Origin of the sequence: Brenneria salicis ATCC 15712 = DSM 30166, from assembly GCF_003315515.1 — a bacterium.
In the GTDB taxonomy this organism is placed as follows: domain Bacteria; phylum Pseudomonadota; class Gammaproteobacteria; order Enterobacterales; family Enterobacteriaceae; genus Brenneria; species Brenneria salicis.
In genome coordinates this window covers 1-57,671 of sequence record NZ_QNRY01000010.1, presented here as the reverse complement: position 1 = coordinate 57,671, position 57,671 = coordinate 1, and the positions used below count along the sequence as shown (strand labels likewise).

At 54.5% G+C, this 57,671-nt stretch carries 53 protein-coding genes, 2 tRNA genes and 2 pseudogenes (1 of these 57 running past the window's edge); 33 read left to right on the top strand and 24 right to left on the bottom strand.

Annotated elements, in window-relative coordinates:
- On the bottom strand, positions 1-98 hold the 5' end (the start) of the coding sequence (locus tag DES54_RS06660) for a GntR family transcriptional regulator (RefSeq protein WP_240634959.1). The gene continues 922 nt to the left of window position 1, outside the view; the window shows 98 of its 1,020 coding nt (coding positions 1-98); it begins with the start codon at positions 96-98; its stop codon lies beyond the left edge, outside the window.
- A gap of 490 nt (positions 99-588) precedes the next feature.
- On the opposite strand from DES54_RS06660, the gene DES54_RS06655 reads away from it, so the two are divergent.
- The 7 genes and pseudogenes from DES54_RS06655 to DES54_RS06625 all read left to right on the top strand — a co-directional run bounded on the left by DES54_RS06655 (position 589) and on the right by DES54_RS06625 (position 6,949).
- The gene (locus DES54_RS06655) at positions 589-1,470 is read left to right on the top strand and encodes a polysaccharide deacetylase family protein (RefSeq protein ID WP_113865803.1); all 882 of its coding nucleotides are present in this window, start codon (positions 589-591) and stop codon (positions 1,468-1,470) included.
- 37 nt (positions 1,471-1,507) lie between these two features.
- Positions 1,508-2,848 (top strand): MFS transporter, encoded by a 1,341-nt coding sequence (locus tag DES54_RS06650; protein ID WP_113865802.1) that lies wholly within the window; start codon positions 1,508-1,510, stop codon positions 2,846-2,848.
- Positions 2,849-2,866: 18 nt separating this feature from the next.
- A pseudogene (locus DES54_RS19245) lies at positions 2,867-3,638 on the top strand (SDR family NAD(P)-dependent oxidoreductase).
- A gap of 9 nt (positions 3,639-3,647) precedes the next feature.
- The gene (locus tag DES54_RS06640) at positions 3,648-4,394 is read left to right on the top strand and encodes an SDR family NAD(P)-dependent oxidoreductase (RefSeq protein WP_113865801.1); all 747 of its coding nucleotides are present in this window, start codon (positions 3,648-3,650) and stop codon (positions 4,392-4,394) included.
- A 16-nt stretch (positions 4,395-4,410) separates the two neighbouring features.
- Entirely contained in the window at positions 4,411-4,710 is a 300-nt protein-coding gene (locus DES54_RS06635; RefSeq protein ID WP_113865800.1) for a hypothetical protein, read from the top strand.
- The gene (locus DES54_RS06630) at positions 4,710-5,762 is read left to right on the top strand and encodes a CobW family GTP-binding protein (protein ID WP_113865799.1); all 1,053 of its coding nucleotides are present in this window, start codon (positions 4,710-4,712) and stop codon (positions 5,760-5,762) included. The genes DES54_RS06635 and DES54_RS06630 overlap by 1 nt, the downstream gene beginning before the upstream one ends.
- Positions 5,759-6,949, top strand: a complete 1,191-nt coding sequence (locus tag DES54_RS06625; protein ID WP_113865798.1) for an ABC transporter substrate-binding protein — start codon at positions 5,759-5,761, stop codon at positions 6,947-6,949. The genes DES54_RS06630 and DES54_RS06625 overlap by 4 nt, the downstream gene beginning before the upstream one ends.
- A 17-nt stretch (positions 6,950-6,966) precedes the next feature.
- On the opposite strand, the gene rimI is transcribed toward DES54_RS06625, so the two are convergent.
- Complete coding sequence (gene rimI, locus DES54_RS06620; protein WP_113865797.1) at positions 6,967-7,410, bottom strand: ribosomal protein S18-alanine N-acetyltransferase; 444 nt, start codon at positions 7,408-7,410, stop codon at positions 6,967-6,969.
- Complete coding sequence (locus DES54_RS06615) at positions 7,355-7,792, bottom strand: DNA polymerase III subunit psi (RefSeq protein WP_113865796.1); 438 nt, start codon at positions 7,790-7,792, stop codon at positions 7,355-7,357. The genes rimI and DES54_RS06615 overlap by 56 nt, the downstream gene beginning before the upstream one ends.
- A gap of 177 nt (positions 7,793-7,969) precedes the next feature.
- On the opposite strand from DES54_RS06615, the gene rsmC reads away from it, so the two are divergent.
- Positions 7,970-9,016: a 16S rRNA (guanine(1207)-N(2))-methyltransferase RsmC gene (gene rsmC, locus DES54_RS06610; RefSeq protein WP_113865795.1), complete on the top strand. Its 1,047-nt coding sequence runs from the start codon at positions 7,970-7,972 to the stop codon at positions 9,014-9,016.
- Between the two features lie 3 nt (positions 9,017-9,019).
- On the opposite strand, the gene DES54_RS06605 is transcribed toward rsmC, so the two are convergent.
- On the bottom strand, positions 9,020-10,012 hold the full coding sequence (locus DES54_RS06605; RefSeq protein ID WP_113865794.1) for an aldo/keto reductase: 993 nt from the start codon (positions 10,010-10,012) through the stop codon (positions 9,020-9,022).
- A 115-nt stretch (positions 10,013-10,127) separates the two neighbouring features.
- Here DES54_RS06605 and DES54_RS06600 point away from each other — a divergent pair, with 115 nt between their 5' ends.
- Both DES54_RS06600 and DES54_RS06595 read left to right on the top strand, forming a co-directional pair.
- Positions 10,128-11,033: a LysR family transcriptional regulator gene (locus DES54_RS06600; RefSeq protein ID WP_113865793.1), complete on the top strand. Its 906-nt coding sequence runs from the start codon at positions 10,128-10,130 to the stop codon at positions 11,031-11,033.
- 112 nt (positions 11,034-11,145) lie between these two features.
- Positions 11,146-11,232, top strand: a tRNA-Leu gene (locus DES54_RS06595).
- A gap of 45 nt (positions 11,233-11,277) precedes the next feature.
- On the opposite strand, the gene DES54_RS06590 is transcribed toward DES54_RS06595, so the two are convergent.
- Both DES54_RS06590 and DES54_RS06585 read right to left on the bottom strand, forming a co-directional pair.
- Positions 11,278-11,565: a DUF1435 domain-containing protein gene (locus DES54_RS06590; protein ID WP_113865792.1), complete on the bottom strand. Its 288-nt coding sequence runs from the start codon at positions 11,563-11,565 to the stop codon at positions 11,278-11,280.
- Between the two features lie 123 nt (positions 11,566-11,688).
- Positions 11,689-12,582, bottom strand: a complete 894-nt coding sequence (locus tag DES54_RS06585; RefSeq protein ID WP_113865791.1) for a LysR family transcriptional regulator — start codon at positions 12,580-12,582, stop codon at positions 11,689-11,691.
- 132 nt (positions 12,583-12,714) lie between these two features.
- Between DES54_RS06585 and budA the strand changes: the two genes are divergently transcribed.
- The 4 genes from budA to DES54_RS06565 all read left to right on the top strand — a co-directional run bounded on the left by budA (position 12,715) and on the right by DES54_RS06565 (position 17,720).
- Entirely contained in the window at positions 12,715-13,497 is a 783-nt protein-coding gene (budA, locus tag DES54_RS06580; RefSeq protein WP_113865790.1) for an acetolactate decarboxylase, read from the top strand.
- Positions 13,498-13,532: 35 nt separating this feature from the next.
- The gene (gene alsS, locus DES54_RS06575) at positions 13,533-15,212 is read left to right on the top strand and encodes an acetolactate synthase AlsS (RefSeq protein WP_113865789.1); all 1,680 of its coding nucleotides are present in this window, start codon (positions 13,533-13,535) and stop codon (positions 15,210-15,212) included.
- Positions 15,213-15,326: 114 nt separating this feature from the next.
- Positions 15,327-16,115 (top strand): siderophore-iron reductase FhuF, encoded by a 789-nt coding sequence (gene fhuF, locus DES54_RS06570; protein ID WP_113865788.1) that lies wholly within the window; start codon positions 15,327-15,329, stop codon positions 16,113-16,115.
- Between the two features lie 138 nt (positions 16,116-16,253).
- On the top strand, positions 16,254-17,720 hold the full coding sequence (locus DES54_RS06565; RefSeq protein WP_169050478.1) for an alpha/beta hydrolase: 1,467 nt from the start codon (positions 16,254-16,256) through the stop codon (positions 17,718-17,720).
- Positions 17,721-17,789: 69 nt separating this feature from the next.
- Here the strand turns inward: DES54_RS06565 and DES54_RS06560 are convergent, their stop codons facing one another.
- The 13 genes from DES54_RS06560 to DES54_RS06500 form a co-directional block, all read right to left on the bottom strand.
- A complete protein-coding gene (locus DES54_RS06560) occupies positions 17,790-19,571 on the bottom strand; it encodes a TadE/TadG family type IV pilus assembly protein (protein ID WP_169050477.1) in 1,782 nt (593 codons plus the stop codon).
- 15 nt (positions 19,572-19,586) lie between these two features.
- Positions 19,587-20,207: a TadE/TadG family type IV pilus assembly protein gene (locus DES54_RS06555; protein WP_113865786.1), complete on the bottom strand. Its 621-nt coding sequence runs from the start codon at positions 20,205-20,207 to the stop codon at positions 19,587-19,589.
- Entirely contained in the window at positions 20,204-20,704 is a 501-nt protein-coding gene (locus tag DES54_RS06550) for a TadE family protein (RefSeq protein WP_113865785.1), read from the bottom strand. The genes DES54_RS06555 and DES54_RS06550 overlap by 4 nt, the downstream gene beginning before the upstream one ends.
- A complete protein-coding gene (locus tag DES54_RS06545) occupies positions 20,685-21,482 on the bottom strand; it encodes a tetratricopeptide repeat protein (RefSeq protein WP_170132582.1) in 798 nt (265 codons plus the stop codon). The genes DES54_RS06550 and DES54_RS06545 overlap by 20 nt, the downstream gene beginning before the upstream one ends.
- Positions 21,483-21,578: 96 nt before the next feature.
- A complete protein-coding gene (locus DES54_RS06540) occupies positions 21,579-22,511 on the bottom strand; it encodes a type II secretion system F family protein (RefSeq protein WP_113865783.1) in 933 nt (310 codons plus the stop codon).
- A gap of 4 nt (positions 22,512-22,515) precedes the next feature.
- Positions 22,516-23,499, bottom strand: a complete 984-nt coding sequence (locus DES54_RS06535) for a type II secretion system F family protein (RefSeq protein ID WP_113865782.1) — start codon at positions 23,497-23,499, stop codon at positions 22,516-22,518.
- Entirely contained in the window at positions 23,496-24,917 is a 1,422-nt protein-coding gene (locus DES54_RS06530) for a TadA family conjugal transfer-associated ATPase (protein WP_113865781.1), read from the bottom strand. Before DES54_RS06530 ends, DES54_RS06535 begins: the two co-directional genes overlap by 4 nt.
- 3 nt (positions 24,918-24,920) lie before the next feature.
- The gene (locus DES54_RS06525) at positions 24,921-26,120 is read right to left on the bottom strand and encodes a CpaE/TadZ family protein (protein WP_113865780.1); all 1,200 of its coding nucleotides are present in this window, start codon (positions 26,118-26,120) and stop codon (positions 24,921-24,923) included.
- A gap of 15 nt (positions 26,121-26,135) precedes the next feature.
- On the bottom strand, positions 26,136-26,558 hold the full coding sequence (locus DES54_RS06520) for a hypothetical protein (RefSeq protein WP_113865779.1): 423 nt from the start codon (positions 26,556-26,558) through the stop codon (positions 26,136-26,138).
- A 52-nt stretch (positions 26,559-26,610) separates the two neighbouring features.
- Complete coding sequence (locus DES54_RS06515; RefSeq protein WP_205680190.1) at positions 26,611-27,969, bottom strand: type II and III secretion system protein family protein; 1,359 nt, start codon at positions 27,967-27,969, stop codon at positions 26,611-26,613.
- On the bottom strand, positions 27,959-28,885 hold the full coding sequence (gene cpaB / locus DES54_RS06510; RefSeq protein WP_113865778.1) for a Flp pilus assembly protein CpaB: 927 nt from the start codon (positions 28,883-28,885) through the stop codon (positions 27,959-27,961). The genes DES54_RS06515 and cpaB overlap by 11 nt, the downstream gene beginning before the upstream one ends.
- Before the next feature lie 105 nt (positions 28,886-28,990).
- The gene (locus DES54_RS06505) at positions 28,991-29,497 is read right to left on the bottom strand and encodes an A24 family peptidase (protein WP_113865777.1); all 507 of its coding nucleotides are present in this window, start codon (positions 29,495-29,497) and stop codon (positions 28,991-28,993) included.
- Positions 29,498-29,510: 13 nt separating this feature from the next.
- The gene (locus tag DES54_RS06500; RefSeq protein ID WP_113865776.1) at positions 29,511-29,702 is read right to left on the bottom strand and encodes a Flp family type IVb pilin; all 192 of its coding nucleotides are present in this window, start codon (positions 29,700-29,702) and stop codon (positions 29,511-29,513) included.
- A 1,303-nt stretch (positions 29,703-31,005) separates the two neighbouring features.
- On the opposite strand from DES54_RS06500, the gene gcvT reads away from it, so the two are divergent.
- From gcvT to DES54_RS06460, 8 genes are all read left to right on the top strand, one after another.
- A complete protein-coding gene (gene gcvT / locus DES54_RS06495; protein ID WP_113865775.1) occupies positions 31,006-32,124 on the top strand; it encodes a glycine cleavage system aminomethyltransferase GcvT in 1,119 nt (372 codons plus the stop codon).
- A 34-nt stretch (positions 32,125-32,158) separates the two neighbouring features.
- On the top strand, positions 32,159-32,551 hold the full coding sequence (gene gcvH, locus DES54_RS06490; RefSeq protein WP_113865774.1) for a glycine cleavage system protein GcvH: 393 nt from the start codon (positions 32,159-32,161) through the stop codon (positions 32,549-32,551).
- 99 nt (positions 32,552-32,650) lie between these two features.
- On the top strand, positions 32,651-35,524 hold the full coding sequence (gene gcvP / locus DES54_RS06485; protein ID WP_113865773.1) for an aminomethyl-transferring glycine dehydrogenase: 2,874 nt from the start codon (positions 32,651-32,653) through the stop codon (positions 35,522-35,524).
- 218 nt (positions 35,525-35,742) lie between these two features.
- On the top strand, positions 35,743-36,615 hold the full coding sequence (locus tag DES54_RS06480) for a carbohydrate ABC transporter permease (RefSeq protein WP_113865772.1): 873 nt from the start codon (positions 35,743-35,745) through the stop codon (positions 36,613-36,615).
- Positions 36,605-37,450, top strand: a complete 846-nt coding sequence (locus DES54_RS06475; RefSeq protein WP_113865771.1) for a carbohydrate ABC transporter permease — start codon at positions 36,605-36,607, stop codon at positions 37,448-37,450. Before DES54_RS06480 ends, DES54_RS06475 begins: the two co-directional genes overlap by 11 nt.
- A gap of 12 nt (positions 37,451-37,462) precedes the next feature.
- Positions 37,463-38,287 (top strand): glycerophosphodiester phosphodiesterase GpdQ, encoded by an 825-nt coding sequence (gene gpdQ / locus DES54_RS06470; RefSeq protein ID WP_113865770.1) that lies wholly within the window; start codon positions 37,463-37,465, stop codon positions 38,285-38,287.
- A complete protein-coding gene (locus DES54_RS06465; protein ID WP_113865769.1) occupies positions 38,287-39,357 on the top strand; it encodes an ABC transporter ATP-binding protein in 1,071 nt (356 codons plus the stop codon). Before gpdQ ends, DES54_RS06465 begins: the two co-directional genes overlap by 1 nt.
- Positions 39,358-39,367: 10 nt before the next feature.
- Positions 39,368-40,675 (top strand): ABC transporter substrate-binding protein, encoded by a 1,308-nt coding sequence (locus tag DES54_RS06460; protein ID WP_113865768.1) that lies wholly within the window; start codon positions 39,368-39,370, stop codon positions 40,673-40,675.
- A gap of 367 nt (positions 40,676-41,042) precedes the next feature.
- On the opposite strand, the gene DES54_RS06455 is transcribed toward DES54_RS06460, so the two are convergent.
- A complete protein-coding gene (locus tag DES54_RS06455) occupies positions 41,043-41,651 on the bottom strand; it encodes an HD domain-containing protein (protein WP_113865767.1) in 609 nt (202 codons plus the stop codon).
- Positions 41,652-42,009: 358 nt separating this feature from the next.
- Between DES54_RS06455 and trhA the strand changes: the two genes are divergently transcribed.
- The gene (gene trhA, locus DES54_RS06450; RefSeq protein WP_113865831.1) at positions 42,010-42,657 is read left to right on the top strand and encodes a PAQR family membrane homeostasis protein TrhA; all 648 of its coding nucleotides are present in this window, start codon (positions 42,010-42,012) and stop codon (positions 42,655-42,657) included.
- A 51-nt stretch (positions 42,658-42,708) separates the two neighbouring features.
- Here the strand turns inward: trhA and ygfZ are convergent, their stop codons facing one another.
- Positions 42,709-43,695, bottom strand: coding sequence for a tRNA-modifying protein YgfZ (gene ygfZ / locus DES54_RS06445; protein WP_113865766.1), 987 nt, complete (start codon positions 43,693-43,695; stop codon positions 42,709-42,711).
- Positions 43,696-43,914: 219 nt separating this feature from the next.
- Here ygfZ and sdhE point away from each other — a divergent pair, with 219 nt between their 5' ends.
- From sdhE to rlmF, 3 genes are all read left to right on the top strand, one after another.
- Positions 43,915-44,181, top strand: a complete 267-nt coding sequence (gene sdhE, locus DES54_RS06440) for an FAD assembly factor SdhE (RefSeq protein ID WP_113865765.1) — start codon at positions 43,915-43,917, stop codon at positions 44,179-44,181.
- The gene (locus DES54_RS06435) at positions 44,162-44,575 is read left to right on the top strand and encodes a protein YgfX (protein ID WP_113865764.1); all 414 of its coding nucleotides are present in this window, start codon (positions 44,162-44,164) and stop codon (positions 44,573-44,575) included. Before sdhE ends, DES54_RS06435 begins: the two co-directional genes overlap by 20 nt.
- Positions 44,576-44,655: 80 nt before the next feature.
- Complete coding sequence (rlmF, locus tag DES54_RS06430) at positions 44,656-45,555, top strand: 23S rRNA (adenine(1618)-N(6))-methyltransferase RlmF (RefSeq protein ID WP_113865830.1); 900 nt, start codon at positions 44,656-44,658, stop codon at positions 45,553-45,555.
- 97 nt (positions 45,556-45,652) lie between these two features.
- Here the strand turns inward: rlmF and fldB are convergent, their stop codons facing one another.
- Positions 45,653-46,171 (bottom strand): flavodoxin FldB, encoded by a 519-nt coding sequence (gene fldB / locus DES54_RS06425; RefSeq protein WP_113865763.1) that lies wholly within the window; start codon positions 46,169-46,171, stop codon positions 45,653-45,655.
- A 108-nt stretch (positions 46,172-46,279) separates the two neighbouring features.
- The gene (locus tag DES54_RS06420) at positions 46,280-47,605 is read right to left on the bottom strand and encodes an MFS transporter (protein WP_113865762.1); all 1,326 of its coding nucleotides are present in this window, start codon (positions 47,603-47,605) and stop codon (positions 46,280-46,282) included.
- Between the two features lie 280 nt (positions 47,606-47,885).
- Here DES54_RS06420 and xerD point away from each other — a divergent pair, with 280 nt between their 5' ends.
- From xerD to lysS, 5 genes are all read left to right on the top strand, one after another.
- Complete coding sequence (xerD, locus tag DES54_RS06415; RefSeq protein WP_113865829.1) at positions 47,886-48,785, top strand: site-specific tyrosine recombinase XerD; 900 nt, start codon at positions 47,886-47,888, stop codon at positions 48,783-48,785.
- Positions 48,786-48,855: 70 nt separating this feature from the next.
- Positions 48,856-49,572 carry a bifunctional protein-disulfide isomerase/oxidoreductase DsbC gene (dsbC, locus tag DES54_RS06410; protein WP_113865761.1) on the top strand — a complete coding sequence of 239 codons (717 nt, stop codon included), beginning with the start codon at positions 48,856-48,858 and terminating at the stop codon, positions 49,570-49,572.
- Between the two features lie 6 nt (positions 49,573-49,578).
- Positions 49,579-51,312, top strand: coding sequence for a single-stranded-DNA-specific exonuclease RecJ (gene recJ, locus DES54_RS06405; RefSeq protein ID WP_113865760.1), 1,734 nt, complete (start codon positions 49,579-49,581; stop codon positions 51,310-51,312).
- Between the two features lie 90 nt (positions 51,313-51,402).
- A protein-coding gene (gene prfB / locus DES54_RS06400; protein WP_113865759.1) for a peptide chain release factor 2 occupies positions 51,403-52,501 on the top strand; the annotation gives its coding sequence in 2 pieces (ribosomal slippage) (positions 51,403-51,477 and positions 51,479-52,501; 1,098 coding nt in all).
- An 8-nt stretch (positions 52,502-52,509) separates the two neighbouring features.
- Positions 52,510-54,027 (top strand): lysine--tRNA ligase, encoded by a 1,518-nt coding sequence (gene lysS, locus DES54_RS06395; RefSeq protein WP_113865758.1) that lies wholly within the window; start codon positions 52,510-52,512, stop codon positions 54,025-54,027.
- 138 nt (positions 54,028-54,165) lie between these two features.
- Here lysS and DES54_RS06390 read toward each other — a convergent pair whose 3' ends face one another.
- Positions 54,166-56,049, bottom strand: coding sequence for a glycoside hydrolase family 13 protein (locus DES54_RS06390; RefSeq protein ID WP_205680189.1), 1,884 nt, complete (start codon positions 56,047-56,049; stop codon positions 54,166-54,168).
- 315 nt (positions 56,050-56,364) lie between these two features.
- On the opposite strand from DES54_RS06390, the gene DES54_RS06385 reads away from it, so the two are divergent.
- Both DES54_RS06385 and DES54_RS06380 read left to right on the top strand, forming a co-directional pair.
- Positions 56,365-56,438: transfer RNA gene (locus DES54_RS06385), tRNA-Gly, on the top strand.
- A 402-nt stretch (positions 56,439-56,840) separates the two neighbouring features.
- A pseudogene (locus tag DES54_RS06380) lies at positions 56,841-57,671 on the top strand (IS3-like element ISBrsa1 family transposase); the annotation flags it as partial.

Here is a 57,671-nt window from a genome sequence, read left to right as displayed (position 1 = left end):
ATCGCTTTCCTGAGCGCCTGATGGATTATCTCGTAGCGCGCCGCGCCGCGGGCTTCGGTTTTTACATCTTTGCTTTCGTTAAGCATCCTTTGGCTCATTGATCCTCACCTGAGTGAATGCGGCATTATTACATACCACCGGATATAAGTTGCTCGTTGCTGCCAGGTAAACAACATGCATTTCTATGGTGCGCTCGCACAATAATGAATCATTAAATCAAATATTCATTTTTACGCATATTTATTATTTGCCCTGCGCAATGATCTTTTACACATTATATCCACGGATTGAAAGCCTCTTTATAACAGTGTGTTTTGATTTTATCAGCACTTCCAGAACAAAAAACAATGATCGCCGCCTACGTTTTGGCATTTTACTTGCTAGTTTTAAAATGTATTTTTTTCTTAAAGATACATTTTAGGTGGTAAGGCGTGAGCGAAAACGTCAACTGCATTTTATGTCATGCCGTAAGCCGGAGGGAGTGAATATCCGCCAGTTTGTCGCTCAGTGTCGAAACGGCAGCCTTTCAGTCTGTATCCACTAACGGCTGCCATCTGTTTTTCTTGTTACGAGTAATGGAGAAATAACATGGCGAAAGAGATCCTATGTGCATTCGGTGTTGATGTTGATGCGGTCGCAGGGTGGTTGGGCTCCTATGGCGGTGAGGATTCCCCGGACGATATCTCACGCGGGTTGTTTGCCGGTGAAGTTGGGGCGCCGCGCCTGCTGAAGTTGTTCGCGGATCATCAGTTGCGCACCACCTGGTTTATTCCCGGTCACTCTATCGAAACCTTCCCTGAGCAGATGAAAGCCGTTGCGGACGCGGGACATGAAATTGGCGTGCACGGTTACAGCCATGAAAATCCTATCGCCATGACGCCCGCGCAGGAAGAAGCCATTCTGGATCGCTGCATCGATCTGGTTACCGATCTGTCAGGAAAGCGTCCGACCGGTTATGTGGCGCCGTGGTGGGAATTCAGCAATGTGACGAATGAACTGTTGCTGAAAAAAGGCATCAAGTATGACCACAGCCTGATGCATAACGACTTCCACCCTTATTATGTGCGTGTCGGCGATAGCTGGACACGCATTGACTACAGCCAGCATCCCGATAGCTGGATGAAACCGCTGATGCGCGGTGAAGAGACTGATCTTATCGAGATCCCGGCGAACTGGTATCTCGACGATCTGCCGCCGATGATGTTCATCAAAAAATCCCCTAACAGTCATGGGTTTGTGAATCCGCGTCATCTGGAAGAGATGTGGCGCGATCAGTTCGACTGGGTCTATCGCGAGAACGATTACGCGGTTTTCACCATGACTATCCACCCGGATGTATCCGGGCGTCCGCAGGTGCTGTTGATGCTGGAGCGCCTGATTAAACATATTCAGCGCCACGAAGGTATTCGTTTCGTGACCTTTGATGAGATTGCCGATGATTTCCGCCAGCGCCAGCTACGCGGCCTGTAATTTTCTTCCACCAAAATAAATAAAGAGTGATAGAAAAATGAGCCTGTATAAGAAATCTACGATTAATGGCTGGCAACCCCAGCAACTGACCATCAGGGATGTAAAATTCGCCACCTGGATCGCGTTCTTTGCCTGGGTATTCGCGGTCTATGATTTCATTCTGTTTGGCACTCTGTTGCCTGAAATCGGCAATCATTTTGGCTGGAGTGAAGTTGAACAGGCGGAGATAGCCACCTGGGTCGCCGTCGGCGGCGCAGTGATCGCGCTGGCGATCGGCCCGCTGGTAGACCGGCTTGGCCGCCGCCTGGGGATTGTCATTACCGTGGGCGGCGCGGCGATTTGTTCCTTGCTGACGGCGGTGGGCGGCGCATGGGGTAAAGGCGCGCTGACGGCCATTCGCTCGGTGGCGGGGCTGGGTTATGCCGAGCAAACGGTCAATGCCACCTACCTGACGGAGCTTTATGCCGCGCTCGACGATCCGCGGCTGAACAGGCGTAAAGGCTTTATCTACAGTCTGGTGCAGGGCGGTTGGCCGGTAGGCGCGCTGGTGGCGTCCGCGCTGACCGCAATCCTGATGCCGCTGATTGGCTGGCAGGGCAGCTTTATTTTCGCCGCCTTGCCGTCATTGGTGATCGCGGTGCTGGCATTGAAGCTGAAAGAGACGCCGCAGTTTCAGGTTCATCAGTATATCCGCCAGTTACGTCAGTCCGGTCAGGTCGAGGATGCCCGTCAGGTGGCGCAGGACTACCATATTCACTATGAAGAACATCAGCAAGCCGGTCTGGGCGCGGCTTTTCGCGGTGTGTCGCTGCGCGCCACGCTGGTGCTGGGTAGCGCTATCCTGATTAACTGGTTTGCCATTCAGATCTTCAGCGTGCTTGGAACGACGGTGATTACCCGCACGCACGATGTCTCTTTCAGTAACTCGCTGCTGATCCTGGTGCTGTCGAATCTGGTCGGCTACTGCGGTTATCTGGTGCACGGTTGGCTTGGCGATCGCTTTGGCCGCCGCAATACCATCGCCGTGGGCTGGATGCTGGGCGGCGTGGCGTTTACCGGCATGCTGTACAGCCCGGATAGCTTCGCCATCATCGTCGTGCTGTACAGCATCGGTCTGTTCTTCCTTATCGGGCCTTATGCCGCCGCGTTGTTTTTTATCAGCGAAAGCTTTCCCACCGCAATCCGCGCTACCGCCGGCGCGTTGATTGGCGCAATGGGGCCGGTGGGCGCGATCCTCGCGGGGATCGGCACCACCAGCACGCTGAGCAGTGGCGGCGACTGGCAGCAGGCCGCGCTCTGGTTCGGCGCGCTGCCGTGTTTTGTGTCCGGCATCATTATTTTGTTTGCCCGCCATGTGCGTGCGGAAGACGTGAAATAACCCCGCAGGAGAACGGCAATGTCTGAAACCTTAACTTCTTCGCCGGTGGCGTTGATTAGCGGCGCCACCAGCGGCATCGGGTTGGCGCTGGCGAAAACCTATGCGCGTAAAGGCGTGCGCGTCGCGGCGGGGTACTACCCGGCTGATCCGCACGATCCGATCAAGGCGCAAGCGGCGGTCGCCGCCGCCGGGGGCGAGGCGATCTGGCTGCCGCTGGATGTCGGTTTAACCGACTCGGTGGCGTCTTTTACCGCCCGCGCCTACCAGCACTTTGGTCGCATCGACTACATGGTGGCCAATGCGGGCGTGCTGCGTCGCTCCCCGATCGGGGAGCGACGCCAAATGGGACGATATGCTCAACGTGGATTTAACCGGCGTCATGCGCTGTTTTCGCGAAGCTTCCGCCTATCTGGGGACGGGCGGCAGTCTGGTCGCGGTGTCCTCTATCGCCGGGGCGTTTTATGGCTGGCAGGATCATGCGCACTATGCGGCGGCGAAGGCGGGCGTACCGGGGATTTGTCGCTCCGTGGCGGTGGAGCTTGCGCCGCGGGGAATTCGCTGTAACGCGGTGATCCCAGGCCTGATCGAAACGCCGCAGTCGCTTGATGCCGAGAATTCGCTAGGGCCGGCAGGATTAAGGCAGGCGGCGCTCGGTATTCCGTTGGGGCGGGTGGGCAAGCCTGAAGACGTGGCGAACCTGATCGCCTTTCTGACCAGCGATAAAAGCAGCTATATCACCGGCCAGAGCCTGATTGTTGACGGCGGCCTGACCGTGCGCTGGCCTGACTAGGAGGACATGATGCTATTACAAAACCGAAACGTGGTGATTAGCGGCGCCGCCAGCGGTATCGGCATGGCGATTGCGCAACAGTTCGCCACCGAAGGAGCGCGTCTGATGCTGGTCGATTATGACGCCGCCCGTCTGGATGGCGTGGTCGCCGCATGCCGCGCGCTCGGCGCGCCATGTCATGGCGCCGTTGCCGATGTCGGCGAGGTGGCTGGCGCGCGGCACGGCGTGGATCAATGTATCAACCATTATGGCGGTATCGATATTTTGGTGAACAACGCCGGGATATTGACTCAGGCGCGTTGCGGCGATATCACGCTGGCGATGTGGGATGAGATGATGGCGGTGGATTTACGCAGCGTGTTTATCGCCTCGCAGCGTGCGCTGCCGATTATGATGGCGCAAAAGTGGGGGCGGATTATCAATATCGCGTCGCAACTGGGGATCAAAGGCGGCGCCGAACTGTGTCATTACGCAGCGGCGAAAGCAGGCGTTATCGGGTTTACCAAGTCACTGGCGCTGGAAGCGGCGCCGTACAACGTACTGGTGAACGCCATTGCGCCGGGGCCGATTGAAACCCCGCTGGTTGAAGGCATCAGCAGCGCCTGGAAGCAGGCGAAAGCCGCGGAGTTGCCGCTTGGACGCTTTGGCCGCCCGGAAGAGGTGGCGCCGGTGGCGTTGTTGCTGGCCAGCGAACCGGGCGGCAATCTGTTCGTGGGACAGACGCTGGGACCCAATTCCGGCGATGTAATGCCCTGATATAAGGAGAATGACGATGTGCGGAGTTTGCGGCTTGCTCGACAGCGGACCGAAGTGGAGCGATCCGCTGCAACGTTCGCGGCCCCGTTATCAGCAACGGCAACAGCAGTTGGCGGTGTTGAACCAAGTGCTGGCGCCTTTCAGACTAAAGTTGAATGACTTCCATCAGCGCTGGATGCTGGCGGGGCCGACGGGACAACAGGTGATCGTCGATACGCTTGATCAACTTTGGCCGCAAGCGGAAAAAATCATCAGACGATCGCTCGATCCGCTGGATGATGGCTGGCTTGCGGCGCTGGAAAGCAAGGGGGCGTGATGCGTCGGGAAGAAAAGCTGGTGGTGCATGTTCTCAGCGGTTTTCTCGGCAGCGGAAAAACCACCTTGTTGCAGCATTGGCTGCGCAGTCAGGACATCAACGATGTGGCGCTGCTGGTCAACGAGTTCGGCGAGGTCGGCATTGACCATTTTCTGCTGCAACAGGTGGCGCCGGATACAATATTGCTGCCCAGCGGATGCGTCTGTTGTCAGATTCGGGGGGAATTGAAACAGGCGCTGCTGGACCTGTATGAGCGCAGAGCGCGGGGAGAATTGCCGCCGTTCAGCCACATCGTGCTGGAAACCACCGGCCTTGCCGATCCCGCACCGATCCTCTCCACATTGTTATATGACCGACAGTTGCAATATCACTTCAGCCAGGGAAGTCTGATCACGCTGGTGGATGCCGAGCACGCCTGGGAACAGGCGGAAAATCAACCTGAATGGCTGACGCAAGTGACGGCGGCGGATACTTTATTGTTGAGTAAATGCGATCGCGTCGGTGCGGACGCCCTGGCGCCGCTCAGGGAGTACCTCGCCCGGCTCAACCCGCTGGCATGGATTGCAGACACGGCGCTCGCCCTTGCGCATCCCGATCAGCTGTTTACGACGCGCACGCCGCCGGGCGCCAGCGCCAGCGCGATCAAACGTCAGGTGTTCCGCTGGATGGGGAATGCGGCGTCATCAACGGCGTCAGGCAATGTGTCGGCGCTTGCTGAGCCGCATCACCCGCAAACCCGCACCTGCGTAATTACGCTGGCGGAAGATATTAACTGGAGCGCTTTCGTCATCTGGCTGTCGCTGTTGCTGCATTGTCACGGTAAATCGGTGCTGCGCATGAAAGGAATTCTGAAGGTTAATGAAAGCGCCTCGCCCATTGTGATCCACGGCGTTCAGCACAGCCTGCATCCGCCGGAGCATCTGACGGCATGGCCGGGTACATTGCGCGAGTCGCAACTGGTATTTATTATGCGGGGGATTGAACCGGAAGCGCTCAGTCAGGCTTTTCTACGTTTTCAGCAGCCCTTTATCAGCGAAAAGGCCCGGCAATGACATCGGTTTTATCTTCTTCCAACATCACGTTGCGCGTACTGGGGACATCGGTCACGCTACTGGAACTATTGCGTCAACGGGCGCAGCAGGATCTCGGCGTCAATATTGAGTATCTGGTGCATGACGTCGAGGATGCGCAGCGTATCGCGGTAATGCACCCCGAAAGCTACGACCTGTACGACCAGTGGTTTCATAATATTGATTTCGTCTGGCCGGCGCGCGCGATCCAACCGCTGGAAATCAAGCGTCTGCGCTATTGGGATGAGATCAATAATTTGCCCAAGTTGGGTTCGCTGCTGCCCGGCGGACGCCCAGGCGATGGCAGCGTGCCGGCTGATCGGTTGTACGTCCAGCGCGATAATCACCTTAGCAGCCGTCCGGCCGATCTTATCAGCATGCTGCCGCTCACCCACAATGCCGACAGCTTTGCTTATCACGCCGACCGGTTGCCGGATTCGCTGCGTGGCGAAGAAGAGAGTTGGGCGTGGCTGTTGCATCCCGCTTACGCCGGACAAGCGGCGCTGCAACATGATGCGGCGATGGGCGCGCTTGATGCGGCGCTGGCGGTGCAGGGCGCGGGGCTGACGCGCTTTGCCAGCGTGGGGAATCTGGCGCTGGAAGAGATTGACGTCCTGACGGATATTCTGGTCAGCCATCGCCGACACGGTCATTTCGCCGCATTCTGGGCCACCCCGGATGAAGCCGGTAAACTGATTGATGATCGGCAGGTGGGTATCCAGAGCCTGTGGGCGCCGACTTACTTTCGCCACCATTTTCGCCAGAGCGGTTATAAGCTGGCGATGCCGCGTGAAGGCTACCGGGCCTGGTACGGCGGACTGTCGCTGTCGCGTTGCGCGGCGGGGAAAGTAAAAGACATCGCCTATGAGTATCTCAACTGGTGGCAGTCAGGGTGGCCGGGCGCGGTGATGGCCCGGCAGGGATATTATATTTCCAATCCGCAGCGCAGCCGGGATTATCTCTCGGCGGCGGAATGGGATTTCTGGTACGACGGTCAACCCGCGTTGGAAACCTTACCCGATGCGTTCGGCGAGCCCTTAATCGCCAAAGGAGAACGCCGCGACGGTGGCTGTTATGCGCAGCGCATGAGCCACATCGCCGTCTGGAACTCGGTGATGGATGAACACAACTATCTGGTTCGGCGCTGGCAGGATTTTCTTCATGCCTGACGGGGAAAATCGACGCATTATCCCAGCGGCAGCGCCATGATGATCGCGTCTTCACGCCCCTCGGCGGCAGGGTAATAGTCGCGGCGTAGCGAAACTTCGTTAAAGCCCAGACTTTCATATAGCGCGATGGCCCGTTGGTTGGAAGCGCGCACTTCCAGCCATAACGTCAGAATGCCGCGTTTCTCCATCTCCTGAATGAGATGGTCGAGCAATGTCCGGCCAAACCCCTGACGCTGAAAATCCGGGTGAACGGCAATGTTGAACAGGGTCGCTTCATCAAGTACCACCTGCGTAATGGCATAGGCGGCGATGCGTCCGTTGTGAGTCAGTTTCAGGTTGACGTAGCGCTCCCCCTGATTGCTGACAAAGGTCTTTTCCGTCCACGGAAAGGCATGGCTGGCTTGTTCAATCTGAAAGGCTTGCGCCAGATCGGTTGGCGTCAGAGAAGATATCGTGTTCATGTTCGCAAATTTGTTGCCATAGCGCGCGTTTGGCGTCGGCACGCTGAGAAAGCTCGGTCAAAACCGGGCTGGTTAGCTGGACGCCTTCCAACGCAAGCGGCGCATCCACCCCCAGACGCCAACTGTGGCAGCGAGCGTTTTCAGGGAGCATCATGGTTTGTTGCGGGGTCAGACGGTAGGTTTGCTCTGGCGTCAGCGCCAGACTGCGTAAAACATCGTTTAACAGCGGGGCGTCGTCGGGCAACGGTTCGGCGGACACGATCACCAGACGGATCTGCGCGGGCAGACTGACGGCGATTTCGCCCTGCAACGCCGACGGACGTCTCAGCGTCCACTGCGTAATACCTAGCTGCTGTAGCATCCAGTCACGTCTTGATTCCATGCTTTATCCTGTCTGGATCGCGATGACGCCGCGCTATACCTTTCACTTCTCAAGTCGCAGGGGCGTTGGCCGCCTGAGCGCATCTTGAAATCTATTGGGCTTATGCTAGCAAACCCATCGAACATGCGCCAACAAAGCTCTATAATCCCCGTTCAATTATTAAGGAGCTAGAGTCTGATGTCCGCATTAACCCCTGCCAGTGAAGTCATACTGCGCCATAGCGACGAATTCGTCTCACGCCGGGTTCTGTTCGCCGGTGATTTACAAGACATGTTTCCAGCGCAGTTCGACGCGTCTGATGTGCGTGTCCACGCCACGCAATTTCACCATTGGCAGCAGTTAAACCGGACGTTGGACGAGCGGGTTCAATATGGTTTACTGGCCGATGCCGCGCTGGTGGCTGACTGCGACACCCTGATTTATTACTGGCCGAAGAGCAAGCAGGAAGCGCAATTCCAGTTGTTCAATCTGCTGTCGTTACTGCCTGTTGGCGCTGAAATTTTTGTGGTGGGCGAGAACCGCAGCGGCGTGCGCAGCGCGGAAAATGTTTTGGGCGATTTCGCTGTGCTGGCGAAGATTGACAGCGCGCGTCGCTGCGGACTTTATCATGGCCGGCTTGAGAAGCAGACCACGTTCAATCTGGATGACTGGTGGGACGAATACCTCATTGATGGCGTGACGGTGAAAACCCTGCCCGGCGTGTTCAGTCGTGATGGGCTGGATCCGGGCAGCCAATTGCTGTTGTCGACATTTGAGCCACATATGAAAGGCAAAGTGCTGGATATCGCCTGTGGTGCGGGGGTGCTGGCCGCTTCGCTGGCGAAGCAGTCGCCGAAAATCCGCCTGACGCTGAGCGATGTCAGCGCCGGCGCGGTTGAATCCAGCAAGGCGACGTTGGCTGCCAACCAACTGGAAGGCGAAGTCATTGCCAGCAATGTTTATTCGGACATTACCGGTCGTTTTGACCTGATCATCTCCAATCCGCCGTTCCATGATGGTTTGCAAACTAGTCTGCAAGCGGTGGAACTGCTGATTCGCGGCGCGGTGTCGCATTTGCCGATTGGCGGACAGTTGCGCATTGTCGCCAATGCCTTCCTGCCGTATCCGGCATTATTGGACGCAGCCTTTGTCAGCCATGAAGTGCTGGCGCAAACCGGGCGCTTCAAGGTTTATCAGGCCACGGTCGGCCGCCCGCCCCGCACGACGAAGAAAGGCCGCCGTTAACCTCTAAACATCAATCTGCGCCATGCTTTCTTTGCCATAGCGCTCTCCCGCTGCGGCATCGAAAGGGAAATACGCTTCGATGGCGGCCAGTTCTTCAGCCGTTAACGTGACATCCAGCGCGGCGAGGTTTTCTTCCAGATAGCGACAGCGTTTGGTTCCTGGGATCGGCACAATGTGTTCGCCTTGCGCCAGAACCCAGGCCAGCGCCAACTGTGATGACGTGATGCCTTTTTGCGCCGCCAACTGGTTGATTTTATCGACTAATTGCAGGTTTTTGACAAAGTTTTCTCCCATAAAGCGCGGATTGTGGCGGCGGAAATCATCGGCGGCCAGATCATCCGTGCTGCGGATCGCTCCGGTCAGAAAACCGCGACCTAACGGGCTGTAAGGAACGAAACCTACGCCAAGACGTTTACAGGCGGGCAATACGCTGATTTCCACATCCCGCGTCCACAGCGAGTATTCACTCTGTAAGGCGGTGATCGGATGAACCCGGTGGGCGCGCTCCAGGGTATCGGCGGATGCTTCACTTAAGCCGATGTAACGAATTTTCCCTTCCCTAACCAGATCGGCCAGCGTACCGACGCTCTCTTCAATCGGCATCGCAGGATCGACGCGATGCTGATAGTAGAGGTCGATTTCTTCCACGCCCAGCCGTTGCAGGCTGCCTTCAACCGCACGACGAATATATTCCGGCTTACCGCAGACGCCACGATCGTTCTGATTGTTCAGATTTCGCACGATGCCGAATTTGGTGGCCAGAAAAACCTGTTGGCGCTTGCCCTTGATCGCCTTGCCAACCAATTGTTCATTGGTGTGCGGGCCGTACATATCGGCGGTATCCAGTAGCGTGACGCCTAACTCCAGCGCGCGATGCAGCGTGGCGATGGACTCCTTTTCATCCTGGGCGGTGAAGTAGAAATCACTCATGCCCATGCATCCCAGCCCCAATGCTGAAACGGATGGGCCATTAAGACCTAATTGACGTTGTAACATAGTGCCGTCCTCATGATGTGTTTGCAGTAACAGCAGTGTGGTTGTTTATCGAACAAAGATAAATCATCTATTTTGTGCAACACTGTTCAAATATTAACAACAATGGTACATGACCATGGATCAGATTCAGGCGATGCGAATTTTTGTGCGTATTGTGGAACTGGGAAATTTTAGCCGTGCGGCCGAAAAGCAGGGGCTGCCGCGCGCCACCGTAAGCCATACCATCAAACAGCTTGAAGCGCGGTTGGGCGTGCGCCTGCTGCAAAGAACCACCAGACAGGTGAATATCACCGACGAGGGCCGGATTTACTATCAGCGCTGTATCCACCTGCTGGCCGAAATTGAAGAAACCGATACGCTTTTTACCCACCATAAACACCAGCCGGTGGGGAAAGTGCGGGTCGATATGCCGCATTCGTTGGCCAGGGATGTGGTTATTCCGGCGTTGGGGGCGTTTTACCAACGCTATCCGCAGATAACTTTGATGCTTAGCGCCAATGATTCGGCGATTAATGTCGTGCGCGAAGGGGTTGATTGCGTCCTGCGCGCCTGGCAGGTGGACGATGATTCGCTGGCGACCCGGCACCTGCCGCCCATGCCGCAGATAACCTGTGCGTCCGCGCATTATCTGGCGCGGTTTGGCACGCCGTTGTCATTGGACGATCTGGCCGGGCATCAGGCCGTTGGCTATTTTTCATTACGCTCCGAGCAGCTTTATCCGCTGGAATTCATGCAAAACGGCGAGCTAATCACGCATAGGTTGCCGGGAAAGTTGCAGGTGAATGGCGCGGATGCCTATATTGCCGGTTGCCGCGCCGGATTAGGGCTGATTCAGGCGCCGCGGCGTGGTTTACAATCGTTGCTGGACAGTGGCGAACTGGTAGAAATATTGCAAGACACCCCTGCGCCGGATATGCCGCTGTATGTGATGTATCCGCCCGGACGTTTTCTTGCGCCACGGATTCGGGTGTTCATTGAATGGCTTAGCGAACGCTTTGCGCATGATGCCGCCGCGAGATGATGGTTTTTGCAGCAACTCCCGCATTTTCGGGGAAATAATCATTGACCTTAACGGTAAAACCTCTAGAATTCGCCTCCGTGGTGGCATTGCGTAACGTAATGCGGACAGGTTTGCGAAGGTGGCGGAATTGGTAGACGCGCTAGCTTCAGGTGTTAGTGCCTTAACGGGCGTGAGGGTTCAAGTCCCTCTCTTCGCACCAATCCTTTCTTGATGCTTCCTACTTTAATGCTGTTTTCTTCTTATATTATCCCAGCGTGTCAAACATAATCGATACCACCACCAGTCCGCCTGCCAGCGCCACGCACGAGGGCAGTAACAGAAAGTGTCGCAGACGCTGATGAAACAGCATGAACAGGGTTGCCAGCAAAGCGATGGCGATAATCAATTTAAAATGTAGCAGATTGAGACCCTGCATCGCCAGTAATAGTATGATCGCGCAGGGCAGCAATACGCCCCAGGCGCTGGACAGATGCTTTCCCATACACCCGCTTACTCCCCGCAATCCGCGCGCGGTAATCATGGCTGTCAGCATTTTTCACCACCGGTTAAACATGATAATGATAACCAATATCATATAAGAATTAATATCAATTACCAGTTTTTTGGCGCATAAGCCTATGCGTTGCAGGGGACGGCAATGGGCGGCGTTGTGACCTCAACGTTGCTGTAACTGTTCACGCAGCAGGGCGACCATATTCTGAACGGCTGCGGAGCGCTCATGCTTGCGCCAGATAACCGCGATTTGCGTCGTGATGTGCGGCGAGTCAATTTCATGGTAGGTGACGTTATCGGCTTTAATGCAGGATAGCGATGCGGGGATGATGGTGACGCCAAATCCGGCCGCCACCATACCAATCGTCGCGGGTAACTGAGGCGCGAACTGACTCAGTTTCGGGCCATAGCCGGACAGATAGCAGGAGCGGATGATCATATCGTGCAATCCCGGACAGACATCGCGCGGAAAAATGATCAACGGTTCCTGATGCAGTTCGCTCAACTGAATGCGTTTTTTCCCGCCCAGCGTATGATTCGCCGGCAGCACCAACTGCATCGACTCTTCCGCCAGAATTTCACCATTCACATCGTCGCTCACATTGCATGGCAGACGCAGAAAAACCAGATCAATGTTTCTGTCGTGCAGTTCCGCGAGCAGCGTGGGGGAGTTGTCCTCCTGCGGGATGGCCAGTACGTTCGGATAGCGATGCTGATAGGCATGCAGTAGCGCCAGTACCGCAGGATGGAAAGACGCCGACGAGGAGAAGCCCACGTTAAAACTGCCTTTCTCGCCGCGGGCAATGCTTTTGGCCTTGTCGAGCGCCATGTCCGTCTGTTGCAGGATCTGGCGGGCGTCTTTGTATAGCGCCTTGCCCGCCTCGGTCATTTCCACGCCGCGCGTCAATCTTTTAAACAGTGGCGTGCCGATCTCCTGTTCAAACTTTCTAATCTGTTGGCTCAGCGGTGGTTGCGATATGCCCAGCTTTTCCGCGGCGCGGGTGAAATGTCTGGCTTCGGCTACGGCGACAAAATAACGCAAGTAACGTAGTTCCATTTACCTGGCTCCATATTTTTTAGATCTCGAAATAACAATATTTGCATATTGGAGTTTTGTACATTCTCGCGTCAATCTTTAAACAAAAGTTAGAAAAATTTAAGTAATAAACCACGCGAGAAGAGATGAGAGATGAAAGAGAATATGGACGGAGATCCTTGTGTGCTGGAGATTGCGGATTATGCATTAACGCATCAGTGCCAGCATCCAGAGTGCGTTATCTATCAAGTGTCATTGATGAGCGGGCTTATCAACGGCGTATACGAAGGCAACCGCACCATCGCCGAACTGTTGCAACATGGCGATTTTGGATTAGGAACATTTAACAATCTGGATGGGGAGTTGGTCGCTCTCAATAGCCAGGTTTTCCAGTTGCGCGCCGATGGCAGCGCGCGCGTGGCGCGCCCGGAGCAGAAAACGCCGTTCGCCGTCATGACGTTCTTTCGTCCGACAGAGCAAATCCGCTTCGACAAGCCTATTGAACGCTATAACCTGCACCAAAAAATCGACGAGAGGATCGACACGGACAATCTTTTTTGCGCCCTGCGGATAAATGGCGATTTTCGTTACGTGGAAACCCGTACGGTGCCACGGCAGGAACGGCCCTATAAACCGATGCAGGAAGCGATTGCCAGTCAGCCGACTTTCCATTTTGAACACTGTCGCGGCAGCGTAATCGGTTTTCGCAGTCCCGCCTATACCCAGGGGATCAATGTTGCCGGTTACCATGAACACTTCATTACCGATGATCGCAAAGGCGGCGGACACATCCTTGATTATGAAATGGAAAAAGGGATTTTGACATTTGGCGTGATTGCCAAATTGATTATCGACCTACCGCAGGATCGGGATTTTCTCAACGCCGACCTGTCATCTGAAAATCTCAATAGTGTTATCCGGTCAGTGGAAAGTTAGTTGGCCAGTGGTCGTTATTTCATCGGAGTCATATCATGGAAAAATCAAACGGGCAACGCAGTTGGGACTGCGGGGCTTCTCTGATTGTGAAACATTTGGAACAACAAGGCGTTAAACATATCTTTGGCATCCCAGGCGCCAAGATCGATCGTGTTTTCGATGCGCTGGAGGATTCTCCGATTCAGACCATTCCGGTTCGTCATGAGGCAAACGGCGCTTTTATGGCGGCGGCGATAGGGCGTTTGACCGGCAAAGCCGGTGTGACGCTGGTCACCTCCGGGCCGGGATGTTCCAATCTGGTCACCGGACTGGCGACGGCGACATCGGAAGGGGATGCGGTGGTGGCGCTGGGCGGCGCGGTCAAACGGGCGGACAAGTACAAGTTGACGCACCAGAGTCTGGACACCGTCAGCCTGTTTAAGCCGGTGACCAAATTCAGCGCGGAAATCATCGCGTCATCCGCCATCTCTGAGGTGCTGGCCAATGCTTTTCGTGCGGCGGAACTGGGGCGTCCCGGCGCGGCGTTCGTTAGTCTGCCGCAGGATATTCTCAACGAGCCGGTGACCAGTCAGGTATTGGCTTGTCCGACATTGCCGGTACTCAATGGCGCGCCGCATCAGGATATTGTCAAGGCGTCCCGCTTGTTGCGTAAGGCGAAAAATCCGGTGTTGTTGCTTGGGTTGATGGCAAGCCAGCCGGAGAATGCCGAGGCGCTGCGGCGTTTTTTGCACCATAGCCGTTTGCCGGTAACCAGCACCTATCAGGCTGCCGGGGTTATCGATCAGGCGCATTTCGACCATTTTGCCGGACGGATTGGGCTGTTCAACAATCAGGCGGGCGACAAACTGTTGCAGCAGGCGGATTTGATTATCACCGTGGGTTATAGCCCGGTGGAGTATGATCCCCTGCTATGGAATAGCGGCAAGGCGACGCTGGTGCACATTGACGTGCTGCGGGCCGAGATTGACAGCGCCTATCGGCCTGATTATGAGTTGCTCGGCAATATCGCCCTGACCATTGATGCGCTCAGTGCGTGTATCGACGCGCCGCTGTCGCTCTCTTCACAGACACAGGCGGTGCTGAAGGAGCGTTGTCGTCAGCGCCACGATCTGAGCACGCGGGCGATCGACATGGGAGGGTTTGCGATCCATCCGTTGCGTTTGGTCCGGGTTATGCAGGATATCGTCAACCATGACGTGACGCTGTGCGTGGATATGGGCAGCTTCCATATCTGGTTGGCGCGCTATCTGTACAGCTTTCGCGCCCGTCAGATCCTGATGACCAACGGGCAGCAAACCATGGGCGTCGCGTTGCCCTGGGCGATTGCCGCCTCGCTGGTGCAACCCGGCAGGAAAATCGTTTCGGTTTCCGGCGACGGCGGTTTTATGCAATCGAGTATGGAACTGGAAACCGCTGTGCGCCTGAACAGTAACCTGATGCATATTATCTGGGTGGACAACGCCTACAACATGGTTGAAATGCAGGAGCAGAAAAAATATCACCGCGCATCGGGGGTCAGGTTCGGCCCGATCGATTTCAAAGCCTATGCGGAAGCGTTCGGCGCCAGAGGATTCGCAGTTGAAAGCGCTGATGAACTGGTCAGCAAGTTGCATCAGGCGATGGACGTTGATGGACCGTCGGTGATCGCCATACCGGTGGATTACTCTGATAACCATTGGCTGATGGAGAACCTGAATATCAGTATGATGGTATAAATACGCGCCGGTAACTGGGCGAGGCGGGGTTTGTTATCACAAATGAATATAAGTAGTATTGCTAATCGTTATTATTTCGCTTAGCGGAATATGTTCTTATGCCGATAGTTTCTTATGCCAATAGCTAAAAATATTACCCGCCTTGCGCAACCGGCGCTCTTTCCCGCGGGTGATCGGCAATTGGCGGATGCATTGAATGCTATCCTGCGCCAGTATCGCCCTGATTGCCTTGATACGATCAAACTGGGCGAAACGCCGCCGCCAGACGCCGTCACGTTGGCGGAATGGTCGCGGCCCGTGGCGTTTCGTCAGTTGCTGCAACGCTATGGTGATGAGTTATACCGGGCCTACCCCGATCAGGCGCGCGAGGAAAAGCCGCTGCAATCGTTGTGGGCGCAGTGGTATATAGGGCTGTTGGTTCCGCCGTTGATGTTGGTGCTGCTCAAGCACACGGCGGCGCTGGATTGCTCATGGGCGCGCATTTATGTTGAGTTTCATCACACCGGTCGTCCGGCGGCGTTTTATATTGCCGCGCAGGTTGCCGCTGATATCGGCCCGTCGCCACGCCAGCGGCTGGAAATGATGTTGCGTCAGCACCTCATCCCGGTGGTGACGGCGCTGGATGGCTTTGGCGCGCTGAACGGCAAATTGGTCTGGAACAATACCGGTTACCTGATGCACTGGTTTTTGGGGGAACTGGCGGCGTGTCTGCCGCAGGATGTGCTCACCGATGTACAAAACCATCTGTTCTTTTCTCCTTCGCTGCTGGATGGCGGCGACAACCCGCTTTATCGCACGGTGATCCCGCGCGGGGGGATTATTCAGCGCCGCAGTTGCTGCCAGCGCTATTGCATCCCCGGCGTGGAAAAATGTCTGAACTGTACGCTTAATACGGCGGGATAAAACGAAAGATCCTGGCGGCATTATCGGCGCCCGGCATCCTTATCGGCGTGTCCTTTTGCTATGATCCTGTTTTCTCTGTGGGCGAAAGGATCCGATAAAAGGTCTGCTTTCGCCAGGGACTTGAAACGGAAAATCAACATGATGATCAAATCTGTCAGGCGGGTGATCAAACGGGTGGTCATTCTTCTTGCGGTGGTGGCGCTAACGCTGCTGGCGATCCGGGTTTACGATACACAACGCGGCCCGCCGCTGGCGCCCTGGCACACCTATGTTCCTGATGAACTTTCAGCGGATGAGCTGGATAACGCGGATTGGGCGGCCTACCAGCGAGCGGAAGAGCGCCTGTTTCAGCAAGTGAATCAGCACGTGACGCAGGCGCTGGATGAGGATGAGCAACGGCCCATTAATCGCTATTTTTCCGGTAGTCCGGTTTATCCGGGGAAATTCCAACATGACTGGAACCGTTCTTATGAACTAATGCCGGATGGTGCGCCGAAAGGCGTGGTGGTGCTGTTGCACGGCTTAACCGATGCGCCTTATAGCCTGCGGCATGTCGCCGAGCGTTATCGTCAGCGCGGTTTTGTGGTGGTCGGTATCCGTTTACCGGCCCACGGCACGGTGCCGGGCGCGCTGACGGATGTTCGCTGGCAGGATTGGTTGGCCGCGACGCGGCTGGCGGTGCGCGAAGCAGAGCGTTATATTGGCGCGGCTGCAGGACGCTCTTTGCCGTTGCACATTGTCGGCTTTTCCAATGGCGGCGCGCTGGCGCTGAAATATGCGCTGGATGCGTTGGATGACGCGACGTTGGCTCGCCCGGATCAGCTAATTCTGATTTCACCGATGATCGGTATCACCAGCTACGCTCGTTTCGCCGGTTTAGCGGGGTTGCCGGCAATTTTTCCGCCGTTCGCCAAATCCGCGTGGCTGGGGATTTTGCCGGAGTTTAACCCATTCAAATACAATTCATTTCCGGTAAACGGCGCACGCCAGTCATGGTTATTGACGCATGAACTGCAACGGCAACTGATCCGTAAAGCACAGCGTCAGGCGCTGGCTGAACTACCGCCGGTGCTGACGTTTCAATCGGTGATGGATTTTACCGTCAGCACCAGGGCGGTCATTACGGCGTTTTATGATTTGTTGCCGGCCAACGGCAGCCAATTGGTGCTGTTTGATGTCAATCGCACCATCAGTTTCGGCTTGTTATTACGCGACTCCGCCAATAACGCCATCAGTCACTTGCTGCCCCCGGCTCCCCGCCGCTACGACACCACGGTGATTACCAACGCCTCGCCAGACAGTGCGCAAGCCATCGCGTTTGATGTCGCCGCTGGCATGACGCGGGAAAGTTCTCGTGATTTGGCGATTGATTATCCGCCGGATGTTTATTCGCTGTCGCATATCGCGCTGCCTTTTCCCGATTCGGACTCGCTGTACGGGCGTTTTTCGCAAAATCCCCATGAGTTTGGCTTGCCATTGGGGATGATTGCCGCCCGCGGTGAGCGTTCAGCGCTGGTGGTTGATCTGGATACATTGCTGCGTCTTTCCTCCAACCCGTTTTTTCCTTATCTGATACAGCGTATCGAAGAAAAAATTCCGCAATAGGCTGGATTTTTCGGCCACCTCCGCCTTGCGTCGCCAGGGCGGAGGGAACAGTAGCGTGGCCTGCTCGGTTTATTCAATCATATGCAGTTCGGTCAATGAGTTAGCGATGGTGGAGAAAGCGTTGGGGAGGTCGCTGACATTGGTGGCGTCGAAGTAATAACCGCCTTGCACGCCGCTGGAGCAGGTCTGCATCAGCGACTTGGTACTGCCATTAATGCCGTCGCCCAGAACCACGGTATAGATACTGATATTTTGGCTCTTGATGTTTTCACACAGATCGGCGGTAAGTTTATTCAGCGTCTGATTACCCACCTGCCAGTCCTGCCCATTACTGCGTCCTTGATACAATTTTCCATAGGGTGCGATGGTTGTCGCATTGTTATTCATCTCCTGCTCACTGCCGACGCGCAGGGAACTGAAGTCGGAACTATTGGAAAAGTACCGGCCCAGCAGATGTTTATCATTGCTGAAACCCGCCAGCGTGTCCTGATAGCTAGCTGATTGCGTTTCATTGCCGCTGGTGAGTTGATAGTTGATGACGTAGCTGGCGGCGATTGGCTCGGCGTCAATAGCAACGTCGTCAGAATGGTTGCTGGTATTGTTCGGATCGAGCGGATCCAGACCGTTATTGCCGTCGGTGAGCAGGACAATAATTTTGCTCAGACCGGGGGCGGCATCACGCGGTTTTAAATCATCTCCCCAGCCTGAGTCCCCACGCCAGTTTGGATCCAGCATGCGCCACGACCACAACAGACCCAGCGGAATGATGGTCCGGCCATCAATACTCAAATCAGTAATTTTCTCTTTCAGTCTTGCGGTTTCGTTGCTCAGGAACGCCATCGCCCGGCTGGAAGAACAGTTGGTGTTGCTGTTGCCATATTGTATATAGCGTGACGGAAAGGCAAACCGCGCCACGAGCGTGTCGCCGACCGATCGGGTATCGATAATCCGCTCGCCGCTGACTGAGAGGAGTTTAATCTCGCCGCTTTTCCTGCCCAGTTTTTCCGCTGTTTCCGCCGGAGTGAAGGTTTTCGTCCCCCAGGTCATCAGGGGCGTAAACTGTCCCGGCAACCCCGACTCGGCTTTGAAGGCCCCATCATAGGGCTCCAGCACGCAACCATCCCAAACGCTGCCGGATTGAATATAGGGATACTGTTGCGCCTCGGCATTCAGCCAGTAGCGTCTTTCATCGCCCACATACACCGTATCGGCAAACGGAACGATACCGATAAATGTCTTGTCCAACTTGCCGCTGTTATCCGCCGCGCCGAGTACCTTATCCACCAGATCCGCGGACGCTTTTTTTAACGTTTCAATTTTATTGCCTCTCATTGAACCCGTGTGGTCGAGCGCCAGCACCATTTCAATATCGCTGCGGGTACGGCGCACCGCTTTGTTTTCGGCGTACAACCTGAAGGCGGTTTGATTCAGATAACCGGTGATCAGCAACGGCAGCGTACCGCTGGCGGTCATATGCACCAACTGCCCGGTTGCCTGACTCTGATCGTTGCTTTCCTCGTTGTAGGTGATGCTCACGTCATCTTCCGCGATGGTGCCGCCGAGAAAGTTTTTCGGCATGTTGCTGTAAAAATAGCTTATGGCATCCTGACGCCAGGCGGATTCGGCGTCAGGGCTCGCATCGGGCGTGAAATGGTCCAGATTGCGTCCTGCCGACAGCACCGTAATGTCCAACGCATTTTGCAGTTTGCTTTGCGCCATATTGTAACGAATAAAGTCAATGGCGCTCAACAGCGCCAGCGTGATGACAGGGAAACAGATCAGGTAGGTGAGCGCGGCGGCGCCCCGCTGGTCGCGGCGTAGTTTCCGCCCTATTTGTCGTAATGTGGCCATCTTTGGCGTCATCCTTTACTTGATGGGTAAGTCGTTAAACCGTGGCCGATAGAAGGCGCGCGCCGACAATTGTTGTTCCCCCCCCAACTCCTGCCAGAAGGCGGAGGTGAGCATGAATGGCGTGTAGCGATAAAACACCTCGACCACGATCGCCGAGTCATTAGCCGATGGTTGTGGGAAATTATCTGGCGGCCGCAGTGTGGCGGCGACGGAATGCGAGTTTTGCTCGCCCTGATAGACTCGTTGCCATTCAGGGGTTGTCCGCCAGACGGCTGTCCCGCTACTATCGGTATCCGTGGCGTACAGGCTGATGACCATGCCGCCATAGCGACGGTAATCGAGCGGCGTCATCAGATCCTGCGCGATGGTATGGTAAGTGCAGATATCGTTTGCCAGGCGGCACTGCTGGTTATCGTTCAACTCGCGTTGCATGGACAGACTGTTTGCGATCGTGAACGCGGCGCGATCCACCACCGACGCGGTTCTGAAGTAGTGATACAGTTCCATGCTGGCGATGACGATGAACACCGCCAGAGGGATGATCAACGCCGCTTCAATTGCCACCGCGCCTCGTCTGGCGTGCCAGAGACGATTTTTTTTCAGGCGTAAACATAGGGTACGTAGATGTTTTTTCATGGTTCGTTTTGGATCAGAATGACGCGTTCAAAACGTATGCGATCACCACCCAGCCAGGAAATAAAGCCGGTCATCCCTGGCCGGTAGAAACCCAGCCGATAGATCACCATATCCCCTCGCTCGCCGTCATCGCATTCCGGCTGATAATCGGCCTCCTCCCAATCAGGAAAGGGCGCGTTATCGCCGGGCCGGTAGATTTTAACGTCGATATAAGATGGCCTGGCGGTACGAACCCAGGGCGAAAGCGTATCATCCAGCACAGCTTGCACTGTCTGGCGGCAATCGCCGTTGATGCCGATACGCCCCATGCGCGCAATCCGGTTGGCGGCAGTGTCCAACTGCGCGTCCGCCAGCATGATGAACGTGACTTCGATGGTGACGAACAACACGGCGAATAGCAGCGGCGCGATCAACGCATACTCCAGCGCGGCGATACCGCGTTGTTCGCGACGAAGCCGCCGGCGCCACAGGTGTCCATTAAGGCAACGCTTTAACATCGGATTGCTCCAGGTTCTGGCGCAGATAGCGATAAAACGTCAGATTATCCTGCACGATGTCGCGCGGTTGGCTGGCCGTCAGAATCTCTTCCGCCGCGTCGTCCCGTCCCAGCAGGCCGTAGGCCAACGCCAGATTATCCCGCTCCTGCGGTAGCGTACTGGTGATGCCATTGACGCCCAGCAGGGTGTTTATCGATTCGCGCGCCTTGCCTTCCAGCGCCAGCGACAGTCCCAGATTGGTACGCAAGGCCGCATCATCGGGATTCTGTTTTAATCCGCGCCGGTAGATGCTCTGGGCCTGAGCGTGCTCGCCCGCCAGATCATGGCTGACCCCCAACCCCGATAATGCCAGCGGGTGATTGGGAAAACGCGTCAGGATCGCCTGGTAGCGCTCGACGGCTTGCGTTAACTGGCGCTGTCTGAGCAGAATGCGCGCCTGGCCCAGATACGCGTCGATATTGTCCGGCGCCAACTGCTGTGCGGTTGCGTAGGCTTTACTTGCGGTCTCCAGTTCACCGGATAGAAAGTGGGTATCGGCCAGACCCAGCCAGCCTGCGGGCTGGTCGGGATTCGTCTGGGTAAAACGACGATAGATTGACCCGGCGACCTCAAGATCGCCGCTTTTTAAGGCGCTGGCGGCGATATTCAGTTCGCTCTGATCCGATTTCAGGCTGACTGGCTGTTTGCTGCGTTCACTGTCGGGTTGAGACAACGCCTGGCAGCCCGTCAACAAGGCAAGCAGGCAAAAGAGCGTCATTGCACGATATTTTTTGTCCATCATGGTTACCTTATCTGTCTGTAGTTATCCGTACTACATGAGTTATCTGTACTGCGTGAGTTATCCGTACTACATGAGTTATCCGTACTACATGAGTTATCCGTACTGCGTGGCGAAAAATTCGATAATTCCCAACACGGCGGGACCGGCGGCGACGATCAAGACGGTGGGCAGAATAAACAACATCATTGGCAGCGTAATTTTTACCGCTAGTTTGGCGGCGGCCTCTTCCAGACGCATCATGCGGGAGGTGCGTTCGGCGCGGGCCAGGATGCGCAGCGCTTGTGTAATGGCAGTGCCGTATTGACGCGATTGCAGCAGCGCATTGACCAGCGTCTTGACCGATTCCAGCCCGGTGCGTTGCACCAGCCGATTGAGTACGGCTTCCGTATCGTTGCTGATTTGCAGTTCGCCGGATGTCAGCCGCAATTCGTCAGCCAGCGCCGGACAAACCAGCGCCATTTCCTCGGCGACCCGCTGGATGGCGCTGTTCAACCCCAATCCAGAATTGGTGCAGATAACCAGGAGATCGAGCGCGTCCGGCAGGCTTTGCCGGAGGATGCGCTGACGTCTGGCGACCAGTCTGTCGAGCACGATACGTGGCAGCAAGGTGCCGAGATAGAGGGCCAGCAGGCACAGCAGCACGCCGTATAGCTGTTGGTCCGCCAGCAAGGGCCAGAACAGCACGATAACCAGCGCCAGTAACGCGAGCGATGAAATCAACGATAACGCAATGACCAGCAGCAACGCTTTTGGCCCGCGAAAGCCCGCGCGCACCAGCTTGTGGGATATTTCCAGCCGCTGGGCGGCGTTGAATAACGGCGCCCGGTGTCCGAGGTTGTGCAACATCGCCATCAATCGGCGCAGCGCGTTATGGTGTTGCCAACCGCGTGTTTGCGGCTGGATGTTTTTACGCCGAACTTCGTACTGCATTCGTTCCACCAGGCGGGCGCGTCGGCTGGCGCGGGCATAGAGATACAGTGCGACGCCGATCAGGGCGCACAATACGGGAAAGAGTCGAAGTAACATGGCGTCAGATCTCCATTCTGGCGATTTTTCGGATCATCAAGACCCCCAGCGTGAGCATTGTCGCCGCCAGAAACAGCAGTTGTTGTCCTGCGGCGGTGTAAAACAGCACGTTGATGTAGTCGGGACTGAGCGCGAACAACGCGCCGCAAATGAGAAACGGCAGCGACGTCAGGATAGTGCCTGACAAGCGGCTTTCCGCCGTCATCGCTTTGGTTTTCAGGCGCAGATCGCGGCGGTTACGGATAATGGTGGATAAATTTTCCAGCGATTCGGTCAACGAACCGCCGGTGCTGCGTTGTAGCGACAGGCAAACGGCGAAAAAGGCGAAGTCGGGCAGTTCAATGCGCAGCACCGCTTCGTCCATGACTTCCTGAAGATCGTGCCCCAGCAGCAGACCGTCCCCAATGCGCCGGAACTCCGGTCCCAGCGGCGCGGCGAAGTGATTACCGACGTTGCGGATGGATTGCGTAATCGGTATCCCGGCTTGGCTGGCGCGGGTGATCATATCGATGGCGTCCGGCATCTGGGTGAGAAAGCTCAGTTTGAAGCGTTCGACCAGTTTGCGGTAAATCACCAACGTCAATATTACCGGCAGCGCGACAAACAGTAACGTAACGCTCCACCAGGCGACGGGTATCAGCCCGAAATAGAAAAGCGCCGACGCCGCCAATAGGATGGCGCCCTGCAACGCGATAAGCTGCTGGTAGCTGCGTCGATTGCCGACCGTTTCCAACCGGTTAAGATAATAACCCAGCGTTCCCATCGCCTTGCGCCGATGACGACGTCTGACTTCTGCTTGCGCCCGTTCCAGTTCCATTACGATTTTCTGGCGCGAGGCATGGCTTGAAATACTGACCAGCGTTTTCAGCCGCTGGCGGATACGTGCGGTCGGACGTTGTTGCACGACATCGGCCAACGTCATCGCCGCCAGCCCGAACAGCACGAAAATCGCAAAGGTGAGTATCAGAATGATATCGGAAAATGTCATGGTCGCATGGCCTCCAGCAGCGCGGTTTCCATACCGTAATAACGGGCGCGTTCAGTGAATATGGGGCGCATGCCGCTACTGTCGAAGGAACCGGTTACTTCATCCTCATAGGCGCTGGCGTCATAGTTGAAGCGGAACAGATCCTGAGTCACGATAATGTCGCCCTCCATACCCGCCAGTTCGGTAATACTGATGATGCGTCTCGAACCGTCGCGCATGCGTTCCACCTGAACGATCAGGTGCACCGCGCTGGCGATTTGCCGACGAATGGAGTACAGCGGTAGATTACCGTTGGCCATCAAGACCATGCTTTCAAGCCGGATCAGCGCGTCACGCGGATTATTGGCGTGCAGGGTGGTCATTGATCCGTCGTGACCGGTATTCATCGCCTGCAGCACATCCAGCGCCTCCGCGCCGCGCGTTTCTCCGAGGATGATTCTGTCCGGGCGCATACGCAACGCGTTGCGCACCAGATCCCCTTGCGTAACCCGGCCTGCGCCTTCCAGATTCGCCGGACGGGTTTCCAGGCGCAGAACGTGCGGTTGCTGAAGCTGGAGTTCGGCGGCATCTTCAACCGTAATCACGCGTTCGGCGGTGGAAATGAAGCGCGACAGCGCATTAAGCAGTGTGGTTTTCCCAGAGCCGGTGCCGCCGGAAATAATCACGTTGAGTCGGCTGGCGGCGGCGATTTCCAGCACTTTCGCCATCGCCGATGACAGGCAGCCTTTGGATGCCAGCCGTTTTAGCGTCAGATCCCGCCGGGAAAATTTACGGATGGAAATGGATGCGCCGTCAATGGCCAGCGGCGGCAGAATCACGTTTACCCGGCTGCCATCGGTCAGTCGGGCATCCACCATCGGGCTGCTTTCATCCACCCGCCGTCCCACGGATGAGGCAATACGCTGAGCTACGCTGATGACATGGGCGTTGTCGATAAATTTAAGCGGCGTCAGTTCCAGTCGGCCAAAGCGTTCCACGTAGATCTGATCGGGCCCGTTGACCATGATGTCGGACACCGTTTCATCTTGCAGCAGAGGTTCAATCGGTCCCACGCCGAACATATCATTGAGAATTTCCTGTCCCATTACGCGCTGCTTACTGAGAGGAACCGGCAGATTTTCCATCACCACGGTTTCCGCGATAATGGTTGCGATATCCGCTTTCACTTCCTCATAGGAGCGCGCCAGCGCGCTGGACACGTCGATGGTGGAAAATACCGCTTGTCTGATCAGAGCGTAATTCCCTGAGCGAATGACGGACTCCGTGTTCTCCGACGCTGTTTTATCCGCGATCGCCGGACTGATGACGGAAATCGTCTGGATCAACGCATCGTCGTGCGCCGATGGCGATTCAGAGAAAACAGACTGACGCGTCGGCCCGTATGTTGGCTTTGTTGCCGATTTGCGACCAAAGCTCATTTGTCACCTCTTTATTCTTAAAGGCAGCCACCAGGTATCGCGTGACTTGGTGTTTGCTTCTCCGGTCAACAGGTTGACGAGTTGCTTGATCCCCTGAGCGAAAGGGCTGTTGTCGGGCAGCGGCGACGCAAGATTCTCCGATAACGACAGCGCCAACGGATCGTGACCGATTGGAATAACCGGCAGTTCGATGGTTTTCACGAAGTCTTTGAGGTTGACTTTATTGCGGTTTACCGGCTGGGGTTGATTGACGATGCTGTATACCGTGGCCGGGTTAGGATGAGCCTCGATATGGCGTACCAACCGCAGCAGCGTTCGGGCCGAATAGACCGATTGTTCCGCCACGACGCAGGCAAGGTTGGCATTGAGAAACGCTTCTGACGCCAGCGCGCCGCCGCGCTGCGGGACATCCAGAATGATGTAATGGTAATACTGGCTCAGGGTGGCGCACAGGTTGCTCAGTTTTCCTTCCTGAATGCTATAGGGATCGGCGTAGTCCAGTTCGGCGCTGAGCGCATATAGCCGGTTGTCCACTGTGGTCATGGTGCGTTCCAGATATTGCGCATCGAGGCGATCGGCGTTACCCATCACCTCGATCAGCGCGTTGCCGCCGGCAATGCCCAGCATACAGGCGCCGCTGCCGCCATATACATCGAGATCAAGGTAGACTATCCGCCGGTGCGTTCCGCCGGCGATAAGCCCTCTGGCCAGATGCACCGCCACGCTGCTGGTGCCGATACCGCCACGGGTGCCGACGACGACAACCACTTTTCCCAGCCGCTGCTGACGAACCGGCGCGTTGCCTTCATCGTCCAACACTTTGCGCAACAGGCCTGCACCCAACGGTTTGACCAGATAATCCTGCACGCCTTGTTGCAGCAGGCTGCGGTAGAGGCCCACATCATTACGATCGCCGATGGCATACACCTGAACCCAAGGCTCGCAGGCGTCGGCAAGCCGGTTTAAATCATCCAGCGGGCCGTCTGAACCGGAGATATCCACCAGTAATCGACGCGGGGAGCGTTCGACTTTCTTCAGCCAGGCAATGGCCTCATCCACGCTGCCGCGTTCCACTTTGTAGTCGGTCAACGTACTGGATTTGAGGAAATGAGCGACTTCCTCTTTACCTTCCGCATCCTGAATAAACGCCGCGAAATTAACGCTGCGCGCGTTGCCATGTTCTATATCCGTTAGCACACTCATAGACTAATATCCGTGTTATTGATCGATTTTCAACGTGGTGGACTCACGCAGTGGCTCAACCCGGTTTTCGCGATAGCGAGTCACCGATAACGCCGCGGCCTCCGCCGCCGTACCTTTATAGCGCCGGGGGAGATCTAAATCCCGCGGACGAACCAGGCTATGCGCCAGATTGGTGTAGGTAGCGCAGCCAAACGCCACCTGCGCGCGATTCACGTTGTCCCAGTCGCGTTCAGGCTGCGCCAGCGCATAACAGGAAGGCGGGTACGCCACCCACTGTTTGCCGCGTTGTTTTAACTGGATGCTCGATATATCCGGCATACCGTCCGGGTCGCGTTGCCATGACGAACAGCCAGCCACGCTTCCCAGTACGACTCCTCCTAGCACCATCGCCAGAAGCAGACGGCAGGGCGCGTGGCGTAATGTGACGGAAATCCGCATTGTTGTACTCCTATGCCATCAGTGGGCGGCGCTATCGCCGCATCCATGATTGTCAGTAAACAAAACCTGCCGCGCCGGTTAAGCGCGGCACCTTATTCTGATGAGGATCAACTCCGGTTTTTTTCTGGAGCAGATACTCAATATCGGAGGCCGGGCGCATACTGTTCAATGGCGTGGTCAACTGCCCCGGCGCGCTGGGACGCACCAGATAAGGCGTGACTATCACCACCAGTTCGCTTTTGTTGTTGCGATAATCCGAAGAAGAGAACAGTTTGCCGAGCACCGGCACAGAACCCAGACCGGGTACTTTGGATAGAACATCGGTGACGTTATGTTGCAGCAATCCGCCGATGGCGAAACTCTGACCGCTGGCCAGTTCCACTGTGGTTTCCACCCGACGCACCGAAATGCCGGGGATGGTCAGGTTTTCCATGACGATACTGCTGTTGGGATCGAGCTCGCTGACTTCTGGTCGGACTTTGATGCTGATGCGGTCATCGGACAGCACCGTGGGCGTGAAGTCCAGCGCCACGCCGAAGGGCTTGAATTCGACGGTCATGGTGTCCGAGTCCTGCTTGACGGGAACCGGAAACTCGCCCCCCGCCAGGAAACTGGCGGTCTGGCCGGAAACCGCGGTCAGGTTGGGTTCCGCCAGTACGCTGATCAGCCCTTCTTTGTCCAGCACGTCGATCATTGACTGAATCGAGGTATTGCCCTTGCTGTAACCGCCGAGGAAGGAATAGCCTTCGCTTGCCTGCACATAGGGCTGACCGCTGCCGCTGCTGTTGGTAAAATCACGACCGTTTCCCAGACCGATGATAAAGTTTCCCGGTTTGGTTAATACATCCCAGTTGATGCCCAGTTTCTGCGTCACCTCGCGTGAGACTTCTGTCACCCGCACCCGTAGATGTACCTGTACCGGACTGTTGACGCTCAGTTGATTGAGCAGTTGCTCCTTTTCGCCCAGATAAGGCCGTATGGTCTGGGCGACGGCATCGGCGCTCTCTGCGTCCGGCACCATGCCTGAAACCATGACGGAACCGGGCGCGGAGGCCAGCGATAATCGCAGCGCCGGGAAACGCTGGCGCAGCATGGTCTGCATTTCAGACAGGTTATGCCTTACGACCAGCGTGCGTTGCAGCAACGTCTTGCGCGCGCCCAGCACATACAGCGACGTGCTGCCTGTGCGTTTGCCGAGCACCAGCACGGCGCCTTCCGCCGGAGATTGCACATCGGCGATTTCCGGGTCGGCGACGAACACCGTGGTGATTTCGTCTTTTACGTTGAGCAGTTTGCCTTCCCCGATCGACAGCGCCAGCATTTGTCGGGCCTGTGCGCCCGGAATCAGACTTAAGGCGGTGACTGTCAGCAGCAGCGCCATAAGCGTATGTAATAACGTTTTAACGTGCATAGGTGGTAAATTCCTGTTCCTGTCGTTGGCTACCGCGCAAAATGATGACCCGGTGAGAGGTTAACGAAGGGGGCTGTTTTTCTGCTGAAGCGTCCTGTTCTCCCGATAGTGCGCGTGAGATATCGTTTCCCCATACCGGCTGGTTTTCTTTACTGAGATCGCTGCTCCACGCCACGACGGACGCGGTTTTTACCAGTGGATCGTTATCGGTGAGCATATTGCGGTCTTCCACCGCGAAACTGCGCAGCGCCATCGACAGGCTGCCGAGTTGAGCGGCGACTGTGACGGCCTCCGCCACGCGTTGCGCGACTTCAATGGTGACGGTTCTGGCGCGGTTTGGTTTGCTGTTTTCATCGATTCGGCGTTGGAATTCCGAACCGACGGCAATCACGCGTACCCGCTCCACCACCGTTTCGCTGACCACCAGCCGATTCTTGGCATTCAGGCTGTTTTCCGCCTGATGGAGACGCTGCGTCAGAATGATGTCGACGAAATCGCCCGGCTGGATCAACCCGGCGTTGCCGGAGACATCGTCAATCGGCACGGAAACGGCGCGCGAGCCGGGTTTCAGCACGGCGGCCAGAAAGCCTGGCGCGTTGGGCCGAATAATGTCTTCGGCGGTAATGGGCGTACCCGCGGCCACCTGTCTGCGCACCAGCGCGCCGTACAGAATGGCGTCGTCGCTGCCTTCAACCAACGCGCCTTTCGGCAGTTGGGATTTTGCATAGGTTTTCCAACTGAGATCGCCTTCGCGCATCAACAAGCCGGCCGGTAAGGTCGCCGCCGCCACGCGTACCCGGATGTTATCATCACGGGAAATATTCTCGTCTGAGCCGCTGACGAACAGCATTCGGACGATCACTGTCAGTACGGCGGCGGCGAGCAGAATCAGGGCAAACTTCAGGAGCGAGGACATTGGCTGGCCGCTCCCGATTTGACTGATACAACGTGTGAATGAGGGAAATAAGTAAACGTAAACATAGAGAGACCATCCTGGTTTTTGCTAATGAGTAACGGTGGTTTAAGTCGGTATCCAACCGTATTGCTCCGCCAGCGCGGTTATTCCTCCGCATACCAGCGCAACGCCATAAGGTACGCCGCGACGTGCGGACAACGCTGTCCGCCATGCCGTCTCTGAGGCGGTTTGCGACGAGCAGAATTTATCTGTCAACCAGCCCGCCATGCCCAGCAATGCCCCTGCCAGACTTACGACAACCAGCACGGATGCTAAGGACGATACCCCTGCCCACAGCATCACTACCGTACCTAATTTGACATCTCCGCCGCCGATGCCGCCGCGAATGAATAGCGGCAACAGCAGCAGGAATGTCGTCAGCGCCGTCACACCGTGGCCAATGAGCTGCATCCACCCCATCTCCATACCCCAGGCGTAAAAGGGAAAGAGCAAGGCATAATATGCAATCCAGCGGTTTGGCAGACGGCGCCGAGTCAGGTCGGCGTGTGCCAGCAGCGCAAACAGGCCTGCCAGCAACACTAATACCGTCAACTTTATGACGGGAATCATCATTTATGGATTTGTATTACTGGTTACTGGCATTACTTACCGCAGTTTTGACACTCTGCCCGGCGTCAGTGAAGACTGTTTTCACATCATTACCGAATTGTGTAACCCCAGCGACAATTACTACAACCAATACACCTGCAAGAATGGCATATTCCAATGCAGATACACCGCGATCATCCTTTTTCAATGCCTTAAAAAAATTACGCATTACCGTTTCTCCGATAGTTAGTTAATTAAAATAAAAGTCTCATGATATAACTACAGCGTTCAACCATAACGGCGCTTACGCACAGTCATGGAAGTCTGGGTGTGATAGTCAAAGAGAAAGCCTTAAGTAAAATATAAGTCTCCGCCGTTTTTTTATGAAAAAATAACGGAGTGATATTCATGCATTAATAAGTAACTAAGTTGAGGTGTCCATTTTATTACTTTAAAAATTATTATCCTGCTAATTACTGTCTGCCGCTATTACTTTTTCATCTTATGAGGCCGCGTTATTCATGATAATAAGTATTTCCTTAATTATTATATAGTTGTATTTATTTATTCCCTTCGATAAAAATAATGATCAACCATTGTTTTATACAAATTAAGGTATGATGAATATTTGATTAAATTGATTATTTTTTTATTTTTAGATAAGCAGAATTAGAAACAAAAAGAGATTTTAAAACAAATCATTTATACCGATCGATATCTGCTTGTTTGATAGGTTAAACCTGTTTTATTTGTTGTTTTGATCGCTTGTTTCGATTGTTTGTTTGTCGGTAAATATAGGGATTTATGAGGTGATAATAGAAGATTCGACTACTACATATTATTGTTATGTGCATTTGTCATGTTTTATCGAAAGTTGCCGGATGTTTTTTTAATTAAAGTCATTGAGCGGATAGATAGAAAAAAATATTAAACATGATGTGTTTTTGTTTTTTTTCCATAAATAAACCGACAAAGAAATAATATCCTTTAGTTATGTTAATTAAAATGATTGCTTGTGTTATAAAAAATGTCGTTTTTTTAAGGTGAGGTAAATACATCACGTCTCCTGAATTTTATCTACCTTACTTATTGTTTGCCTGTTAACTCTTCATTCGGCTTTATATTATTGATTTAACAATCTATTCTTTTTTATTTGTGCGGCAGAATTATACGCGGCAGGGTGGAATACATGCTTGAAATAATCTAATTTTACATCATTTTCGCATTATATAATCTAATCCTTAAGGCGGCATTAACGATCGAGGGCTTTCTAACCCACTCTATTTTTTTAAGATAAAATCATAAAAAATTTAATTTTTATGATTTATTATTCTGTTTATTTGTTTTATATAGATTTAATGACCATGCATTTAAAATGCATCTCTACATTATTTTAATGAAGTATATATTTTTACTTATGAATAAGCGGGTGGTTAACCGGGGCTTTCGATGATAAGTTCATCTCTAAGGTATCGTTTGCGTCATGTCTTTTCTCCCCCTGACAAGGCGCATAACAGCGACAGAGGAAAAAAATGGTAAAGCAGACTCCGTTGTACCCGCAGCATCTGGCGTCCGGCGCCAAAATGGTTGATTTTCACGGCTGGATGATGCCGCTGCATTATGGCTCTCAGTTGGATGAACATCACACTGTACGTCGCGATGCCGGTATGTTTGATGTGTCCCATATGACGATTGTGGATTTGCACGGCGCCAGAACGCGTGAGTTTCTCCGCTATCTGCTGGCCAATGATGTCGCCAAACTGACGCAGCCGGGTAAGGCGTTATACTCCGGCATGCTGAATGCCTCCGGCGGCGTGATAGACGATCTGATCGTCTATTTTCTGACGGAAAATGATTTCCGGTTGGTGGTGAACTCCGCCACGCGGGAAAAAGATCTGGCCTGGATCACCGAACACGCCGAGCCGTTTATGGTGAAGATTCATGAGCGCGGCGATCTGGCGCTGATCGCGGTACAGGGGCCAACGGCGCAGGAAAAAGTACAATCGGTGCTGAAAGCGCATAACGCATTGGATGACGATCAGATTAGGCGCATTGCCGGCATGAAGCCATTTTTTGGCATGCAGGCACATGATTTCTTCATTGCCACGACGGGTTACACCGGCGAAGCCGGTTATGAAATTGCGCTGCCACAGGAACAGGCGGCGAGCTTCTGGCAACAACTGTCCGCCGCCGGGGTTAAGCCCTGTGGGTTAGGCGCCCGCGACACCTTGCGGCTGGAAGCCGGGATGAATCTCTATGGTCAGGATATGGATGAAGGCGTCTCCCCGCTTGCCGCCAACATGGATTGGACCATCGCCTGGCAACCGCAGGATCGTCAGTTTATCGGCCGCGAAGCGCTGGAAAAACAGCGTGAAAAAGGCGGCGATCAATTGGTCGGACTGGTGATGACCGAAAAAGGCGTGTTGCGTAATGATTTACCTGTGCGCTTTACTGATAGTGATGGTGTGATGCAGGAAGGGGTCATTACCAGCGGATCGTTTTCACCGACGCTCGGCGTAAGCATAGCATTGGCGCGTGTCCCGGCGGGCATTGGTGAGCAAGCTATCGTCCAGATCCGCAATCGTGAGCTACCTGTGCATATCACCAAACCCGGTTTTGTCCGCGCCGGGAAACCCATTGTGCAGTATTAACCGTTTTGTGAAGGAAAAGAAAGAGAGGGTGGCAATGAGCGATGTACCAGCAGAACTAAAATATACCGCTTCGCATGAGTGGGTGCTGTCAGAAGGTGAAGGTGTTTACAGCGTGGGAATTACCGATCACGCGCAGGAATTGTTAGGCGATATGGTGTTTATCGATCTGCCGGAGGTCGGTACGATCGTCGCGGCTGGCGATGATTGCGCGGTCGCCGAATCGGTAAAAGCGGCTTCTGATATTTATGCGCCGATCAGCGGTGAGATTATCGAAGTCAATGAAGAACTGGAAAACGCGCCTGAACTGGTTAACAGCGCGCCGTATAGTGATGGCTGGCTGTTCCGTATCAGATCGTCCGATGAGTCTGATCTGAATGAACTGCTTGATGCTGAAAGCTATCAGGCCTCGCTGGAAGAAGATGAATAATGACTGCGCCCCGGACTCCGCTAAGCCGGGGCGTTTTTTTGTTCCCTTGCCTGCTATCAAACCAGGGCAATGGCATGTTTTACGCAGGAAATTTTCGTAATGACTCAGACTCTCAGCCAACTTGAACATGACGGCGCTTTCGTGGAACGCCATATCGGTCCTTCCGCCAGCCAACAGCAGCATATGCTGTCCGTGGTCGGCGCGGCGTCACTGGATGCGTTAATCCGGCAGATTGTGCCGGCTGATATTCAATTGCCCAGCCCGCCCGCGGTCGGCGAGGCGACCGGCGAGCATCAGGCGTTGACTGAGTTGAAAGCCATCGCCAGTCGTAATCAGCGGTATAAAAACTATATCGGCATGGGATACAGCGCGGTGCTGATGCCGCCGGTGATCCTGCGTAACGTGCTGGAAAACCCAGGCTGGTACACGGCTTATACGCCCTATCAGCCGGAAGTGTCGCAAGGGCGTCTGGAAGCATTGCTGAATTTTCAACAGGTCACACAGGATTTAACCGGGCTGGAACTGGCTTCGGCCTCGTTGCTGGACGAAGCGACCGCGGCGGCGGAGGCGATGGCGATGGCAAAACGCATCAGCAAACTGAAGCAGGCCAACCGATTCTTTGTGGCTGACGATGTTCATCCGCAAACTCTGGATGTCGTGCGCACGCGTGCTCATGCGTTTGGTTTTGACGTGGTGGTGGGCAACGCGCCGGCGGCGCTGGATGACGACGCGGTATTCGGCGTGTTGTTGCAACTGGCGGGCACCACGGGCGAACTGCACGATTACCGCAACCTGATGGCGCAACTGAAAAATCGTAAGGTGATTAGCTGTGTCGCCGCCGATATCATGGCGCTGGTCGCGCTGACCGCGCCGGGCAAACAAGGCGCGGATATCGTTTTCGGCTCTGCCCAGCGTTTTGGCGTGCCGATGGGATACGGCGGCCCGCACGCGGCCTTTTTTGCCTGCCGCGATGAACATAAACGCGCCATGCCGGGCCGGATTATCGGCGTCTCGCGTGACGCCGCCGGTAATACCGCATTGCGTATGGCGATGCAGACCCGCGAGCAGCATATCCGCCGTGAAAAAGCCAACTCCAATATCTGTACCTCTCAGGTGCTGCTGGCCAACATCGCGGCTCTGTATGCCGTTTTCCACGGCCCGGAAGGATTGAAGCGCATTGCCGGACGCATTCATCGTCTGACGGATATTCTGGCGCTGGGCCTGCGTCAGACGGGGATGACGCTGCGTCATCAAACCTGGTTTGATACCCTGACGGTCGAGGCAGCGGATAAAAACGCGGTGCTTGGCCGGGCGCTGAGTTTCGGCATCAACCTGCGGGGCGATCTGGACGGCGCGGTCGGCATAACGCTGGATGAAACCACCACGCGTGAAGAGGTGCAGGCGCTGTTTGCCGTGCTGCTGGGCGACGCCCACGGACTGGATATCGACACGCTTGACGCGGCGGTCAGCCGGCAATCGGACTCTATTCCCGCCGCCTTACAGCGCAGCGAGGCGATTTTGGCGCACCCGGTTTTTAATCGTTATCACAGTGAAACTGAAATGATGCGCTATCTGCATCGTCTGGAGCGAAAAGATTTGGCGCTCAATCAGGCGATGATCCCGCTGGGTTCTTGCACCATGAAGCTGAATGCGGCGGCGGAAATGTTGCCGATTACCTGGCCGGAGTTTGCCGAGTTGCATCCGTTTTGTCCGCCAGAGCAGGCGCTTGGCTATCGTCAGATGATCGAACAGCTTTCCGGTTGGCTGGTGCAACTGACGGGGTATGATGCGATCTGTATGCAGCCCAATTCGGGCGCGCAGGGCGAGTACGCCGGTCTGCTGGCGATCCGCTGCTATCATGAAAGCCGTCATCAGGCGGCGCGTAATATCTGCCTGATCCCCAGTTCCGCGCACGGCACCAATCCGGCGTCAGCACAAATGGCGGGTATGAATGTGGTGGTGGTGGCCTGCGATAAGCAGGGCAATATCGATCTGCACGATCTACGCGAAAAAGCACAGACGGCGGGCGAGCATCTGGCTTGCATCATGGTGACCTATCCTTCTACGCACGGCGTTTACGAAGAAACCATCCGCGAGGTGTGCCAGATTGTGCATCAGTATGGCGGCCAGGTTTATCTGGATGGCGCCAACATGAACGCGCAAGTCGGCATTACCACGCCGGGTTATATTGGCGCGGACGTGTCTCACCTCAACCTGCATAAAACGTTCTGTATTCCGCACGGCGGCGGCGGGCCGGGCATGGGGCCGATTGGCGTTAAAGCGCATCTGGCGCCGTTCGTGCCGGGGCATCAGGTAGTGAAAATCGACGGCGTTCTGACCGGGCAGGGCGCGGTATCAGCCGCACCGTTCGGCAGCGCATCTATTTTGCCGATCAGTTGGATGTATATCCGCATGATGGGGGCGCAAGGGCTGAAACAGGCAAGCCAGATGGCGATCCTCAACGCCAACTATATCGCCGTCCGGCTGCAATCCGCGTATCCGGTGCTCTATACCGGGCGGGATGGCCGCGTGGCGCATGAATGTATTCTCGATATCCGCCCGCTGAAAGAGAGCAGCGGCATCAGTGAAATGGATATCGCCAAACGCCTGATCGACTACGGTTTCCATGCGCCAACCATGTCATTCCCGGTTGCGGGAACATTGATGGTCGAGCCGACGGAGTCAGAGAGTCAGGTGGAGTTGGATCGCTTTATCGACGCAATGCTGGCGATCCGAACAGAAATTGATCGTGTGGAACAAGGCGAGTGGCCGCTGGCGGACAACCCACTGGTGAACGCGCCGCATACGCAGGCGGAGCTGGTCGCCGACTGGACGCATCCGTACAGCCGCGAGTTGGCGGTGTTTCCGGCGGGAAGCGAACATAAATACTGGCCGAGCGTAAAACGTCTGGATGATGTTTACGGCGACCGTAATCTGTTCTGCTCTTGCGTGCCGGTATCCGACTACACGTAAATGCCAGGCTGATTAATACATTGGACCAGGGCCGCTCTTCTCACGGGAGCGGCCCTTTTTTACATCCTGCTTTATCATGTCTCGATTGCCACTAGAATTAATAATTCGCAAGAGAATATTTTCTTACTGAAAACAAACTGTCACTAAATTGACGCCTCGCTGACATGCAAGCTCTCTATGGTAATGCCTCTGTGTTTCACACGATGTGGCAAATGCTTATGCGTGCAAAATACTTTCCTTACCTGGTGTTGCTGCCGACGCTGGTTTTTCTCTTCGCTTTCACTTATTTCCCGCTGTTGCGTTCGGTTATCGACAGTTTGTATGACACCCGGCTGAACGCCGATCAACCGCGCTTTATCGGTCTGGATAATTTTATCCGCCTGTTGCATGACGATGTGTTCTGGCAGGCATTGCTGAACAATGTGCTGTACATCCTGATGACGGTGATCCCCGGCGTATTGCTGGCGTTAGTGCTGGCGGTGGCGTTGTGGGAAAATACGCGCCTCAACCGCTGGCTGCGCACCGCGTTTTTCTTCCCGATGATCATTCCCCTGGTGAGCGCGGCGACGCTGTGGCTGTTCATTTTCATGCCGGGGCTTGGCCTGCTGGATTATTATCTGGCGCAGGTGTTCGGGCCGATGAATAACAACTATCTGGGCATGAGCGACAGCGCGCTGGTGGCGGTAAGCGTTATCGGCATCTGGAAATTCGCCGGTTACTACATGCTGTTTTTCCTCGCCGGTTTACAATCCATTTCCACTTCGGCGCGTGAAGCCGCGCTGATGGAAGGCGCGTCGAGACGTCAGGTTTTTTTCTATGTCACGCTGCCGTTGTTGCGGCCAACCATCGCGTTTGTGGTGACGATCGCCTTTATTTACGCTATTACGCAGATCGACCACGTCGCGGTCATGACGCGCGGCGGGCCGAATAACGCCACCACCGTGCTGCTCTACTATATTCAGGATCTGGCGAACGATACCCACGATCTCGGCAAAGCCTCCGCCGCCACCTTTTTGACGCTGGTGCTGCTGTTTGCGTTTTCCATCATCAACCTGAAAGTGCTGGAAAAAGGGGCGCATTATGAGCGTTGAACACCGCCATCCGTTGCGTGTCGCCACGCGCTTTACGCTGCCGCTGTTGTTGCTTTGCGCCGCCGTTCTGTGGATCAGCCCGTTTATCTGGATGCTCTCATCTTCCGTCAGCGCCAGCAGTTTCGGCAGTGATATGGCCTCGCTCTCGCCTCGCTTGCCGTTGACGCTGGATAACTTTCGCGATGCGTGGGATAGCGCCGACTGGCTGCGTCTTTACGCCAATACCGTGATCTTTGCGCTGGGCACCTTTCTGGTACAGCTTGTGACGATCACCACCGCCGGATATATCTTCGCGTATCACCAGTTTCGCGGCAAAACATTGTTGTTTTACCTGCTATTGATCCAAATGATGATCATGCCGGTGGTGATGATGGTGCCGAACATGATGACGCTGAAACAACTGGGGTTGTTGAACACATTGACCGGCGTGATGATGCCGTATTTCGCCTCAGCGTTTGGCGTGTTCCTGATGCGTCAGGCATTTCTCAATATCGCCAAAGAAATTGAAGAGGCGGCGCTGATGGAAGGATGCCGCTGGTGGCAGGTGGTGTTTCACGTGCTTATCCCCATGACCTGGCCCGCGATTCTGGCTTTCGCCACCGTCAGTATTACCTATCACTGGAATGAATATCTCTGGCCGCTGATGGTGCTTAACGATCCCGACAAACAGGTGCTGACCATCGGTCTGGTGTCGTTCGCCATGGGCGCGGAATCCGGCGGGCAGTGGGGGTTGATCTGCGCCGGAACGCTGCTGGTGTGTCTGCCGCTGATGCTGGCGTTTGTGCTGTTTCAGAAGCAGTTTCTGAGCAGTTTTGGTTTTTCAGGCATTAAATAAGAGGTTGGCGTTATGTTACTGGCACAGATTTCCGATCTGCATTTTCGCAGTGAAGGCCGCAAGCTGTATGAATTTATTGATGTTAATGAGAAGAATGCCGAAGTCGTCAATCAGTTGAATGCATTGCGTGAGCGCCCTGATGCGGTGGTGATAAGCGGCGATATCGTCAACTGCGGACGTCCGCAAGAGTATCAGGTGGCGCAACGTGTGTTGCGGATGCTGGATTACCCGCTGTATGTGATCCCCGGCAATCATGATGACAAGCGCCATTTTCTGAATGCCATGCGCCCGCTGTGTCCTTTACTGGGTGATGACCCGGAAAATATCCGTTACGCGGTGGACGATTTTCCCCTGCGTCTGCTGTTTATCGATTCCAGTCTGGCTGGACAATCCAAAGGCTGGTTGACGCCAGCAACGCTGGACTGGCTGGAGCAGCAACTGACGGGGCATCCGGCGCGTGAAACGGCGGTTTTTATGCACCATCCGCCGCTTCCCCTCGGTTCCGCGCAGATGGACCCCATCGCCTGTGAAAACGGTGAGGCGTTACTGGCCTTGATTGAACGTTTCCCGCAACTGAGCAGGGTATTCTGCGGTCACACCCACCGCTTAATCATGACGCAATATCGTCAGGCGATGATCGCGAGCGTACCCGGCACGGTGCATCAGGTGCCTTATTTTCATCATGATGATGCGCCTTATTACAATCTGGAGCCCGCCGCCGTGGTGATGCACCGTTATGTGCCGGTCACCGGTCTGGTCAGTTACAGCCAGTCGCTCGCCATGTTTCCCGGCCCCTATCTTTATGACTCACGTATCAGTTGCCCGGTGGATGAGTAATGGCGGTGATCCGGTTACGCAATATCAGCAAACAATTTGAACAAACGCAGGCGCTGTGCTCATTATCGCTGGACATCGCCGATGGCGAGTTTCTGGTGCTGGTAGGGCCGTCGGGCTGTGGTAAAAGCACGCTGTTGCGCATGCTGGCCGGTCTGGAGACGGTCAGCGCGGGACAAATCCTGCTGGGCGAAGAGGACATCACCGCATGGAGTCCGAAACAACGTAATTTTTCGATGATTTTCCAGAATTATGCGCTGTTTCCCCACCTGACGGTGGAGCAAAACATTACCTTCGGCATGCGGATGCGCGGCGAACCGAAAGCGGACTATCCCCAGCGTGTGCGGCGGGTAGCTGATTTGTTGCAGCTTGAGCCGTTACTCAAACGTAAACCGGGAAAACTCTCCGGCGGTCAGCGCCAGCGGGTAGCCATGGCGCGGGCGATTGTCCGCGATCCCCGGCTGTTTCTGATGGATGAGCCGCTTTCGAATCTGGATGCCCGACTGCGCAGCGAAGTGCGTGACGGCATCATGGCGCTGCATCGGCAGTTGAAAACCACCACTGTGTATGTCACGCACGACCAGATTGAAGCCATGACTATGGCGGACCGCATCGCCGTGTTGGATCGCGGCGTGCTGCAACAGGTCGGCACGCCGGAGCAGCTTTATTCGCACCCGGCCAATGAGTTTGTGGCGGGTTTTATCGGTACGCCGGCGATGAATATACTCACGCTGCCTTGCAAGGACGGACAGGCATTTTTGCTGGAGCAGGCCATCGCGCTGCCGGCAACGGAAGAAATCCGCGCGATGGCGAGCGTGCGACTGGGGATTCGCCCTGAGCATATTACCGAACAAGCCACGCCGGACGGCGGGTTGCAGTTGCCGGGTACGGTCATGCAGCGGGAATTGTTTGGGGCGGAGTACCTGATTCATGTGACGACTCCACTGGGCGGGCTACGTTATCGGCGGCCAAACCGCGATAGTGTGCCGGACATTGGTATGTCTCTGGTTCTCAATTTTTCACCACAGGATTGTCATTGGTTTTCCGGGCAAACCGCCCGTAATTTATCCTAGGAGAAAATAAATGCGTAAACCGCGAATTATTGCACTGGCGTTGACCTTGCTGATGTCTGGCCCGCTGCTGGCAAAACAGCGTATCGACTTCATGTTCCCGGCGCCGGTGGACGGCAAGTTGACGATGGAAATGACGCGCATCATCAAAGCGTACAATCAGTCGCAGGATCAGGTGGAAGTCCGTGGCATTTTTACCGGCAGCTATGATACGACCAAAGTGAAAGCTGAAGCCGCCGCCAAAGCGGGCGATCCGCCTGCGCTGGTGATGATGTCCGCCAATTTCACCGCCGATCTGGTCATCAAGGATCAGATCCTGCCGATGGATGAGTTGTTCAAATACGGCAATGAAAAAGCCGCATCGTTCCTGAATAAAAACTTCTGGCCCGCATTGCATCAAAATGCGCAGGTAATGGGCGTGACTTACGCCATTCCGTTCCATAACTCGACGCCGATTTTGTATTACAACCAGGATATGTTGAAACAGGCGGGCTTTAATGAACCGCCGAAAAACTGGGATGAGGTGGTGACGATAGCGAAAAAGCTGACCGATCCGGCGAAAGGGCAATGGGGCATCATGATCCCGTCCACCAATGATGACTACGGCGGTTGGATGCTATCGGCCCTGACGCGGGCGAACGGCGGCGATTATTATAATGCGGATTATCCCGGCGAAGTGTATTACAACACCGCCTCAACCAAAGGCGCGCTTCAGTTTTGGCGCAATCTGGTTTACCGCGACAAAGTGATGCCGGGGGGCGTGTTGAACTCCAAGCAAATCAGCGCGGCTTTTTTCTCCGGTAAGCTGGGTATGGCGATGCTGAGTACCGGCGCGTTGGGCTTCATGCGTGAAAATACCAGGGATTTCCAACTGGGCGTGGCGATGATGCCGCAAAAAGCGCGCCGTGGCGTGACTATCGGCGGCGCCAGTCTGGTGAGTTTCAAAGGCATTTCCGAAGAGCAGAAAAAAGCGGCCTGGCAGTTCCTGAGCTACTTGGTCAGCCCGGAAGTGAGCGGACGCTGGAGTCGTTTTACCGGCTACTTCGCCCCGCGGATGGCGGCGTATGATCTGCCGGAAATGAAGGCTTATCTGGCGGACGATCCGCGTGCGGCGATTGCGCTGTCGCAGTTGCAGTACGCGCATCCGTGGTACGCCACCTATGAAACGGTGGCGGTGCGCAAAGCGATGGAAAATCAGCTTGCCGCGCTGCTGAACGATGCCGATAAGAGCGTCGATAAAGCGGCGGCCACCGCCCAGCAGGAGGCGGATGCGATTATGAAGCCCTATGTGGAGCAAACGGCGCTCAAGCTACCGGAATAAAAATGATTTTTATCTGTTCAGCTTTTGTGAATTACTTTTACTCAGGCCAAAAGAGTATTTTTTATCTGGCGTAAAAGGGGCTGAGCCGGGAGATGACTTCAGGATGAACCGCATGGATGCGGTTCAAGCCAGTGTCGCGTCGGGAACGCGTCACTGGCGGTCCGTCAGAAGGCGTCTCCCGGCGAAGGAACCGCGTAGCGGCCCCGTTCCGCCAAAAGCCAAGGTCAAGGAGCGCGGCGCTTGAGCGCTACTTGTCGGGCGTGACACGTTGTATACAGAGAACGGTGATGCTTATCACGCACGAAACAGGACACTGAACTGATAGAGTTAGTAAGTGTTAGAACCATGCAGAACCTACTGCACTTCCTTACTGTAACCACCCTTTGGCTTTAGCCTCTTCCAGATGCTGTTTCAGGTATTGCCACAGTTCAGGATTGATATTGGCGATAAAATCGGCGCGGCCTAACACCTGTTCCAGACGGATGCCGTTTTCTACCCAGCTTTGGCCGCGGTTATGCAGGTTCATCAGTATCGGCATGATGCGATCGAGCATCAGTGCGAATTGCGCGCTGGCGGTTTCGCCCGCTTCGTATTCCAGCCAGAGATGATGGAATTGCTGGCGCTGTGGTTCGGGCAACAAACCAAAAATTCGCGCCGCCGCCGCCACTTCCTGATCATGAACGGCAAGGCGGGCGGAGAGATCGTAAACCATCACGTCACCGACATCGATCTCGACGATATCGTGGATCAACGCCATCTGGATCACGCGCTGAATATCCACCTCGTTGCCTGCGTAAGGCGCCAGCGCCAGCGCCGCGACCGCAAAATGCCAACTGTGTTCGGCGGAGTCTTCATGGCGATCGCTGCCGATGATTTTTGAACGGCGCTGTACGCACTTTAATTTATCAATTTCAATCAAAAAGCCGATAACATCAGCCAGCGAGCCGAAGTTCAGAATAGATGGAGCGGACGACATGAAAAACCACCTCTTGCAATGAAAACCAGTAAAAATGGCTGAGTCTTTTAACAACCACTTTTAACAACCACTTTTAACAACCAACGTCGCTATATCCATAGGTTTCGGGATGCGTAACGAGCAATGAACCTGCAACGGGAAAGATGAAAGGTATCGAAGCCGATAATTGTAAGGGATGTAACCGAAAATTTACATGAATGATTCCCGTATAAAGTTGAAACGTAATGTCACGTAATTATTTAGCTTACACCTGTATACTGAAACTATTCTCCGCTAAGCTGTTTAAAGATTAACCACATGCATTTGCCGCCAGGTCACGCTTGAGCGTCTGGCGAGCACCGTGCTGATTAAGGTCATTATGTCAAACAACGTACAGGCGCCGGGATACTCACTGGCAGAGGAGATCGCGAATAGCGTCAGCCACGGAATTGGTTTGATTTTCGGCATTGTCGGGCTGGTGTTGCTGTTGGTGCAGGCCGTCAATAATGACGCGGATGGCATTGCCATGACCAGCTACAGTCTCTACGGCGGCAGCATCATTCTCCTGTTTCTCGCGTCGACGTTGTACCACGCCATTCCTTCGCCGCGCATTAAACCCTGGTTGAAGAAATTCGATCACTGCGCCATCTACGTGCTGATTGCCGGAACCTATACCCCGTTTCTGCTGGTCGGGCTTGATTCGCCATTGGCAAATGGTCTGATGGTGGTGATCTGGAGTATGGCGCTGTCAGGCATCATCTTTAAGCTGGCCTTTGCCCATCGTTTTGAAGTGCTGTCGCTTATCACCTATCTGGCGATGGGATGGCTGTCGCTGGTGGTGATTTATCAGCTTGCCCTGGCGCTTTCCGCGGCAGGCATAACCCTGCTGGCGGTCGGCGGGATCGTCTACACGCTGGGCGTCATCTTCTACGCCAGCGAGCGTATTCCTTATAATCATGCCATCTGGCACGGCTTCGTGCTGGGCGGCAGCGTATGCCATTTTCTGGCGATTTATCTGTACGTATGATCCCAGTCATGCCGTTTGACGGCGCGCCACGTGTGGGGCGCGGTATCAGGCTCAGTCGGTGATTTCATAAGGCAGCGGCTGAATTTTCAACTGGCCGTCGGCATCTCCCCGCACACGCAACAGGCTGTCCCCCGCCAGATCGTTATTCATGACCACCTGAATCCAAACGCTCTCATCCTGTAAACGGCACGCGGCCAGCACGGTGCCGGTGCGCCGCCAGTTTTCCCCTAGTTGCAACTCCAAATCCTCTCCCGCTTTGGGAACACGGCTGGCCTGACCCGCCAGCCAATAAAGCGCGCGCTTGTTGGCGCCGCGGTACTTGGCCCGCGCCACCATTTCCTGACCGGCATAGCACCCCTTGCTGAAGCTGATGCCGTTTAACGCCTGTAAATTCGTCGCCTGCGGGATGAACTGTGTACTGTTTGCGCTGTCAATAATCGGCAAACCCGCTTCGATATCCAAAGCCAGCCATTGGCGGCTATCATTTAATGCGGTTTTCCCTTCAAGTTGCGCGATCAGTGACGTGCTCCGGGCGGGCGTCAATACTAACAGGAAGCGTTCCGCCGGCAGGGAAAAATGCAGCAAGGTTGCGTCTTCAACCTGAACGACCGGATGCCCGGCGTCTGGCAGGGTGCTGAAAACGGACGACAATAATTCACGCACCCGGGCGCCTGCCGCCCCCAGCAGCACGACATTATCCTCTGCCGCTATCGTCGTTTTAGAGAAAACAGCGTATTTTTTCAGTTCGCTAAGCTGGGCATCACGTAAGTTACGGCGTTCAATAAATGCGAAGCCGTCGCCACGTTGAAAAAGACGCAGGCTGCTCCACATTTTTCCTTTGGCGTCACAATGGGCGCAAAGTATGTGCTGGTCGGCAGGCAGGGCGGCAACATCGGCTGTCACCTGTCCTTGCAGGTATTTGATGGTATCCGGGCCGGTTAAGGTCGCCAGCGCCCAGTCATCCAGAGAGATAAGGGTGGCGGGAAGCCGGGCTGAAGCACACGGGCGCTGTGATGCAAAAGGAAATGGGTTGGCCATATTACGTCCTGCTGCGTTGATGCGGTCTATGAATGGCCTAATGGTAAAATAGCGGCGACGCTTTGCAAGCGGTTATTGTGCGAAGCATGTCGAAGCCTGGGTGCGATGGCATCGTAATGCAAGAGTAAAATATGTCAAAGTGTTGCTATTAGTTGAGTGCCTGCTGGTGAAATCGGGTTACACTAGAGCGAAACATCGATAACAAGGTGAATATTAAGCATGGAAATCGATAATAAGTCGCGGATCCACTGGGCGTGTCGCCGTGGCATGCGTGAACTGGATATTTCTATCATGCCGTTCTTCGAGCATGATTACGACGCATTGAGTGATGAGGACAAACGAACGTTCGTGCGCCTGCTGCAATGCGACGATCCTGATTTGTTTAACTGGCTGATGAACCACGGTGAGCCGCAAGATCAGGCGCTAAAACGCATGATTTCTCTTATCCAGAAGCGAAATAAAGACCGTGGCCCAGTGGCAATGTGATATTCGTGTTTCCTGGCGCATGCAGCTTTTATCATTGATGGTGCATGGGCTATTGGTGTTACTGATACTGCTGGCTCCCTGGCCGGACGGTTATGCTGTGCTGTGGCTGGGCCTGGTTACGCTGGTGGTGTTCGGTTTTATTCGCAGTCAGCGGAATATCAAATCCCAGCAAGGGGAAATGTTGCTGCACAGCGAAATCAATCTGCGCTGGCAACGTCAGGAATGGCAGATTGTTAAACGTCCCTGGGTGCTGAAGAACGGCATCCTGCTCTCTTTGAGAGCGTCCGATGGGAAAGGACGGCAGCGATTATGGCTGGCCTCGGACAGTATGGGAAATGATGAATGGCGTTGTTTGCGTCAACGTCTGTTACAGTATAAAAGTTGGGTCAGGTAACGTAATAAAAAATGACGGCAGTAATTTACGGGGATTGCCGCAGCAGGTATCTTACACGCCGTTTAATGAGAGATAAGCTGATGACAACCCCTGCCAATAAATATGCGGCCCAAAAGACGGTGCTGCACCCGCGTAATCGCCATCGTGGTCGTTATGATTTTACCGCGTTGAAACAGAGTCATCCGGCGTTGATCCCGTTTGTAAAAGTGAACCGTTATGGTGATGAATCGGTGGATTTTGCCGATCCTGACGCGGTAAAAGTATTAAATCAGGCGCTGTTGCACCATTTCTATCAGATTGAACACTGGACGATCCCAGCCGATTTTCTCTGCCCGCCGGTTCCCGGTCGTGCTGATTATATCCATCACCTTGCCGATCTGTTGGCGGAAGATAATCACGCCGTTATACCGCGTGAAGCGTCGATGCTGGATGTAGGCTGTGGCGCCAACTGCATTTATCCGCTGATTGGTCACCGTGAATACGGTTGGCGTTTTACCGGCAGTGAAATCAACTCGCAGGCGATGCAGGCCGCCAATGCCACTATCGAAGCCAATCCCGGTCTGAATCGTGTGATTCGCCTGCGCCGTCAGAAAAACAGCAAAGCCATTCTGACCGGCATTATCCATAAGAATGAAACCTTTGAAGCGGCGCTGTGTAATCCGCCTTTCCACGCTTCGGCTGAGCAGGCGCATCAGGGTTCACAGCGTAAACTACATAATCTGGGACTGGACAAACATTCCCCGCCCAATTTCGGCGGTCAGCAGGATGAACTCTGGTGCGACGGGGGCGAGATAGCTTTTATCAGCCAGATGATCGCAGAGAGCGCCGGCTTTGCCCGTCAATGCCTGTGGTTTACCTCGCTGGTATCCCGCAAGGAGAATCTGCCTGAGCTTTATCGCGCGCTGGAAACGGTGGGTGCGGAAACGGTCAGAACCATCAATATGGCGCAAGGGCAGAAACAGAGCCGTTTTGTGGCATAGAGTTTTTTTGACGGCGCCGCACGCGCCAGATGGTTACAGAAGCGGTGAGCGACTGAACAATGATTTTTTTCAGCCAATGGAACAACCGCAACGTCTGTTACAGCAATGCCGCCATTTCTTGCAGAATTTGCTCGCACCACCGTTCGATGCGCTCATCGCTCAGATCGTATTGATTAACGTCATCCAGCGCCAGCCCGACAAACTGTTCGCCATCGGCGGTTAGCGGTTTAGGGCTGGTGAATTCGTAGCCTGCGGTCGGCCAATAGCCGATAAATTTCACGCCCAGCGGCAGCAGTTGGTCGTGCAGCATACCTAGCGCATCCAGGAACCACTCGCCGTACCCCAGTTGGTCGCCCATGCCATACAACGCTACGATTTTGCCGTTGAGATTCAGCGTGGCGAGTTGTCCCCAGATATTCTCCCAGTCTTCCTGAATTTCACCGAAATCCCAGGTTGGAATACCGAGGATCAGTATGCCGTAATCTTCCATATGCTTTGGATCAACATCCTTGACGTTGTGCAGATCCACCAGATCTTCACCCAGAATGCCGCGGATCTTCTCCGCCGCCATTTCGGTATAGCATGTGCTTGAGCCGTAAAACAGACCAATTTTCATAGGCAATAGAATTTGTCAGGTCAATGTGATGTCGGAAGCGGGTATTCTAGAGTGAGAACATCGGGAAAGAAAGGCGCAGTGAGGGCCGTAGCCCTCACTGACAAGGAATTAGCCCAGAGACTGATGACGCGTTTCTTTACTCAACAGCAACGCAATCAGCGTCAGCGACGCCATCGCAGCCAGATATACGCCCACATAGAACAGACCGTAATTCGCCGTCAGCCAGGCGGCGATGTAAGGCGCGACCGATGCGCCGAGAATAGATGAGACGTTATATGAGAACGAGGCGCCGGTATAACGGACTTCCGTCGGGAACAATTCCGGCAGCAAAGCGCCCATCGGACCGAATGTCAGCCCCATCAGGCTCAGGCCGAGCACCAGGAAACCCATGACCAGCGCCTGGTTGCCGGAGCCGAGCAGAGACGGGAACAGCATGGAAAACACCAACATGATGCAGGTCACGACGATCATGGTTCTGCGGCGTCCGAAGGCATCCGCCAGATAACCGGCGACGGGGATCGTCAGGCCAAAACCGATAACCGCCACCATCAGCATCCACAAAAAGCTATTGCGTGAGAAGCCGAGGCCGTCTGGAATCGGCTTGGTGCCGTAAGTCATGGAATACACGGTCATGATGTAGAACAGCGTATAGGTGGCCAGCATGATGAATGTGCCGAGGATCGTCACTTTCAGGTGTTTGCTGAGCAGCGTGGCCATCGGAATACGTACCTGTTTACCGGCTTTGACCGCTTTGGTGAAGACGGGCGCTTCATGCAGCGAAACCCGGACATACAGACCAATCAGCACCAATACGGCGGAAGCCACAAACGGCACGCGCCAGCCCCATGACATAAACTGTTCGTCCGTCAGCAGCCACGACAGCAGCAGGAACGTACCATTCGCAAAGAAGAAGCCGATAGGCGCGCCTAGTTGTGGAAATGAGCCGTACAATGCGCGTTTGCGCGCCGGCGCGTTCTCCGTTGCCAACAGCGCCGCGCCGCCCCATTCGCCGCCGAGTCCCAGACCTTGACCGAAACGCGCCAGCGCCAACAGGATCGGCGCCATAATCCCGATGCTTTCGTAGCTGGGTAGCAGGCCGATCATGACCGTTGAAATCCCCATGGTCAGTAACGAAGCCACCAACGTGACTTTACGTCCGGCGCGATCGCCGAAATGACCAAACAGCGCCGAGCCGATCGGACGGGCCACGAAAGCAATGGCAAAGGTTGCCAGCGATTGTAGCGTGGCGGCGGTCGGATCGCCCTGCGGGAAGAAAATATGCGGAAACACCAGCACTGCGGCTGTGGCGTAGATATAGAAATCGAAGAATTCAATGGCGGTGCCCACCAGCGAAGCGATAACAACTTTGCTGCGTGAATTTACTGGCGGCGCCTCAGCTTCTGCGTCGATAGTTGGAGCGATGGTGGCTTGCATAACGTTTCTTTATTTTAACAACACGAACGATCATTCTACGCATAGAAAAACCGGCTTTTCAACGCTGATTACGTAGGGATATGCCGGGCAGGGAAAAAGCGTTGAGAAGCCTGTTCCGGCATACAGGCAATACGGAAAATATAATGTGCCAAGGGGCCATTTTTGCCGGAGAATGTTATGGTGATGTTGATGATTGCGGAATAAGTGAGATCGTACAGAATCGTGCGCGCCTGAGGTGTCGCTCAGGCATAATAGGCGGATGAATCGAGAGGACACCATGATGCAAGCACAAGATCAGGCATTCATCGAACAATTTCTTGATGCGTTGTGGCTGGAGCGCAATCTGGCGGAAAATACGCTGGCGTCTTATCGGTTGGATTTACGCGCCCTGGCGGACTGGCTGGCGCAACATGATAACGATTTGCTGCGCGCGCAGGCCATCGATCTGCAATCGTTTCTGGCCGAGCGCGTGGAAGGCGGTTATAAGGCCAGCAGTTCCGCACGTTTACTGAGTGCGATGCGCCGATTGTTTCAGTATCTTTACCGGGAGAAAATCCGCAGTGATGATCCAAGCGCCGTGTTGTCATCGCCCAAGTTACCGCAGCGTTTACCGAAAGATTTGAGCGAAGCGCAGGTGGATGCCTTGTTGAATGCGCCGAATGTTGATCAACCGCTGGAATTACGCGATAAAGCGATGCTCGAAGTCTTGTACGCCACGGGCTTGCGCGTTTCTGAACTGGTGGGGCTGACTATCAGCGATGTCAGCCTGCGTCAGGGCGTGGTGCGGGTGATTGGCAAAGGCAATAAAGAGCGTCTGGTGCCGTTGGGCGAGGAAGCGGTGTACTGGGTCGAACAGTACCTTGAACATGGTCGACCGTGGCTGCTCAACGGGCGCTCCCTGGATGTGTTGTTCCCCAGCAACCGTGCGCAGCAGATGACGCGTCAGACATTCTGGCATCGCATCAAGCACTATGCGATGCTGGCGTCCATTGACAGCGGGAAGCTGTCGCCGCACGTGCTCCGGCATGCGTTCGCCACTCACTTGCTGAACCACGGCGCGGATTTACGGGTGGTACAAATGTTGCTGGGCCATAGCGATCTTTCCACCACCCAGATTTATACCCATGTGGCGACGGAACGCCTGAAACAGCTACACCAGCAGCATCATCCGCGGGCGTAGCGAAAGTTTTTTTGCGGCGGCGTGGATCAATACGACGCATTGACAGATAAATCGAAACAGGACTGACAACATGAAAAAAGGGCTATTACTGCTTTCTTTGCTGGCGGCAACGGCGACGGGTTTTGCTCATGCCGATGATTTGGCAATCAAACAGACATTGACTCGTCTGGGAATGCAGAATGCGCAAATCCAGCCTGCGCCGGTTGCGGGCATGAAAACGGTATTGACGGACAGCGGCGTGTTCTATATCAGCGAAGACGGCAAGCACCTGGTTCAAGGGCCGCTGTATGACGTTAGCGGCGCGGCGCCGGTCAACGTAACGAACCAGATCCTGAAGGGGAAAATGGCTGCGTTGCAGGATCAGATGATCGTATATAAAGCCGCGCAGGAAAAACACGTCATTACCGTGTTTACCGATATCACCTGCGGTTATTGCCAGAAACTGCATGAGCAAATGAAAGATTACAATGCGCTGGGAATTACCGTGCGTTATCTGGCGTTCCCGCGTCAGGGGCTGAACTCGCCGGCGGAAAAAGACATGCAATCCATCTGGTGTATGGCCAACCGCAACAAAGCGTATGATGCCGCGCTGAAAGGCGATGAGATTTCACCCGCCACCTGTAAAACCAACATCGCTGGTCACTACCAGCTTGGCGTGCAGTTCGGCGTACAAGGAACACCGGCCATTGTTCTGGAAGACGGCGTGGTTGTACCCGGTTATCAGGCACCGAAAGAGATGTTGGCGATGCTGGATGCACACAAGGCGTCGTTGAAAACGGGTGGTTGATGTAGCGTGGAACGGATAACTCAACTCCGTCGGCGTCCGCTGATGGAGGATATTGATTTACCGGCAACGATGCCGCCTTTGTTGCGGCGCTTGTATGCCCAACGCGGCATAAAAAGGCCGCAGGAGTTGGAGCGTAGTCTGCGCGGCTTGCTGGATTACCGTCTGTTGAGCGGTATCGAACAGGCGGTGGATTTTCTGCAACAGGCGCTGGCCGAACAGCGCCGCATCGTGATTGTCGGGGATTTCGACGCCGACGGCGCCACCAGCACCGCGCTGACGGTACTGGCGCTGCGCGGCATGGGCGGCGTTAACGTTAAGTATCTGGTGCCGAACCGCTTTGAAGATGGTTACGGACTGAGCCCGCAAGTCGTCGCGCAAGCGGCGTCGTTGGGGGCGGAGATTATCGTCACGGTGGATAACGGCATCTCTTCTCACGCCGGTGTGGAAGATGCGCATCGACGCGGCATCGCGGTGCTGGTGACCGACCACCATTTGCCGGGAGAAACGCTGCCCGCCGCCGATGCCATGATCAATCCTAATCTGCGTGACTGCGCTTTCCCGTCGAAATCGCTGGCGGGCGTGGGCGTGGCGTTTTATCTGATGATGGCGCTGTTTGTGCGCCTGCGCGAGAGCGGCTGGTTTACCGAAAAAGCGCTGGCGGAACCGAAACTGGCGGAACTGCTGGATCTGGTCGCGCTGGGGACGGTGGCGGACGTGGTGCCGCTGGACGCCAATAACCGTATTCTGGTGGCGCAGGGGCTGAGCCGCATTCGTGCCGGCGTCTGTCGTCCCGGCATCAAGGCGCTGTTGGAAGTGGCGAACCGCGATGCCGGTCAACTGGTCGCCAGCGATCTGGGGTTCGCGCTTGGCCCACGGTTGAACGCCGCCGGTCGGCTTGATGACATGACGGTGGGGGTGGAGTTGTTGCTGAGTGACGACATCACCCAGGCGCGTATGCTGGCCAGCGATCTGGATGCATTGAATCAGGATCGCCGTGAAATTGAGCAAGGCATGCAGGTGGAAGCGTTGCGCCTGTGTGAAACGCTGGAGCGCAGCCGGGACGAACTGCCGTATGGTCTGGCGATGTACCACTCGGAATGGCATCAGGGGGTGGTCGGGATTCTGGCATCCCGCATCAAAGAGCGCTTTCACCGTCCGGTGATTGCGTTCGCACCGGCGGGTGACGGCATTCTCAAAGGTTCCGGGCGCTCCATCGCCGGTTTGCATCTGCGTGATGCGCTGGAGCGTCTGGATACGCTGTATCCGGGTCTGATGTTGAAATTCGGCGGTCACGCGATGGCGGCAGGGCTATCGCTGGCGGAAGATCAATTCGAGCGCTTCCGGTTACGTTTTGGCGAACTGGTCGGCGAATGGCTGGATGCGTCTCAACTGGAAGGCGTGATTTGGTCGGATGGCGAACTGGCGCTGCCGGAGTTGTGTTTATCCACGGCGGAAATGCTGCGGGACGCGGGGCCGTGGGGACAATCTTTTCCCGAACCGACGTTTGATGGCCGTTTCCGCATTCTGCAACAGCGGCTGGTAGGCGAGAGGCATTTGAAAGTGATGGTGGAGCCGATAGACGGCGGCCCGTTGCTGGATGGCATCGCGTTTAATGTGGATACGCTGATGTGGCCTGACAGTAGTGTGCGCTCAGCGGAGCTCGCCTATAAGCTGGATGTGAATGAGTTTCGCGGCAAACGTTCGGTGCAATTGCTTATCCAGCATTTATGGCCGCTATAACTTGACGGATGAAAGTCTATAAACCACGCGTTTAATCCGCTAGAATAGCCGGTTTCCGTTGTCGACGACTTAACGTAAGAACATAAAATCATGTTTGAAATTAATCCGGTAAAAAACCGCATTCAGGATCTGTCTGAACGTACCGCTGTTCTTAGGGGGTATCTTTGACTATGATGCCAGGAAAGAACGCCTTGAAGAAGTAAACGCCGAACTGGAGCAACCGGACGTCTGGAATGAGCCGGAACGCGCTCAGACGCTGGGGAAAGAACGTTCCTCGCTGGAAGCCATCGTGGACACCATCGACCAATTGACCCAGGGGCTGGAAGATGTCGCTGGTCTGCTTGAACTGGCGGTGGAAGAAGATGACGAAGATACCTTCAACGAAACCAGCGCGGAATTAGATGTGCTGGAAAACAAATTAAGCCAGCTTGAGTTCCGCCGTATGTTTTCTGGCGAATATGACAGCGCGGATTGCTATCTGGATATTCAGGCGGGTTCCGGCGGCACTGAAGCGCAGGACTGGGCCAGCATGCTGGTGCGTATGTACCTGCGCTGGGCGGAAGCCAAAGGCTTCAAAACCGAAATTATCGAAGAGTCTGATGGTGAGGTGGCCGGTACGAAATCCGCCACCATCAAAATCATGGGCGACTACGCGTTTGGCTGGCTGCGTACTGAAACCGGCGTGCATCGTCTGGTGCGCAAAAGTCCGTTTGACTCCGGTGGCCGCCGTCATACCTCGTTCAGTTCCGCTTTTGTTTATCCTGAAGTGGATGACGATATCGATATTGAAATCAATCCCGCCGATTTGCGTATTGACGTTTACCGCGCGTCCGGCGCGGGTGGTCAGCACGTTAACCGAACCGAATCCGCGGTGCGTATCACTCACATTCCGACCAACATTGTCACTCAATGTCAGAATGACCGTTCCCAGCATAAAAACAAAGATCAGGCGATGAAGCAGTTGAAAGCGAAACTGTATGAGTTTGAGATGCAAAAGAAAAATGCTGAGAAACAGGCGATGGAAGACAACAAATCGGATATCGGCTGGGGAAGCCAGATCCGCTCTTATGTACTGGATGATTCACGTATCAAGGATTTACGCACCGGGGTGGAAACACGCAACACCCAGGCAGTGCTGGGTGGCGATCTGGATAAATTTATTGAAGCAAGTTTAAAAGCGGGGTTATAAGAGTTCACATGGCTGAATCACAATCACAGGGTGCCGATCTGGGGCAGGATCTGAATAACGAATTGAAAGCGCGTCGTGAAAAACTGGCGGCGCTGCGTGAAAACGGCATCGCGTTTCCGAACGACTTCCGCCGTGACAGTACGTCCGATGGTCTGCACGCCGCCTATGACGACAAAGAAAACGAAGATCTGGAAGCGCTGGACATCGAAGTGACCGTCGCCGGGCGTGTGATGACCCGCCGCATTATGGGGAAGGCGTCTTTCGTTACGTTACAGGATGTGGGTGGTCGTATTCAGCTATATGTTTCCCGCGACGATCTGGCGGAAGGCATTTACAACGAGCAGTTTAAAAAATGGGATCTGGGCGATATCCTCGGCGCGCGCGGCAAGCTGTTCAAAACCAAAACAGGTGAATTGTCGGTTCACTGTACCGAACTGCGTTTGCTGACCAAGGCCCTGCGCCCGCTGCCGGACAAATTCCACGGTTTGGCCGATCAGGAAACCCGTTATCGTCAGCGCTATCTGGATCTGATCGCCAACGACGAATCCCGTAATACTTTCCGTATCCGCTCCAACGTCATGGCGGCGCTCCGCCGTTTCATGGTGGAAAACGGCTTTATGGAAGTGGAAACGCCGATGATGCAGGTGATCCCCGGCGGCGCCGCGGCGCGTCCGTTTGTGACGCACCATAATGCGCTGGATATCGACATGTACCTGCGTATTGCGCCGGAACTGTACCTGAAACGTCTGGTGGTGGGCGGTTTTGAACGCGTATTTGAAATCAACCGCAACTTCCGTAACGAAGGGGTTTCTCCGCGTCATAACCCGGAATTCACCATGATGGAACTTTATATGGCGTATGCCGATTATAACGATCTGATCGTGTTGACGGAAAATCTGTTCCGCACCTTGACGCTGGATGTGCTGGGTTCCACAACGGTAACCTATGGCGATCAGACTTTCGACTTTGGCAAGCCGTTTGCCAAGCTGACCATGCGCGAAGCCATCTGCAAATACCGCCCGGAAACCAATGTCGCCGACCTGGATGATCTGGCTAAAGCCACGGCGATTGCCGAATCTCTGAGCATCAAGATCGAGAAAAGCTGGGGACTGGGCCGGATCGTCACCGAGATCTTCGAAGAGACGGCGGAAAGCAATCTGATTCAGCCGACGTTCATTACCGAGTATCCGGCGGAAGTGTCGCCGCTGGCGCGCCGCAATGATCAGAACCCGGAAATCACCGATCGCTTTGAATTCTTCATCGGCGGACGTGAAATCGGTAATGGTTTCTCCGAGTTGAATGACGCGGAAGATCAGGCCGAGCGTTTTGCGCAGCAAGTGAGCGCCAAAGATGCGGGTGATGATGAAGCCATGTTCTACGATGAAGACTACGTGACGGCGCTGGAACACGGTATGCCGCCAACCGCTGGTTTGGGCATCGGTATCGACCGCATGGTGATGCTGTTTACCAACAGCCATACCATCCGCGACGTTATTTTGTTCCCGGCGATGCGCCCGCAGAAATAATGTGATGATAAAAAACGGCGTGTACAGCGCCGTTTTTTATCTATTGTCGTCCCTCGTTTCCGGGGGGCATCTTTCCCGGCTGATTTCTTCATGGCGCCTATACGTCTTTTTCTTTCATCACCGCTGCCGTATTCCCGCTCAGAAGGTATAGATACGCGCTTCCCACGGCTTCATGTGGAGCGTTGTTCCTTTTTCATAATCGCCAGCACGATTGGAAAGTTGCAACTGGTTGGCGGAAAGTCCGTCAGGAAGTGAATAATCCACCGTGTCGCCGGAGAAGTTCAGCACAATAAGATAACGAGCGTTGTTTAACGTCCGGGTATAGGCATAGATTGACGGATGTTTAGGATCAAGGTCGCGGTAGTCGCCGTAAATCAACGCGGGTGTTTTGGCGCGTAGCGCAATAAGACTGCGGTAATAGTGATAAATGGAAGCGGGATCGTCCACCGCTTGCCGGGCATTGATGGTGGTATAATTGGGGTTGACTGCCAGCCAGGGCTTCGCCGCCGCGGTAAAGCCCCCGTTGGCGGAATCATTCCATTGCATAGGCGTGCGGGCGTTATCGCGGCCCACTTTGCCCAGACCAAAAATATAGGTTCTTGGATTTTCCTGTCCGGTCAATACTCGCTGTTTCCATCCCTGGTGCGCTTCAATCGCGTTAAATTCCCGGATATCCTTGAAGGGATAATTAGTCATGCCCAATTCGTCGCCCTGATAGATAAACGGCGTGCCTTTTTGCGTGAGCAGCAGCGTAGCCAGTAACTTTGCTGAGGGGATCCGAAATTCCGGCGAATCATCCCCAAATGAGGACACCAGGCGAGGGTTATCGTGGTTGGACAAGAAAAGCGTATTCCATTCGCGAACGTTGAGCGATTTATCCTGCCCATTGTAAGCGGCTTTCAATTGCGGCAGCGTCCAGTTTTTCCACTGAAATCCTTTCCGGTTCACATGAATTGCATCAAAGTTAAAGGCCATATCGAGTTCCTGGCGGTCAGCGTCGATGAAATTATGCAGTTGATCCAGCGTAATACCGAACGTTTCCCCAATGGTTACCGCATCATATTTTGACAACACTTCACGATGCATTTCCTGTAGATAGTCATGTACGCGGGGGCCGCTGGCATAGACGTTGGCGTATTTGCTCATGTCCGGCAGATTCGGGAAGGTCTGGTCTTTGGAAATAAAAGAGATGGCGTCCATGCGGAAACCGGCGACGCCCTTATCCAGCCAGAATCTCATCATCTGATAAATTTCCTGGCGAACCTTCGGATTATCCCAGTTTAGGTCGGGTTGGTTGACGGAGAAATAGTGCAGGTAATACTCATTGGTTTCAGGATCGAGCGTCCAGGCCGGGCCGGAGAAAAAAGAAGGATAGTTATTCGGCGCTTTGCCGTCCTTGCCGGGACGCCATAGATAGTAATCGCGGTAGGGATTGTCCTTTGATTTGCGGCTTTCCTGGAACCACTGATGCTCGTCGCTGGTGTGGTTGACGACCAGATCGATCACAAGACGCATATTGCGCTGTTTCATCTCCCGGACCAGTTCGTCGAAATCGTTCATAGTGCCAAATTCCGGCATCACTTTGCGGTAATCGCGTATATCGTAGCCGTTGTCCACATTCGGCGAATCGAAGTGCGGGCAGATCCAAACGACATTAACGCCAATGCCCTGAATATAATCGAGTTTGGATATAATCCCTTTCAGGTCGCCGATGCCATCGTCATTGGAGTCTTTATAAGAGCGGGGGTAGATCTGATAGACCACCGCTTCATTCCACCATTTCGGATCATATCCGTTTATCAACGTAACCGATGGCGGCGCAGTCGCTTCGGTGACCGGACGGTTATTATCTGCGTATGCGCTGTTGCTTGAGGAAAACATCAGACCGCCTACAGAGATAAGCGCAGCCGCACGCAACAATGTCGATATTTTCTTCAACACGGTATGTTTGTCTGGCTGAAACGCCGTCATCATCAAGCTTGCGATTTGTCGGGATTGGAAAGCGTTCTCATATAGCAGCATAGGTCATATCCTTTATATCTTTATTTTATTACATATCAGTCCATTACATGCTTATCAATAAGCATGGCGAGAGTTATGCCGGCTAAATAATTTAGCTAAAACGGTTTAGCTAGGGAGTGTAAACTTCTGGATTTTGAGTGACAAAATAATCAATTAAATTGTTTTGATATTTGTGACCGCCATAGCAAATAAAGCAGACGAACCAGATGGCAGCGGGGATTTTGGCAACAATCGTTCGCTCACAACGTCAGCAATCAACCAGTTTTTTGCTTGCCCGGCAACGGGATAACGCTATAATGCCAAGCGCCCATCTCTGCGAGTGTAGTTCAATGGTAGAACGAGAGCTTCCCAAGCTCTATACGAGGGTTCGATTCCCTTCACTCGCTCCAAAAGCTTCTGACTTACTAAGAATAAGTAAATCAGCAAGTTATCAAGCGTTTGAATCCTCGAATACTCCTTAAAGTATCACCGTGACTTATCCCAGAACTGTCGTGTTTTGGTGTGTGGTTCTGGGAGCATATCAAACCGCTGGCGGTCGTTCCACGTCTTACCGCGATAGTTCAACAAGAACTTTATGCCATTCTAAAGGCTCTAAACTCTCCCAAAGCTCATAGCAGGGCGCATTCAAGCCCGATGTTATTAAACAGGTCTATGGTGGTAACGTACCTGCAAACGTATGCAGGCTCTGCCAGCGGGTTCAGCCACGCTTCCTTACGGATTGAAGTGGAATACTGAATTTGGCCACCTGAACAGAGGTGATATGCTCACCTCAGAACAACACAGGTGCTCCAATGAAAAAAAGAAATTTTAGTGCAGAGTTCAAACGTGAAGCGGCTCAGTTGGTTGTCGATCAGAACTACACCGTTGCTGAAGCAGCAAAAGCCATGGATATTGGCCTTTCAACAATGACCCGATGGGTCAGACAATTACGGGACGAACGGCAGGGAAAAACACCGAAAGCGTCTCCCATTACCCCGGAACAAATTGAAATACGTGAGTTGAAGAAAAAACTACAACGTATTGAAATGGAAAATGAAATATTAAAAAAGGCTACCGCGCTCTTGATGTCAGACTCCCTGAACAGTTCTCGTTAATCGGAAAACTCAGGGCGCGTTATCCCGTGGCTACACTCTGCCACGTATTTGGGGTTCACCGCAGCAGCTATAAATACTGGAAATGCCGTCCTGATAAACCGGACAGAAAGCATACAGAGTTACGCAGTCAGGTTCAGGAACTATACAACATTAGTCATGGCTCAGCCGGGGCAAGGAGTATCGCCGCAATGGCAACGCTCAGAGGCTTCCGGATGGGGCGCTGGCTTGCCGGCAGACTCATGAAAGAGCTGGGGCTGGTCAGTTGTCAGCAACCCACACACAGATATAAGCGTGGTGGACAGGTGCATGTTGCCATCCCGAATCACCTTGAGCGTCAGTTCGCTGTCACAGAACCAAATCAGGTGTGGTGCGGTGATGTGACATATGTCTGGACAGGAAAACGCTGGGCGTACCTCGCTGTCGTTCTTGACCTGTTCGCCAGAAAACCGGTGGGCTGGGCAATGTCGTTCTCACCGGACAGCAGGCTGACCACTAAAGCGTTGGAAATGGCTTTTGAAAACCGGGGCA

Bases quoted from the DNA above. Each gene is read 5' to 3' on its own strand.
- DES54_RS06585 (WP_113865791.1), bottom strand. From the start codon at position 12,582: ATGGAACTACGTTACTTGCGTTATTTTGTCGCCGTAGCCGAAGCCAGA.
- gcvH (WP_113865774.1), top strand. From the start codon at position 32,159: ATGAGCGATGTACCAGCAGAACTAAAATATACCGCTTCGCATGAGTGG.
- DES54_RS06540 (WP_113865783.1), bottom strand. From the start codon at position 22,511: ATGTTACTTCGACTCTTTCCCGTATTGTGCGCCCTGATCGGCGTCGCA.
- fldB (WP_113865763.1), bottom strand. From the start codon at position 46,171: ATGAAAATTGGTCTGTTTTACGGCTCAAGCACATGCTATACCGAAATG.
- alsS (WP_113865789.1), top strand. From the start codon at position 13,533: ATGGAAAAATCAAACGGGCAACGCAGTTGGGACTGCGGGGCTTCTCTG.
- rimI (WP_113865797.1), bottom strand. From the start codon at position 7,410: ATGAACACGATATCTTCTCTGACGCCAACCGATCTGGCGCAAGCCTTT.
- rlmF (WP_113865830.1), top strand. From the start codon at position 44,656: ATGACAACCCCTGCCAATAAATATGCGGCCCAAAAGACGGTGCTGCAC.
- DES54_RS06555 (WP_113865786.1), bottom strand. From the start codon at position 20,207: ATGAAAAAACATCTACGTACCCTATGTTTACGCCTGAAAAAAAATCGT.
- lysS (WP_113865758.1), top strand. From the start codon at position 52,510: ATGGCTGAATCACAATCACAGGGTGCCGATCTGGGGCAGGATCTGAAT.
- DES54_RS06500 (WP_113865776.1), bottom strand. From the start codon at position 29,702: ATGCGTAATTTTTTTAAGGCATTGAAAAAGGATGATCGCGGTGTATCT.
- DES54_RS06655 (WP_113865803.1), top strand. From the start codon at position 589: ATGGCGAAAGAGATCCTATGTGCATTCGGTGTTGATGTTGATGCGGTC.
- DES54_RS06640 (WP_113865801.1), top strand. From the start codon at position 3,648: ATGCTATTACAAAACCGAAACGTGGTGATTAGCGGCGCCGCCAGCGGT.
- DES54_RS06515 (WP_205680190.1), bottom strand. From the start codon at position 27,969: ATGCACGTTAAAACGTTATTACATACGCTTATGGCGCTGCTGCTGACA.
- fhuF (WP_113865788.1), top strand. From the start codon at position 15,327: ATGCCAATAGCTAAAAATATTACCCGCCTTGCGCAACCGGCGCTCTTT.
- DES54_RS06605 (WP_113865794.1), bottom strand. From the start codon at position 10,012: ATGTTACAACGTCAATTAGGTCTTAATGGCCCATCCGTTTCAGCATTG.
- trhA (WP_113865831.1), top strand. From the start codon at position 42,010: ATGTCAAACAACGTACAGGCGCCGGGATACTCACTGGCAGAGGAGATC.
- sdhE (WP_113865765.1), top strand. From the start codon at position 43,915: ATGGAAATCGATAATAAGTCGCGGATCCACTGGGCGTGTCGCCGTGGC.
- rsmC (WP_113865795.1), top strand. From the start codon at position 7,970: ATGTCCGCATTAACCCCTGCCAGTGAAGTCATACTGCGCCATAGCGAC.
- ygfZ (WP_113865766.1), bottom strand. From the start codon at position 43,695: ATGGCCAACCCATTTCCTTTTGCATCACAGCGCCCGTGTGCTTCAGCC.
- DES54_RS06505 (WP_113865777.1), bottom strand. From the start codon at position 29,497: ATGATGATTCCCGTCATAAAGTTGACGGTATTAGTGTTGCTGGCAGGC.
- DES54_RS06630 (WP_113865799.1), top strand. From the start codon at position 4,710: ATGCGTCGGGAAGAAAAGCTGGTGGTGCATGTTCTCAGCGGTTTTCTC.
- gcvT (WP_113865775.1), top strand. From the start codon at position 31,006: ATGGTAAAGCAGACTCCGTTGTACCCGCAGCATCTGGCGTCCGGCGCC.
- DES54_RS06530 (WP_113865781.1), bottom strand. From the start codon at position 24,917: ATGAGCTTTGGTCGCAAATCGGCAACAAAGCCAACATACGGGCCGACG.
- DES54_RS06390 (WP_205680189.1), bottom strand. From the start codon at position 56,049: ATGCTGCTATATGAGAACGCTTTCCAATCCCGACAAATCGCAAGCTTG.
- gcvP (WP_113865773.1), top strand. From the start codon at position 32,651: ATGACTCAGACTCTCAGCCAACTTGAACATGACGGCGCTTTCGTGGAA.
- DES54_RS06480 (WP_113865772.1), top strand. From the start codon at position 35,743: ATGCGTGCAAAATACTTTCCTTACCTGGTGTTGCTGCCGACGCTGGTT.
- DES54_RS06550 (WP_113865785.1), bottom strand. From the start codon at position 20,704: ATGTTAAAGCGTTGCCTTAATGGACACCTGTGGCGCCGGCGGCTTCGT.
- gpdQ (WP_113865770.1), top strand. From the start codon at position 37,463: ATGTTACTGGCACAGATTTCCGATCTGCATTTTCGCAGTGAAGGCCGC.
- budA (WP_113865790.1), top strand. From the start codon at position 12,715: ATGAAAGAGAATATGGACGGAGATCCTTGTGTGCTGGAGATTGCGGAT.
- DES54_RS06475 (WP_113865771.1), top strand. From the start codon at position 36,605: ATGAGCGTTGAACACCGCCATCCGTTGCGTGTCGCCACGCGCTTTACG.
- DES54_RS06635 (WP_113865800.1), top strand. From the start codon at position 4,411: ATGTGCGGAGTTTGCGGCTTGCTCGACAGCGGACCGAAGTGGAGCGAT.
- DES54_RS06460 (WP_113865768.1), top strand. From the start codon at position 39,368: ATGCGTAAACCGCGAATTATTGCACTGGCGTTGACCTTGCTGATGTCT.
- DES54_RS06600 (WP_113865793.1), top strand. From the start codon at position 10,128: ATGGATCAGATTCAGGCGATGCGAATTTTTGTGCGTATTGTGGAACTG.
- DES54_RS06560 (WP_169050477.1), bottom strand. From the start codon at position 19,571: ATGGCCACATTACGACAAATAGGGCGGAAACTACGCCGCGACCAGCGG.
- DES54_RS06625 (WP_113865798.1), top strand. From the start codon at position 5,759: ATGACATCGGTTTTATCTTCTTCCAACATCACGTTGCGCGTACTGGGG.
- DES54_RS06455 (WP_113865767.1), bottom strand. From the start codon at position 41,651: ATGTCGTCCGCTCCATCTATTCTGAACTTCGGCTCGCTGGCTGATGTT.
- cpaB (WP_113865778.1), bottom strand. From the start codon at position 28,885: ATGTCCTCGCTCCTGAAGTTTGCCCTGATTCTGCTCGCCGCCGCCGTA.
- DES54_RS06565 (WP_169050478.1), top strand. From the start codon at position 16,254: ATGATGATCAAATCTGTCAGGCGGGTGATCAAACGGGTGGTCATTCTT.
- DES54_RS06525 (WP_113865780.1), bottom strand. From the start codon at position 26,120: ATGAGTGTGCTAACGGATATAGAACATGGCAACGCGCGCAGCGTTAAT.
- DES54_RS06615 (WP_113865796.1), bottom strand. From the start codon at position 7,792: ATGGAATCAAGACGTGACTGGATGCTACAGCAGCTAGGTATTACGCAG.
- DES54_RS06535 (WP_113865782.1), bottom strand. From the start codon at position 23,499: ATGACATTTTCCGATATCATTCTGATACTCACCTTTGCGATTTTCGTG.
- DES54_RS06545 (WP_170132582.1), bottom strand. From the start codon at position 21,482: ATGGACAAAAAATATCGTGCAATGACGCTCTTTTGCCTGCTTGCCTTG.
- xerD (WP_113865829.1), top strand. From the start codon at position 47,886: ATGCAAGCACAAGATCAGGCATTCATCGAACAATTTCTTGATGCGTTG.
- DES54_RS06590 (WP_113865792.1), bottom strand. From the start codon at position 11,565: ATGCTGACAGCCATGATTACCGCGCGCGGATTGCGGGGAGTAAGCGGG.
- DES54_RS06420 (WP_113865762.1), bottom strand. From the start codon at position 47,605: ATGCAAGCCACCATCGCTCCAACTATCGACGCAGAAGCTGAGGCGCCG.
- dsbC (WP_113865761.1), top strand. From the start codon at position 48,856: ATGAAAAAAGGGCTATTACTGCTTTCTTTGCTGGCGGCAACGGCGACG.
- DES54_RS06520 (WP_113865779.1), bottom strand. From the start codon at position 26,558: ATGCGGATTTCCGTCACATTACGCCACGCGCCCTGCCGTCTGCTTCTG.
- DES54_RS06650 (WP_113865802.1), top strand. From the start codon at position 1,508: ATGAGCCTGTATAAGAAATCTACGATTAATGGCTGGCAACCCCAGCAA.
- DES54_RS06465 (WP_113865769.1), top strand. From the start codon at position 38,287: ATGGCGGTGATCCGGTTACGCAATATCAGCAAACAATTTGAACAAACG.